This window comes from Telluria sp. Soil_C_11 (genome assembly GCF_057657395.1).
The window spans coordinates 170,317-224,503 of record NZ_JBDGIN010000008.1 but is presented as its reverse complement, the minus strand read 5'-3'; the positions used below and the strand labels follow the sequence as shown (position 1 = coordinate 224,503).

General features: G+C 66.9%; 59 protein-coding genes (2 of these 59 running past the window's edge). 28 read left to right on the top strand and 31 right to left on the bottom strand.

The window, feature by feature from the left end; genetic code table 11:
• The 5 genes from AC3A6M_RS15645 to AC3A6M_RS15625 form a co-directional block, all read left to right on the top strand.
• Positions 1-234 carry the 3' portion of a hypothetical protein gene (locus AC3A6M_RS15645; RefSeq protein WP_487853641.1) on the top strand. The gene continues 213 nt to the left of window position 1, outside the view, so 234 of the gene's 447 nt are visible here — the last part of the coding sequence; its start codon lies beyond the left edge, outside the window; it ends in the stop codon at positions 232-234.
• Between the two features lie 65 nt (positions 235-299).
• Entirely contained in the window at positions 300-710 is a 411-nt protein-coding gene (locus AC3A6M_RS15640) for a BlaI/MecI/CopY family transcriptional regulator (RefSeq protein ID WP_487853640.1), read from the top strand.
• The gene (locus tag AC3A6M_RS15635) at positions 707-892 is read left to right on the top strand and encodes an oxidoreductase-like domain-containing protein (RefSeq protein ID WP_487853639.1); all 186 of its coding nucleotides are present in this window, start codon (positions 707-709) and stop codon (positions 890-892) included. The genes AC3A6M_RS15640 and AC3A6M_RS15635 overlap by 4 nt, the downstream gene beginning before the upstream one ends.
• 7 nt (positions 893-899) lie before the next feature.
• Positions 900-1,619, top strand: coding sequence for a GNAT family N-acetyltransferase (locus AC3A6M_RS15630; RefSeq protein WP_487853638.1), 720 nt, complete (start codon positions 900-902; stop codon positions 1,617-1,619).
• Between the two features lie 108 nt (positions 1,620-1,727).
• Positions 1,728-2,201 carry a DUF421 domain-containing protein gene (locus tag AC3A6M_RS15625; RefSeq protein WP_487853637.1) on the top strand — a complete coding sequence of 158 codons (474 nt, stop codon included), beginning with the start codon at positions 1,728-1,730 and terminating at the stop codon, positions 2,199-2,201.
• Here AC3A6M_RS15625 and AC3A6M_RS15620 read toward each other — a convergent pair.
• Entirely contained in the window at positions 2,198-3,145 is a 948-nt protein-coding gene (locus AC3A6M_RS15620; RefSeq protein ID WP_487853636.1) for a hypothetical protein, read from the bottom strand. The two genes, AC3A6M_RS15625 and AC3A6M_RS15620, sit on opposite strands and share 4 nt — an antisense overlap.
• Positions 3,146-3,335: 190 nt before the next feature.
• Between AC3A6M_RS15620 and AC3A6M_RS15615 the strand changes: the two genes are divergently transcribed.
• A complete protein-coding gene (locus AC3A6M_RS15615; RefSeq protein WP_487853635.1) occupies positions 3,336-3,929 on the top strand; it encodes a CHRD domain-containing protein in 594 nt (197 codons plus the stop codon).
• Between the two features lie 24 nt (positions 3,930-3,953).
• Here AC3A6M_RS15615 and gluQRS read toward each other — a convergent pair whose 3' ends face one another.
• Positions 3,954-4,892, bottom strand: a complete 939-nt coding sequence (gene gluQRS / locus AC3A6M_RS15610) for a tRNA glutamyl-Q(34) synthetase GluQRS (protein WP_487853634.1) — start codon at positions 4,890-4,892, stop codon at positions 3,954-3,956.
• 211 nt (positions 4,893-5,103) lie between these two features.
• Here gluQRS and pyp point away from each other — a divergent pair, with 211 nt between their 5' ends.
• The 3 genes from pyp to AC3A6M_RS15595 are packed head-to-tail and all read left to right on the top strand — an operon-like array spanning position 5,104 to position 7,671.
• Entirely contained in the window at positions 5,104-5,493 is a 390-nt protein-coding gene (gene pyp / locus AC3A6M_RS15605; protein WP_487853633.1) for a photoactive yellow protein, read from the top strand.
• Positions 5,494-5,496: 3 nt separating this feature from the next.
• Entirely contained in the window at positions 5,497-6,750 is a 1,254-nt protein-coding gene (locus AC3A6M_RS15600) for an AMP-binding protein (protein ID WP_487853632.1), read from the top strand.
• A 12-nt stretch (positions 6,751-6,762) separates the two neighbouring features.
• The gene (locus AC3A6M_RS15595) at positions 6,763-7,671 is read left to right on the top strand and encodes a MerR family transcriptional regulator (RefSeq protein WP_487853631.1); all 909 of its coding nucleotides are present in this window, start codon (positions 6,763-6,765) and stop codon (positions 7,669-7,671) included.
• 11 nt (positions 7,672-7,682) lie between these two features.
• On the opposite strand, the gene AC3A6M_RS15590 is transcribed toward AC3A6M_RS15595, so the two are convergent.
• The 3 genes from AC3A6M_RS15590 to AC3A6M_RS15580 form a co-directional block, all read right to left on the bottom strand.
• Positions 7,683-9,992 carry a putative bifunctional diguanylate cyclase/phosphodiesterase gene (locus AC3A6M_RS15590; protein ID WP_487853630.1) on the bottom strand — a complete coding sequence of 770 codons (2,310 nt, stop codon included), beginning with the start codon at positions 9,990-9,992 and terminating at the stop codon, positions 7,683-7,685.
• Positions 9,993-10,181: 189 nt separating this feature from the next.
• Complete coding sequence (locus AC3A6M_RS15585) at positions 10,182-10,688, bottom strand: nuclear transport factor 2 family protein (protein WP_487853629.1); 507 nt, start codon at positions 10,686-10,688, stop codon at positions 10,182-10,184.
• Positions 10,685-11,707: a proline iminopeptidase-family hydrolase gene (locus AC3A6M_RS15580; protein ID WP_487853628.1), complete on the bottom strand. Its 1,023-nt coding sequence runs from the start codon at positions 11,705-11,707 to the stop codon at positions 10,685-10,687. Before AC3A6M_RS15580 ends, AC3A6M_RS15585 begins: the two co-directional genes overlap by 4 nt.
• Before the next feature lie 125 nt (positions 11,708-11,832).
• Here AC3A6M_RS15580 and AC3A6M_RS15575 point away from each other — a divergent pair, with 125 nt between their 5' ends.
• The gene (locus AC3A6M_RS15575) at positions 11,833-12,234 is read left to right on the top strand and encodes a hypothetical protein (protein WP_487853627.1); all 402 of its coding nucleotides are present in this window, start codon (positions 11,833-11,835) and stop codon (positions 12,232-12,234) included.
• 33 nt (positions 12,235-12,267) lie between these two features.
• The gene (locus AC3A6M_RS15570) at positions 12,268-12,519 is read left to right on the top strand and encodes a DUF3297 family protein (protein WP_487853626.1); all 252 of its coding nucleotides are present in this window, start codon (positions 12,268-12,270) and stop codon (positions 12,517-12,519) included.
• A 76-nt stretch (positions 12,520-12,595) separates the two neighbouring features.
• Here AC3A6M_RS15570 and rnk read toward each other — a convergent pair whose 3' ends face one another.
• From rnk to AC3A6M_RS15520, 10 genes are all read right to left on the bottom strand, one after another.
• A complete protein-coding gene (rnk, locus tag AC3A6M_RS15565; RefSeq protein WP_487853625.1) occupies positions 12,596-13,003 on the bottom strand; it encodes a nucleoside diphosphate kinase regulator in 408 nt (135 codons plus the stop codon).
• A gap of 292 nt (positions 13,004-13,295) precedes the next feature.
• Positions 13,296-13,874 (bottom strand): TetR/AcrR family transcriptional regulator, encoded by a 579-nt coding sequence (locus AC3A6M_RS15560; RefSeq protein WP_487853624.1) that lies wholly within the window; start codon positions 13,872-13,874, stop codon positions 13,296-13,298.
• On the bottom strand, positions 13,871-14,407 hold the full coding sequence (locus tag AC3A6M_RS15555) for a dihydrofolate reductase family protein (RefSeq protein ID WP_487853623.1): 537 nt from the start codon (positions 14,405-14,407) through the stop codon (positions 13,871-13,873). The genes AC3A6M_RS15560 and AC3A6M_RS15555 overlap by 4 nt, the downstream gene beginning before the upstream one ends.
• 93 nt (positions 14,408-14,500) lie before the next feature.
• Positions 14,501-15,802: a citrate synthase gene (gene gltA, locus AC3A6M_RS15550; RefSeq protein WP_487853622.1), complete on the bottom strand. Its 1,302-nt coding sequence runs from the start codon at positions 15,800-15,802 to the stop codon at positions 14,501-14,503.
• A 53-nt stretch (positions 15,803-15,855) separates the two neighbouring features.
• Positions 15,856-16,122 (bottom strand): FAD assembly factor SdhE, encoded by a 267-nt coding sequence (locus AC3A6M_RS15545; protein WP_047823985.1) that lies wholly within the window; start codon positions 16,120-16,122, stop codon positions 15,856-15,858.
• Between the two features lie 195 nt (positions 16,123-16,317).
• The gene (locus AC3A6M_RS15540) at positions 16,318-17,028 is read right to left on the bottom strand and encodes a succinate dehydrogenase iron-sulfur subunit (RefSeq protein ID WP_296945243.1); all 711 of its coding nucleotides are present in this window, start codon (positions 17,026-17,028) and stop codon (positions 16,318-16,320) included.
• A 19-nt stretch (positions 17,029-17,047) separates the two neighbouring features.
• Entirely contained in the window at positions 17,048-18,826 is a 1,779-nt protein-coding gene (gene sdhA, locus AC3A6M_RS15535; RefSeq protein ID WP_487853621.1) for a succinate dehydrogenase flavoprotein subunit, read from the bottom strand.
• Between the two features lie 2 nt (positions 18,827-18,828).
• Positions 18,829-19,206, bottom strand: a complete 378-nt coding sequence (sdhD, locus tag AC3A6M_RS15530) for a succinate dehydrogenase, hydrophobic membrane anchor protein (protein ID WP_487853620.1) — start codon at positions 19,204-19,206, stop codon at positions 18,829-18,831.
• Positions 19,207-19,209: 3 nt separating this feature from the next.
• Positions 19,210-19,641 carry a succinate dehydrogenase, cytochrome b556 subunit gene (sdhC, locus tag AC3A6M_RS15525; protein ID WP_487853619.1) on the bottom strand — a complete coding sequence of 144 codons (432 nt, stop codon included), beginning with the start codon at positions 19,639-19,641 and terminating at the stop codon, positions 19,210-19,212.
• A 186-nt stretch (positions 19,642-19,827) separates the two neighbouring features.
• Complete coding sequence (locus AC3A6M_RS15520; RefSeq protein ID WP_487853618.1) at positions 19,828-20,649, bottom strand: GntR family transcriptional regulator; 822 nt, start codon at positions 20,647-20,649, stop codon at positions 19,828-19,830.
• Positions 20,650-20,844: 195 nt separating this feature from the next.
• Between AC3A6M_RS15520 and AC3A6M_RS15515 the strand changes: the two genes are divergently transcribed.
• The 6 genes from AC3A6M_RS15515 (at position 20,845) to AC3A6M_RS15490 (ending at position 27,335) form a co-directional block, all read left to right on the top strand.
• A complete protein-coding gene (locus AC3A6M_RS15515) occupies positions 20,845-21,837 on the top strand; it encodes a malate dehydrogenase (protein ID WP_487853617.1) in 993 nt (330 codons plus the stop codon).
• Between the two features lie 117 nt (positions 21,838-21,954).
• A complete protein-coding gene (locus AC3A6M_RS15510) occupies positions 21,955-22,956 on the top strand; it encodes an HpcH/HpaI aldolase/citrate lyase family protein (protein ID WP_487853616.1) in 1,002 nt (333 codons plus the stop codon).
• Complete coding sequence (locus AC3A6M_RS15505; RefSeq protein ID WP_487853615.1) at positions 22,956-23,480, top strand: hypothetical protein; 525 nt, start codon at positions 22,956-22,958, stop codon at positions 23,478-23,480. The genes AC3A6M_RS15510 and AC3A6M_RS15505 overlap by 1 nt, the downstream gene beginning before the upstream one ends.
• A 39-nt stretch (positions 23,481-23,519) precedes the next feature.
• Positions 23,520-26,228, top strand: a complete 2,709-nt coding sequence (gene acnA, locus AC3A6M_RS15500; RefSeq protein ID WP_487853614.1) for an aconitate hydratase AcnA — start codon at positions 23,520-23,522, stop codon at positions 26,226-26,228.
• A 183-nt stretch (positions 26,229-26,411) separates the two neighbouring features.
• Positions 26,412-27,038 carry a class I SAM-dependent methyltransferase gene (locus tag AC3A6M_RS15495; RefSeq protein ID WP_487853613.1) on the top strand — a complete coding sequence of 209 codons (627 nt, stop codon included), beginning with the start codon at positions 26,412-26,414 and terminating at the stop codon, positions 27,036-27,038.
• Positions 27,039-27,089: 51 nt separating this feature from the next.
• The gene (locus AC3A6M_RS15490) at positions 27,090-27,335 is read left to right on the top strand and encodes a hypothetical protein (protein ID WP_487853612.1); all 246 of its coding nucleotides are present in this window, start codon (positions 27,090-27,092) and stop codon (positions 27,333-27,335) included.
• On the opposite strand, the gene AC3A6M_RS15485 is transcribed toward AC3A6M_RS15490, so the two are convergent.
• The gene (locus AC3A6M_RS15485; RefSeq protein ID WP_487853611.1) at positions 27,289-27,966 is read right to left on the bottom strand and encodes a Fe2+-dependent dioxygenase; all 678 of its coding nucleotides are present in this window, start codon (positions 27,964-27,966) and stop codon (positions 27,289-27,291) included. The genes AC3A6M_RS15490 and AC3A6M_RS15485 overlap by 47 nt on opposite strands.
• Positions 27,967-27,974: 8 nt before the next feature.
• A complete protein-coding gene (locus tag AC3A6M_RS15480; RefSeq protein WP_487853610.1) occupies positions 27,975-30,305 on the bottom strand; it encodes a TonB-dependent receptor in 2,331 nt (776 codons plus the stop codon).
• Between the two features lie 252 nt (positions 30,306-30,557).
• Here AC3A6M_RS15480 and AC3A6M_RS15475 point away from each other — a divergent pair, with 252 nt between their 5' ends.
• Positions 30,558-31,805, top strand: a complete 1,248-nt coding sequence (locus AC3A6M_RS15475) for a DUF2863 family protein (RefSeq protein ID WP_487853609.1) — start codon at positions 30,558-30,560, stop codon at positions 31,803-31,805.
• A gap of 193 nt (positions 31,806-31,998) precedes the next feature.
• Here the strand turns inward: AC3A6M_RS15475 and AC3A6M_RS15470 are convergent, their stop codons facing one another.
• From AC3A6M_RS15470 to AC3A6M_RS15445, 6 genes are all read right to left on the bottom strand, one after another.
• Positions 31,999-33,708, bottom strand: a complete 1,710-nt coding sequence (locus AC3A6M_RS15470) for an FAD-dependent oxidoreductase (RefSeq protein ID WP_487853608.1) — start codon at positions 33,706-33,708, stop codon at positions 31,999-32,001.
• Between the two features lie 41 nt (positions 33,709-33,749).
• Entirely contained in the window at positions 33,750-34,907 is a 1,158-nt protein-coding gene (locus AC3A6M_RS15465; protein WP_487853607.1) for a serine hydrolase domain-containing protein, read from the bottom strand.
• Complete coding sequence (locus AC3A6M_RS15460) at positions 34,904-35,380, bottom strand: CYTH domain-containing protein (RefSeq protein WP_487853606.1); 477 nt, start codon at positions 35,378-35,380, stop codon at positions 34,904-34,906. Before AC3A6M_RS15460 ends, AC3A6M_RS15465 begins: the two co-directional genes overlap by 4 nt.
• Positions 35,381-35,387: 7 nt before the next feature.
• Positions 35,388-36,512 carry a M14 family metallopeptidase gene (locus AC3A6M_RS15455; RefSeq protein WP_487853605.1) on the bottom strand — a complete coding sequence of 375 codons (1,125 nt, stop codon included), beginning with the start codon at positions 36,510-36,512 and terminating at the stop codon, positions 35,388-35,390.
• 9 nt (positions 36,513-36,521) lie between these two features.
• Positions 36,522-36,920, bottom strand: a complete 399-nt coding sequence (locus AC3A6M_RS15450; protein ID WP_487853604.1) for a hypothetical protein — start codon at positions 36,918-36,920, stop codon at positions 36,522-36,524.
• Positions 36,921-37,074: 154 nt separating this feature from the next.
• Positions 37,075-37,317, bottom strand: coding sequence for a KGG domain-containing protein (locus AC3A6M_RS15445; protein WP_487853603.1), 243 nt, complete (start codon positions 37,315-37,317; stop codon positions 37,075-37,077).
• Between the two features lie 326 nt (positions 37,318-37,643).
• Here AC3A6M_RS15445 and AC3A6M_RS15440 point away from each other — a divergent pair, with 326 nt between their 5' ends.
• From AC3A6M_RS15440 to waaF, 6 genes are all read left to right on the top strand, one after another.
• On the top strand, positions 37,644-38,678 hold the full coding sequence (locus AC3A6M_RS15440; RefSeq protein ID WP_487853602.1) for a hypothetical protein: 1,035 nt from the start codon (positions 37,644-37,646) through the stop codon (positions 38,676-38,678).
• Positions 38,679-38,809: 131 nt separating this feature from the next.
• Complete coding sequence (locus AC3A6M_RS15435) at positions 38,810-39,787, top strand: glycosyltransferase family 4 protein (RefSeq protein ID WP_487853601.1); 978 nt, start codon at positions 38,810-38,812, stop codon at positions 39,785-39,787.
• Positions 39,788-39,797: 10 nt separating this feature from the next.
• Positions 39,798-41,060, top strand: a complete 1,263-nt coding sequence (locus tag AC3A6M_RS15430; RefSeq protein WP_487853600.1) for a glycosyltransferase — start codon at positions 39,798-39,800, stop codon at positions 41,058-41,060.
• Entirely contained in the window at positions 41,057-41,812 is a 756-nt protein-coding gene (locus tag AC3A6M_RS15425; RefSeq protein WP_487853599.1) for an SDR family oxidoreductase, read from the top strand. The genes AC3A6M_RS15430 and AC3A6M_RS15425 overlap by 4 nt, the downstream gene beginning before the upstream one ends.
• A gap of 9 nt (positions 41,813-41,821) precedes the next feature.
• Complete coding sequence (locus tag AC3A6M_RS15420) at positions 41,822-42,385, top strand: D-glycero-alpha-D-manno-heptose-1,7-bisphosphate 7-phosphatase (protein ID WP_487853598.1); 564 nt, start codon at positions 41,822-41,824, stop codon at positions 42,383-42,385.
• Positions 42,382-43,509, top strand: a complete 1,128-nt coding sequence (gene waaF / locus AC3A6M_RS15415) for a lipopolysaccharide heptosyltransferase II (protein WP_487853597.1) — start codon at positions 42,382-42,384, stop codon at positions 43,507-43,509. The genes AC3A6M_RS15420 and waaF overlap by 4 nt, the downstream gene beginning before the upstream one ends.
• 2 nt (positions 43,510-43,511) lie before the next feature.
• Here the strand turns inward: waaF and AC3A6M_RS15410 are convergent, their stop codons facing one another.
• The 3 genes from AC3A6M_RS15410 to AC3A6M_RS15400 all read right to left on the bottom strand — a co-directional run bounded on the left by AC3A6M_RS15410 (position 43,512) and on the right by AC3A6M_RS15400 (position 47,526).
• A complete protein-coding gene (locus tag AC3A6M_RS15410; RefSeq protein ID WP_487853596.1) occupies positions 43,512-44,897 on the bottom strand; it encodes an SGNH/GDSL hydrolase family protein in 1,386 nt (461 codons plus the stop codon).
• 168 nt (positions 44,898-45,065) lie between these two features.
• Positions 45,066-46,916, bottom strand: a complete 1,851-nt coding sequence (gene ftsH / locus AC3A6M_RS15405) for an ATP-dependent zinc metalloprotease FtsH (RefSeq protein ID WP_487853703.1) — start codon at positions 46,914-46,916, stop codon at positions 45,066-45,068.
• 199 nt (positions 46,917-47,115) lie between these two features.
• Positions 47,116-47,526 carry a hypothetical protein gene (locus tag AC3A6M_RS15400; protein ID WP_487853595.1) on the bottom strand — a complete coding sequence of 137 codons (411 nt, stop codon included), beginning with the start codon at positions 47,524-47,526 and terminating at the stop codon, positions 47,116-47,118.
• 114 nt (positions 47,527-47,640) lie between these two features.
• On the opposite strand from AC3A6M_RS15400, the gene AC3A6M_RS15395 reads away from it, so the two are divergent.
• Both AC3A6M_RS15395 and AC3A6M_RS15390 read left to right on the top strand, forming a co-directional pair.
• Positions 47,641-48,351 carry a LexA family transcriptional regulator gene (locus tag AC3A6M_RS15395; RefSeq protein ID WP_487853594.1) on the top strand — a complete coding sequence of 237 codons (711 nt, stop codon included), beginning with the start codon at positions 47,641-47,643 and terminating at the stop codon, positions 48,349-48,351.
• 4 nt (positions 48,352-48,355) lie between these two features.
• Positions 48,356-48,646, top strand: a complete 291-nt coding sequence (locus AC3A6M_RS15390; RefSeq protein WP_487853593.1) for a hypothetical protein — start codon at positions 48,356-48,358, stop codon at positions 48,644-48,646.
• Positions 48,647-48,697: 51 nt separating this feature from the next.
• Here AC3A6M_RS15390 and AC3A6M_RS15385 read toward each other — a convergent pair whose 3' ends face one another.
• The 3 genes from AC3A6M_RS15385 to AC3A6M_RS15375 form a co-directional block, all read right to left on the bottom strand.
• Positions 48,698-49,123, bottom strand: a complete 426-nt coding sequence (locus tag AC3A6M_RS15385) for a DoxX family protein (protein ID WP_487853592.1) — start codon at positions 49,121-49,123, stop codon at positions 48,698-48,700.
• A 96-nt stretch (positions 49,124-49,219) separates the two neighbouring features.
• Positions 49,220-50,296 (bottom strand): PepSY-associated TM helix domain-containing protein, encoded by a 1,077-nt coding sequence (locus tag AC3A6M_RS15380; RefSeq protein WP_487853591.1) that lies wholly within the window; start codon positions 50,294-50,296, stop codon positions 49,220-49,222.
• A complete protein-coding gene (locus AC3A6M_RS15375; protein ID WP_487853590.1) occupies positions 50,293-52,386 on the bottom strand; it encodes a TonB-dependent receptor family protein in 2,094 nt (697 codons plus the stop codon). The genes AC3A6M_RS15380 and AC3A6M_RS15375 overlap by 4 nt, the downstream gene beginning before the upstream one ends.
• A 185-nt stretch (positions 52,387-52,571) precedes the next feature.
• On the opposite strand from AC3A6M_RS15375, the gene AC3A6M_RS15370 reads away from it, so the two are divergent.
• Complete coding sequence (locus tag AC3A6M_RS15370; RefSeq protein WP_487853589.1) at positions 52,572-52,745, top strand: hypothetical protein; 174 nt, start codon at positions 52,572-52,574, stop codon at positions 52,743-52,745.
• A 64-nt stretch (positions 52,746-52,809) separates the two neighbouring features.
• Positions 52,810-53,544, top strand: a complete 735-nt coding sequence (locus AC3A6M_RS15365) for an ABC transporter substrate-binding protein (RefSeq protein WP_487853588.1) — start codon at positions 52,810-52,812, stop codon at positions 53,542-53,544.
• Between the two features lie 20 nt (positions 53,545-53,564).
• On the opposite strand, the gene AC3A6M_RS15360 is transcribed toward AC3A6M_RS15365, so the two are convergent.
• Complete coding sequence (locus AC3A6M_RS15360) at positions 53,565-53,822, bottom strand: hypothetical protein (protein WP_487853587.1); 258 nt, start codon at positions 53,820-53,822, stop codon at positions 53,565-53,567.
• A 128-nt stretch (positions 53,823-53,950) separates the two neighbouring features.
• Positions 53,951-54,187 carry the 3' portion of an AraC family transcriptional regulator gene (locus tag AC3A6M_RS15355; protein WP_487853586.1) on the bottom strand. 723 nt of this gene lie beyond the right edge of the window, so 237 of the gene's 960 nt are visible here — the last part of the coding sequence; its start codon lies off the right edge, out of view; the stop codon is at positions 53,951-53,953.

The window sequence follows — 54,187 nt, the reverse complement described above, 5'->3', positions numbered from 1 at the left end:
ATGCCGGCGCCGCCCGCGCCGCCCGCCCCACCGTCCCCGCCGGCCGTGCCCGCCCCGCCGCCGCCGCCGAAGGTGCCGCCGGTGCCGGACAGCGCCCACGCCGAGTGCGCCGCGAAGACGCCGGGCAGCCGCCTGACCATCACCCTGCGTGCGGGAGAAACCATGACCGGCGTCTGCCAGCGGCACGACGGCAAGATGGTGTTTTCGCTGCGCGAGTACGCGCTGCACGAGTAAGCCGACGAGGCGCGGACAGGGCCGCCCGGCCGTCCGCCGCCTCGACTTTCGCGGCCGGAGCGGGTATGCTGGACCGCATGTCGCATCCCGCCGCACCACCGAAACCGACCCCATCCGAACTGGAACTGCTGCGCGTCCTCTGGCAGACCGGTCCCGCCACGGCCAGGCAGGTCCATGAGGCGATCGCGGCCGAGCGCCCCGATCTGACGGCGGCGACCGTGTTGCGCCTGTTGCAATTAATGCATGGCAAGGGACTGCTGCTGCGCGATGAAAGCCAGCGCGCCCACGTCTATGCGCCGGCCCAGCCGCAGGAAAACCTGCAGACCAGCCTGGTCAGCGAACTGATCGCCAAGGCCTTTTCCGGCTCCGGCAAGGCGCTGGTGCTGGCCGCCCTGCGCGGCCACGTCAGCAAGAAGGACCGCGAGGAAATCCAGGCCATCCTGAGCGGCGAAAACAGCGGCGGCAAGGAACCGTGACCGACCTCCCACTTCCACCCGAACCCGACCCGCGCCCGCAGCCGCCGAAAGAACCGGCACTCGAGGATTGCTGCGGCACCGGCTGCGTCCATTGTGTGTTCGACATGTACCAGATTGCGCTCGAGAATTACGAACAGGCGCTGGCCGCCTGGCGCGCGCGCCATCCGGACAAGACAACGTAAGACATCCATGGCTCACCTGCTCGATAACATCTTCTGGAACACCCTGAGCGGCACGCATTCCCACCTGTCGAGCGGCACCGACCGCGCCAGGCGCTATGCCCAGGGCTTCTCGCCCATCGTCGGCTTTTCCGATCCGCAGCAACCGGATTTCGCAGCGCTGGAACCCTTCTGCGAGTCCGGCGAGCGCTTCTACTGCGATGCCTGGACGGGCCCGGCGCCAAGCGGCTGGCGCATCGAAGCCGAGTCGACCATGATGCGCATGGTCTGGGACGGCGCCATGCCGGAGGCCGACGAGGCGCCCGATGCCGTGCCGCTCGGGACCGACGATGCGGCGCGGGCGCTGGACCTGGCGATGCTCACCCGCCCGGGCCCCTTCGGCCCGCGCACCATCGAACTGGGCGACTACTTCGGCTACTTCGACGAGGGAAACATGGGCAGCCGGCGCCTGATCGCCATGGCCGGCGAGCGCATGGCCGCGCCCGGACTGCGCGAGATCAGCGGCGTCTGCACCCGCCCCGGCTACGAGGGCCGCGGCTACGCGCGCCGCCTGATGCTGAAGCTGATCCGGCGCCAGCTGCTGCGCGGCGAGACGCCCTTCCTGCACGTGATGCGCGACAACGAGGCCGCGCACAAGCTCTACCTGCGCATCGGCTTCCGCGACTATTGCGCAACCGCGGTGCGGATCGTCGCCCGGGACGCGCACTACGTGGCCCCGGCCGCCGGCTGAGCGCGACGGGCGCCGCGGGCGGCCCTCGTCCTGTGTTCCCTGCCGAACAGTCGAACTGGCCTCTTGACACTATCATTTCCACATCGGATCGATATTCAAGAGGCCGCCATGTTCGATATGGATCTTCCCTGGTGGGAGTTTATTGCCCGTGGCGCGATGATCTACCTGGCGCTGCTGGTCATGGTGCGCCTGTCGGGGCGCCGCACCATCGGCCAGTTCACGCCGTTCGACCTGCTGGTGGTAATGCTGCTGTCGGAGTCGGTGTCGAACGGACTGTCCGGCGGCGACGATTCCGTGAGCGGCGGCCTGATCATTGCAGCGACACTGATCGTGCTCAACGGCAGCATCGGGCTGCTGTCGGCGCGCAGCCGGAAAGTGGAAGCCTTCGTCGAAGGCGATGTGCTGCTGATCGGGCGCGACGGCGTCTTCTTCGACAAGATCATGCATCGCAACCGCATCGGCGAAATCGATATCGAGCAGGCGCTGCGCGAAGCGGATTGCGCCCGCCATGAGATGCAGTGCGCCTTCCTCGAAGCGGACGGCAGCATCACGATCATGAAAAAGAGCCGTTCCTCGCGTTAGAACGCCAGGCCGGCGCCCAGCAAGAACACATCGGAATCGCGCTCGTAGCTAGTGATCACGCGGCTCCAGGTGAGCTGGGCGCGCAGGTTGTCGCTGATGCGGTAGCGCATGCCGATCGAGGCGATCGGCGCCACGTGGTTGTCGCGCTCGGCGTGCGGATCGGTGCGGTCGAGCTGGTCGCGCATGGCGTAGGCGCCGAAGCCCATCTCCAGCACGGTGCGCTCGGTGAAGGGGCGCAGCAGCCACACCTGGCCGGACACGCCCTTGCGCTCGGCCACGTCGACCTTCCCTTCGTTCATCAGGATCACGCTCCACTCGAGGTTCGGATTCACCGTGCGGCGGTATTCCAGGCCGGTCGAGGTCGCGGTTTCGGACTTGAAGCTGTTCACGATCGAGCGCCCGGCCAGCAGCATCACCAGGTTGTCGCCCTTCTCCGCGTTCTGCAGGCGGATATCGCGCGGCAGGTTGCGCAGCTCGTAGCCGGCGCCGAACAGCAGCATGGTGGTGTCGTGCGAGGTGATGCCGTGGGTATGCGCCAGGCGCGTCTCCAGGTAGGCGTTCGAGGCCAGGTGGTACTTGGCGCTCACGCTCATCAGCTGGCCCCAGCCGTGCTCGTTGCGGTAGTCGCCCAGGGAGCCGTTGCCGGTGGTGGTATCGAAGTAATAGTAGGGGCCGAAGCCGGCCGCGAACGACCAGCCGCGCGTGGGCACGGGCGTGTGCAGCCACAGCTGGGCGCCGAGGCCGTCGCGGTGGTGCAGCCGCGGATGGCCCTCGTTCAGGTAATCGGCGCTCACCGACAGGTAGTTGTTGAGGTGGTGCGTGTAGCCGAGGGCGACGGCGAAGGAGGTGTCGTCGGCGTCCTGGTCGACCCGCATCCCGCCGGCCAGCAGCGAAGCGTCCTGGGCATGGGCCAGGCATGATACGAAAAGCAGGGGCAGGGCCAAAAACCTGTATCTCATCATTAATGAATCTCTGGTCAATCGGTTAATTATGCCCAGCTTTCCATTTCTCAGTCGCCCGAGGGCAAAATCTCAGCCGTATGGTGCGAGTCCACCCCATCCTCCGGTGCTAAGTTTTTGATCACATCCCAGGACGGGGTGTGTTGCAGAGACTCTGTTCAACAGGAGGTATTCCATGAAACAAATTCTGTCCGTTCTAGCACTGGCGGCGACGGCGGTCCTGGCCACGCCGGCCTTTGCCCAGACCTACCGGGCCGTTGCCAGCGGCCCGGCCGAGAGTCCGCCCAACGGCTCGCCGGGCAACAGCCTGGTGACGATCGACATCGGCGCCAGCAACCTGATGGTCGACATGCCGTTCCGCGACCTGGTCGGCGGCGCGACCGCCGCCCACATCCACTGCTGCACCACCAGCGCCTTCACCGGCACGGCGGCCATCGCGATGCCGTTCACCGACTTCCCGGCCGATGTCCACGCCGGCGACTACACCAGGGCGATCCCGCTGTACGACGCAGCGTCCTATGACCCGGCCTTCCTGAAGGCGCATGGCGGCACGGCGTCCGGCGCGGCATCGGCCCTGGTGGACGGCATCAATGCCAACGAAGCCTATGTCAACATCCACACCACCGCCCATCCGGCAGGCGAGATCCGCGGTTTCCTGGTGGCGGCGCCGGTGCCGGAACCCGCCGAGTGGGCGCTGCTGGCAAGCGGCCTGGCCGCCCTGCTGTGGGCTGGCCGCCGGCGGCTTCTGGAAGCGGGCTGGCAGAAGTAAGGAGGTGCTCGGCCTGGCGTGAAGCTAGGCCGGAAGAAGGGCGCCGCGTTCGGCAAGCAGGCTGGCCCAGGCCGGGACTGCCTGCTGCCAGAACGCGGCCAGCGTCACGATCGATGCCGCCGGTGCAGCCAGGCGCAGCCCGAGGAAGCCGGCGGCCTGCCGCAGGGCGGCGACGGCCGCCTCTTCCGAATGGCCGTGGGCCGCGGGCAGGATGGCCAGCGCCCCGGTCTGCTTGGAGAGCTTTTCGCCGTCGGCGTTGCGCACCACCGGCACGTGCAGGTAGCGCGGGGTCGGCACCCCGAGCAGGCGCTGCAGGTAGATCTGGCGCGGGGTCGAGTCGAGCAGGTCGGCGCCGCGCACCACGTCGGTGACGCCCTGCTCCGCATCGTCCACCACCACGGCCAGCTGGTAGGCCCAGTAGCCGTCGGCGCGCTTGAGCACGAAGTCTCCCGATTCCAGCGCCAGCCGCTGTTCCTGGTACCCGGCGAAGCGGTCGGTGAAGCCGATCACGTCCGCGCCCGGTTCCGGCACCCGCAGGCGCAGGCTGCGTGCCTCGCGGCCCGGCGCCAGGCCCTGGCGGCAGGTGCCGGGATAGATCGCCGCGCCGTCCGGCCCCAGTCCCAGGCGCGAATCGGCGATCTCCCGCCGGTTGCAGCCGCAGCCGTAGACATGCTGCGCCAGCCGCTCGCGCGCGGCCTGGTAGAGGTCCTTGCGCCGGCTCTGCCAGACGATCTCGCCATCCGAATGCATGCCCAGCCAGGCCAGCTGCTCGAGGATGGTCCCGGCGGCGCCGGGCACGGCGCGGCCTTCGTCGATGTCCTCGATGCGGATCAGCCAGCGGCCGCCGTTGGCGCGCGCGTCCAGGTAGCTGGCCAGGGCCGCCACCAGCGAGCCGGCGTGCAGCGGACCGGTGGGAGACGGCGCAAAACGGCCGACGTAGGGGCTGGATGGGGTCGTGCTCACGGCTGGCCTGGGGGTTGCGGATGTTCGAAAAACGCAACCTTAGCACAGGCCGGCGGGCGGCGTCCGGCCGGCCCCATCTTCCTCATTCTTGTCCTGGACAACATGGATTGACACGGCTGAACGCAACCCTATTGCAATTCCTCCAGAGCAATATATAATTGTTTTGTCCTAGACAAACTAAAGAACCACCTCAACCCCATCAAGGAACATCATGCAGTCAACCCTGAACGTGATCACCTTTGGCAAGGGCGACATCGACAACACCCTGTCGCGCCTGTCGGGCAAACAGATCGATGAACTGGCCTTCGGCGCCATCCAGCTCGATGCCCAGGGCAAGGTCCTGCGCTACAACCAGGCCGAGGCGCAGATTACCGGCCGCCAGGCCAGCGCCGTGATCGGCACCAACTTCTTCCGCGACGTCGCGCCCTGCACCAACACGGCCCGCTTCAAGGGCGTGTTCGACGCCGGCGTGCGCTCGAACGACCTGAACACCATGTTCGAGTACGTGTTCGACTACAAGATGACCCCGACCAAGGTGAAGATCCATATGAAGAAAGCGATCAGCGACGGCACCTTCTGGATCTTCGTCAAGCGCCTGTAAGCCATGCACGCGCCCGGCACCCCGTCCGCCCCGTGGTGGGCCGACCGCGCCGCGCTGCTGCGCTTCGTCGCCGACCTGGTGGCGGGCGAGCTGGCGGCGCTGCGCCACGAGCCGCTGCTGCTGCCGAGCGGCTGGACCGCATCGCTGTCGCTGCAGCACGACCTCGGCGTCGACTCGCTGGAGCTGCTGCAGCTGGCGGGCAGGCTGGCGGAAGCCCTGCAGATGCAGCGCAGCGGGCTCGAAGACTACCTGCTGGCGCGCCGCACGCTGGCCGGCTGGCTCGACATCGCCGGCGCGGCCCTCCAGCACTGGGACGGCGAACTGACCTTCCGCACCTCGGGCAGCACCGGCGAACCGAAACGCTGCGACCATGCCCTCGCCGCGCTGGAGCAGGAAGCGGCAAGCCTGGCCGCGCTGTTCCCGGGGCGCCGGCGCCTGCTGCTGGCCGTGCCCAGCCATCACATCTACGGCTTCCTGTTCGGCGTGCTGCTGCCGCGCCACCTCGGCCTCGATCCGGCCCGGGTCGTCTGCGTGCGCGCGCGCCTGCCGTCGCAGCTGGCCCGCCATGCCCTGCCCGGCGACCTGGTGGTCGGCCACCCGCAGTTCTGGCAGGCGGCGCTCGGCGCGGACGCGCGTTTCCCGGAAGACGTGGTCGGCGCCAGTTCGACCGCGCCCTGTCCCGACGCGGTGGCGCAGCGGGCCGCGGCGGCCGGGCTGGCGTCGCTGGTCCAGGTCTATGGCGCTTCCGAGACCGGCGGCCTCGGATGGCGCGCCTCGCACCGCGACCCGTACCGGCTGCTGCCCTATCTCGAACGCGCGCCGGACGGCGGCGACGCCCTGCTGCGCCGCGGCCCCGGCGGCGAGACCCGCACGCTGCGCCCGCAGGACCAGCTGGCATGGTGCGGCGCCGACCGCTTCACCGTGGGCGCGCGGGGCGACGCTGCGGTCCAGGTGGGCGGGATCAACGTGTTTCCGGAGCGGGTACGCCAGGTCCTGCTGGCGCATCCGCAGGTGGAGGACGCGGCGGTGCGCCTGATGCGCCCGGACGAGGGGCTGCGCCTGAAAGCCTTCGTGGTGCCGCGCCCGGGCGCTCCCGCGCCGGACCTCTTCACGCAGGAACTGCGCGGCTGGACCGATGCCAGGCTGGCGGCGCCGGAGCGGCCGAAGGCGTTCACCCTGGGCCGGCGCATCCCGCGCGGCGCGCTGGGCAAGCCCGCCGACTGGAGCGTGATCGCGGACGAAACGGCAAGCGGCTAGAATAGGCGACCCATGACGACCATGACCACATCGACCAACCTCAGTATCGCCGCCGTCGAGCGCGAGACCCGGCTGTCCAAGGACGTGCTGCGGGTCTGGGAACGACGCTACGGCTTCCCGCAGCCGGTGCGCGACGCGCATGGCGAACGCTGCTACCCGGCCGACCAGGTCGAGCGCCTGCGCACCATGAAGCGCCTGATGGACCAGGGCCACCGCCCCGGGGCCCTGGCCGCGCTGGCGCCCGACGAACTGGCCGCGCTGGCGGCGCCGGAGCCCCGCGCGGCGGCGGACGACGCGCAGTCCGGCGCGATCGCGCAGCTGCTGGAACTGATCGGCGCGCGCGAACCGGCCACGTTCCAGCATGCGCTGCGCCAGGCCCTGGCCCGCCAGGGGCTGGAGCGCTTCATCGAACAGACCATCGTGCCGCTCACGGCGGCGGTGGGCGCGCGCTGGGAAGACGGCAGCTTCGACGTCTTCGACGAACATTTCTATACGGAGGCGGCGCAACAACTGCTGCGCCAGGCGATCGCCGACCTGCCTTCCCCGCGCCAGGGCCCGCGCATCCTCCTGACCACGGTCCCCGGCGAAGCGCATGGCCTGGGCCTGCTGATGGCGCAAGCCCTGCTCTCGCTGGACGGCGCGAGCTGCATCTCGCTTGGCACCGCGACGCCGCTGGTCGACATCGCGCGCGCGGCGTCGGCCTATGGCGCAGGAGTGGTCGCGCTGTCGTTTTCGGCCTCCTATCCGTGGCGCCAGGTGGCGGCGGTGCTGGCCCAGCTGCGCCTGGCCCTGCCGGCCGAGGTCGCGCTGTGGGCCGGCGGCGCCGGCGTGGCGCGGCTCGACGCGCCGGCCGGCGTGCAGCTGCTGCCGACGCTGGACAGCGGCCGCCAGGCCCTCGCCAGCCTCGACCGCAGGCCGTGATCAGGCCCTGATCAGGCCAGGGCGCCGGCCGGCGCCTGCCAGTCCTGCAAATGCACGATGAAGTCGTCGAGCGGCGCCGGGCGCGAGAACAGGAAGCCCTGCATCGCCGGCTGGCGGTTGGCCGCCAGGAAGTCCGCCTGCTGCGCGGTCTCGACCCCTTCCGCCACCACGCGCAGTCCCAGGTGGTCGGCCATCGCCAGGATCGACTGCACGATGGCGGTGCCGTTGGCGTCGCCCGGGGTGTCGCGGATGAAGCTCTTGTCGATCTTCAGTTCGTACAGCGGCATCTTCTTCAGGTAGGCCAGGTTCGAATAGCCGGTGCCGAAATCGTCGATCGAGAAGCGGATCCCCATTTGCGCCAGCTCGTGCATGCGCGCGATGGTTTCGTTCAGGTCGTTCACCAGCAGGCCTTCGGTGACTTCGAAGATCAGCTGGCTGGCCGGCGCCCCGGTTTCAAGCAGGATCGCGCGCACCTGCGCGACGAAATCCGGCTGGCGGAACTGCAGCGGGCTGACGTTCACCGACAGCGGCAGCGGATGGCCGGCCTGCTCCAGGCGCAGCCAATAGTGGCAGGCCTGGCGCAGCGCCCATTGGCCGAGCGGGACGATCAGGCCGCTCGATTCGGCCGCCGGGATGAACACGTCCGGCGAGACCGGCGTGCCGTCCGCGCGCCGCCAGCGCATCAGCAGCTCGGCGCCCACCGGCGCGCGCCGGTGATCGATCTGCAGCTGCAGGTGCATCGACAGCTCGCCGTTCTCCATCGCGCTGGCCAGGTCGCGCTCCAGGGTCAGCTTGCGTTCGGCCTCGGCCAGCATGCCGGTTTCGAACAGCGTCACGCCGTTGCGCCCGGCGACCTTGGCGTGGTACATCGCGGTATCGGCCTTGCGCAGCAGGTCGTGCCCGGTCACCCCGCTGCCCAGCGGCAGCGCGATGCCGATGCTGGCCGAGGCATGGTAGGGCTGGCCGCCGATCTCGACGTCTTCGGCGAGGGCGCTGCGGATCTTTTCGGCGATCATCCGCGCCGCGCCGGTGGCGCGCTCCGCATCCCGGCCCAGGCTTTCGAGCACGACCACGAACTCGTCGCCGCCCAGGCGCGCCACGGTATCGCCCTGGCGCAGTACGCCCGCGACGCGCGCGGCCGCGTGCTTGAGCATGACGTCGCCGATCGCATGGCCGCGCGCGTCGTTGATGGTCTTGAAGTTATCCAGGTCGATGAACAGCACCGCTCCCAGGCCGGCGCCCGCATGTGCGCGCGCGACCATCGCGTCGAGCCGTTCGATCAGCAGGCGCCGGTTCGGCAGCCCGGTCAGGACATCGTAGAACGCGAGGCGGTGGATGGCGTCGGCGGCGTTGCGGCGCTCGGTGATGTCGCGTCCGACCACCACCCAGTGCGTGTTGCGGCCGCCTTCGCCGGCGAAGGGCACCATCTCCATCTCGACCCAGTACTTGTCGCCTAGCCTGGTGTAGTTCACCAGCTCGGCCGTCACCGCTTCGCCGCGCCGCACGGCATCGAGGACGCGCGCGAATTCCTCCGGGTCGGTGTCGGGACCGTGCAGCATGCGCATGCTGCGCCCGACGAGGTCCTCGCGCGCATAGCCGGTGCGGCGCACGAAGGCGTCGTTGGCGAAGATGATCGGCTGTTCGGCGCCCTCGCCATCGACGGCCTTCGCGATCACGACCATGTCGTTGAGGCGCGCCACCGCGGCCGAGGTCAGGCGCAGCTCGGCATTCAGTTCGTGCAGCCTGGCGTGGCCTTCTTCGAGCGAATCGGCGGTCCGCGCCAGGTCTTCCATCGACTTGTCCAGGCGCTTCAGCAGGCCGTCGCAGGTCAGGGTGATGAGCGCGCCGACGAACAGGTAGTTCAGGGTGACGATCATGCACGGCAGGAAGGCGTGTTCTTCCAGGTCCGCCACGTACAGCCTGGCGTAGCCGGCCAGGCCGAGGAAGAAGATCGATGCGCCGCTGAGGCAGAGCGCGCCGAGCGCCGGCCGCATCCCCAGCAGCACCACGCCCAGCACGGGCGGCGCCATCAGGAAGATCTGGCTGACCGGGCCGATGGTGAGCATCAGGCCGATACCGGTCAGGTACAGGATCGCGAGGAAATTCAGGACCCGGAAGGTGTAGGGCAGGCGCGGCAGGCGCCAGAGCGCCAGCACCCAGCCCAGCGCGACGCTGTCCATGATCGCCACCGGCCAGACCCGGCCGCTGATGGAGAGACCGATGCTGGGAATGGCCACCAGCGTACCGAGGACGGCCACGTGCGACAGCAGGGATGCGAAGACCCTGGAGCGCCAGTGTGCAATGTCGTAGTAGGTTCCCATGGAGCGACTCTTCCCGCGTAAGCCCGCATAGATTATTTCTACGAAGGATTGCAAATTGGTTTAGAGCAACTATTCTAGACGAGGCCCCGGGAACTGTCACGAAAGCCAGGGCTATCTGTTGTGCCAGGGGGACGAAACGATAGCCCTAAGAAATCGCACGGCACGCTCGCCCTCGGCGGGCGGTCCTGCTCACCTGGCCGGCGCCGCCTCGGCCTGGCGCACCAGTTCCGTCACCTGTTTGGCGATCCCGTTCGGCACCGCCATCGACAGCTGGTAGTGCAGGATCTCGAAGCCCTTGCCGGTCCTGCGGATCACGCCGCTGGCCATGCAGTGGCCCATGTTCGGGGTGTCGAGCAGCTCGTCGAACCAGACCAGCTTGCCGTCCTCGGATGCGTAGACGTTGCGCCGGGTGGCATGGAAGGACCAGGCCGACTTCTTGCCCTCGAAGTATTTGCGGGCCCAGGCCTTGAACGCGTCGCGCCGCCACAGCTCGCTGCGGTCGGTACCGATGTAGACGCCATCCGGCGCCATCTTGTCGAAATAGGCCATGCGCGCGTGGGCCGCGTCGTCATGCCATTCGTCGACGAAGGCGTTGACCTGCTTTACCAGGGCGGGGTCGAGGCCGGCGGCCTGGGCCAGGCCGGCGAAGCACAGGCAGCAGGCCAGCAACAGGGATTTCAGGGTGGTGTGCATCATGGGAAGCGTCCTCCATCGACGTCGCGCAGGAATTTGATCAGGCCGGCGAAATAGGTTTTCTGGTCGTCGTACATCGACATGTGGCTGCCCTCCTCGCACATCAGCAGGCGGCCATGCTTCACCTTCTGCGAGACCATCTTCATGTGCGCCGGGTCCATGGTGTCATGGCGGCCGGCGATGACCAGGGTCGGCACCGCGATCTTCGGCAGGTCGGCGACGCGGTCCCAGTGCTCCAGCTTCGCATTGTGGGCGCCCAGCTCGCTCGGCCCCTGCATCGGCACGTAGATCTTCGGGTTGATGTGGGCGAACGAGCGCTGCACCGGCTCGGGCCACTGGTCGGCCGGCATGCGCAGGACGTGGTGCTCGTAGTGGTTCGGGATCAGCAGCGCCATGTAGCGCGGATCCTCGTACTTCCCGGCCGCTTCGAGCTGCTTGATCTCGGCCAGGGCTTTCTGGTCCATGGCCGGCATGAGGACGGTATCGGCATAGCGGTTGTAGGCCGGGATGCTCATCATCATGTTCGAGATCACCAGGCCCTTCAGGTTCTGGCCGTACTTGAGCGCGTACTCGGCCGCCAGGATGCCGCCCCAGGAATGGCCCAGCAAATAAAAATTCCTGTTGCTCAGGCCGAGCGCCTTGCGCACCTGCTCGACCTCTTCCACGAAGCGCGGCAGGTCGACCAGCGAGGGGTCGTCCGGCTTGTCGCTGTAGGCCGAGCCGAGCTGGTCGTAGTAGTAGTACTCGATGCTGGCGCCCGGGAAGTAACTGTCGAAGGCTTCGAAGTATTCGTGGGTGGCGCCGGGGCCGCCGTGCAGCAGCAGGACCTTGATGGTCGGGTTGTTGCCGACGCGCTTGGTCCAGACCTTGAACGTGCCCTTCGGCGTGACGACCGGGATCATGCGCACGCCGCCGGACAGCACATCGCTGCGCCCCGTGTTGTCGTAATAGTTGCCGGCAGCGGCGAAGGGGCTGGCGGCCAGCAGGCACATGGCCGCCAGCAGGGCAAGGATGCGTGTCATCGGGACCTCGGCAGGTTGCAATCGTGCCTATATTGTATGTTGGAAATGTAACGAAATGTGCAAGATAAAACGCTTGTTCAATAACTCATGTACAGTTGGTTTCGCGACAACTTCATGGGCAGGCGATGAAAGCGTGGACCTGGATGGCGGTGGTGGGACTGGGCCTGGCGCCCTTGCAGGCGATGGCCCAGCAACTGGAAGACCACAAGGTGGCCGCGCCGCAAACGCCGCTGAGCCTGCGCCTGACGGACGAGGTGATCGACAAGGCCGTGCGCGAGACCCTGGCCGAGCAGGCGGCCGGCGGCAGGCTGCGTCCGGAGAAAGCCCTCAGCGGCGACGCCTACCGCAAATTCGAGCGTGCGTTTTCCGAGGCGGAAAAACCGGACTGCCTGCACCCGGATGCGATGAAATTCCAGCCGCACAGCCTGGCGTTCAAGTTCGCCGGCCAGACCTACGGCATCGGCGTCGGCGGCCAGCTCGCGATTCCCTTCTGGCTCGCCGCCATCGTGCGCGGCAAGTGCAATTGAGGCCGGATCGGGAATCGTGGATAATGTCGAACCATGAACGATACTACCCAACTCCCTCCCCTGCCCGACCACCTGTCGATCGACCCGCGTAGCCCGCACCACAACGCGGAGGTCTTCAAGCACCCGGTCGGTATCCGTTTCAACGGCAAAGAGCGCACCGACGTCGAGGAATACTGCGTCAGCGAAGGCTGGATCAAGGTTGCCGCCGGCAAGGTCATGGACCGCAAGGGCCGTCCGATGCTGATCAAGCTGAAGGGCACGGTCGAGCCGTATTACGCTGTGTAATCTTCAGCGACACCTCATCGAGGCAACGGCTGCCGGAGCGATCCGGCAGCCGTTTTTCTTTACTGCACGCATCGCATCAGCGGTGCAACTCCCCCGCCCGCTCCGGCTGGTACATCAACTCCAGCACGGTCAGCCTGAACAGTTCGCCGCCGGGACGCGCCCATTCGATCGTGTCGCCCACCGACAGCCCGATCAGGGCGCTGCCGATCGGCGACAGCACCGACAGCCGGTCGCTGCCGAACGCGACGTCCTTCGGATAGGACAGCGTCATGCAGAACTCGCGCGGCGGCTGGTCGATGGCAAAGCGCACCGTCGAGTTCATCGTCACGACGTCCGGCGCCACCTCCTCCGGATCGACGACGTCGGCCCGGCCCAGCTCGTCCATCAGGTGGAAATCGGCGTCGCCATGGGCGGTCGGCAATTCGTCGAACAGCGCTTCGAGGCGCGCCATGTCGAGGGAAGATACGGTGATGTTTGGTCTCATGTACGACTCCTGTAAAAAAATACACCAGCAAGACGGTTGGCCAGCGCCTGTCGGCGACGGCCGGGTGTGTCGTTGGAACAGGCTCGGCAGGACGGCCGCGCGGGCGGCCTGGTCCTACCGAGCCCAGGAGGGCCGGGCGAGATCTCGCGGGAAAAACCGCGCGTGCAGCAGCCTTGCTCCCTCGTGCAGGGGCGCACGTTGACAGCAGGCATGAACGGCGGGGTGGGACATTGGCGGCGACGAACGGTGTTGGTGATCCCAGTATAGCCGTGTTGGGCGATCGTGGCGACGTTCAGGCGGACCGTGCGGAGGCCCCGCCGGCAAACTGCGCCAGCAAGGCATCCAGGGCGCGCCGGTACTGCTCGCGCAGGGCCGCCGATTGCCGCGGATCGGCGTGGAAGGCGCCGAGCGCCAGGCCGCTGCCGTGGGCATGGTCGACCAGGATGTCGCGCCACAGGATGCTCTCCTGCGCCAGCGCTGCCAGGAGGCCACCGAGGCGTTCGGTGATCCGCCGTGCGGTGCCGGCCATTGCCGCCGGCTCGGCGAAGATCGCCAGGGTCAGCTGGGGATGCCTGCCGACGGCGTCGTGGTAGCGGACCAGCAGCTCGCGGACCGCCGCCATGGCGTCCGGCGGGCCCGCGGCCTCGTCCAGCACGCCGCCATACACTTTCTCGGCCAGGGCGCGCAGCAGGCCGGCGCGGTCCTCGACGTGATGGTAGAGGCTCATCGGCGTCAGGCCCATCCGCGCAGCGAGGGCGCGCATGCTCAGGCCCCGCCCGCCATCCTGTTCCAGCAGGACCAGGGCGGCGTCCAGGATGGCATCGAGGGTGACGCCCTGCCCACGCGTGGGGCGGCCGCGCGGGCGGTTCACGCGAGCACGCGCCAGGTCGACTGCACCAGGCCGGACGGGAAGCTGCGGCTGGACACGAGGGCCAGGTCGCGGTCGCCGGGAAGTTCGCCGAACAGCGGACGGCCGGCGCCGATCAGTACCGGCACCGTCGTGACGACCATGTCCGCGATCAGCCCTTCGCGCAGGAAAGACTGCACCACCCGGCCGCCATCCACGTAGACCTTGCGCGCGCCCTGGCGCGCCAGCTCCCGCATCGCTTCGCGCGGCGCCAGGCCGGTGAAACGCACCTTTCCCTGCAGGCGCGCGGGCACGGGGCTGTCCTTCAACTGCTTCGACAGCACCAGCACCGGGCGGTCGTAATGCCATTCGCCGGATTCCGTCACCTTTTCATAGGTGGCGCGGCCCATCACGATGGCATCCTTGTCGGCGATGAAGTCGTCGTAGCCGTGGTCCTCGCCCGGGTCGTCGCGCTGCAGCAGCCAGCCGATGTCGCCGTCCGGGCGGGCGATGTAGCCGTCGAGGCTGGTGGCGATGAATACGTGTCCTGTGATCATGTGCCTCTCCTTATTTATACACCGTATATTTTAGACAGGAACGGAAAAAAAGCGAGCCCGCAGGCTCGCTTCTTGATCACGACTGAAGCGGAATCAGCGCTTGTCGATGGTCGGGACGTCGCGGCGCGGCGAACCGACGAACAGCTGGCGCGGACGGCCGATCTTCTGTTCCGGGTCGGCGATCATTTCGTTCCACTGGGCGATCCAGCCCACGGTACGGGCCATCGCGAAGATACCGGTGAACAGCGAGACCGGGATGCCCAGGGCCGACTGCACGATGCCCGAGTAGAAGTCGACGTTCGGGTACAGCTTGCGCGACACGAAGTATTCGTCGTTCAGGGCGATCTTTTCCAGTTCCATGGCCAGCTTGAACAGCGGGTCGTCCTGCAGGCCCAGCTCTTCCAGCACTTCATGGCAGGTTTCGCGCATCAGCTTGGCGCGCGGGTCGAAGTTCTTGTACACGCGGTGACCGAAGCCCATCAGCTTCACGCCCGAGTTCTTGTCCTTGACCTTCTCGATGAAGGCCGGGATGTTCTCGACCGAACCGATTTCCTTCAGCATGTTCAGGGCGGCTTCGTTGGCGCCGCCGTGCGCCGGGCCCCACAGGCAGGCGATGCCGGCTGCGATACAGGCGAACGGGTTGGCGCCCGACGAACCGGCCAGGCGGACGGTCGAGGTCGATGCGTTCTGCTCGTGGTCGGCGTGCAGGATCAGGATGCGGTCCAGGGCGCGCACCAGCACGTCGTTGACCTTGTACTCTTCGCACGGATTGCCGAACATCATGTGCATGAAGTTCGCGCTGTACGACAGGTCGTTGCGCGGGTACATGAACGGCTGGCCGATCGAGTACTTGTAGGCGGCGGCAACCAGGGTCGGCAGCTTGGCGATCAGGCGGATCGCCGAGATCTCGCGCTGCTTCGGATCGTTGATGTCCAGCGAGTCGTGGTAGAACGACGCCAGCGCGCCGACGGTACCCACCAGCACCGACATCGGGTGCGCGTCGCGGCGGAAGCCACGGAAGAAGAAGTTCATCTGCTCGTGAATCATCGTGTGACGGGTCACGGTGTTCTCGAACGTGGCCTTCTGCTCGGCGTTCGGCAGTTCGCCGTTCAGGAGCAGGTAGCAGGTTTCCAGGAAGTCGCAATTGACGGCCAGCTGCTCGATCGGGTAGCCGCGGTACAGCAGCTCGCCCTTGTCACCGTCGATGTAGGTGATGCTCGAGTTGCACGAGGCGGTCGACATGAAGCCGGGGTCGTAGGTGAACTTGCCGGTCTGGCCGTACAGCTTGCGGATGTCGATGACGTCCGGGCCGATGGTGCCTTTGTAGATCGGCATGTCTACCGACGGGCTGCCGTCGGAGAACGACAGGGTGGCTTTGGTATCAGAGGTATTCATGGCACTTCCTTCTGTGGGAGGTGGTATACAAAAAAACGAAAACCAAGGTTTCGTTACGCTTGCCGCAGGCGCGCCACCAAAGCGCGCACGTGCGGCAGGTCGACCTCGCCCTCGGGCTCGGCGCGCCCGAGCAGCAGGTCCATCAGCGGATTGTCCGCCAGGTCCAGCAAACGGGTCAGCGCATCGACTTCTTCGTCCGTCAATTCCTCTTCGTGCGCATCCAGGAAGCGCGTGAGGATCAGGTCGTTTTCGAGCAGGCCCCGGCGTGCGCGCCAGCGCAGGCGGGCACGGTTGGCGGGGTCGGATTGATGCGTTTTCACACTAGAGTCCGTTGTTCGGTCAACACTATACTCCGGCTGCCAACGAAGGGCAGTACGGTAGTTTTACTATATTTATGGAAAGATCGTGGGCACGGGGTGCCCACCCTACGTGATGGATCGCGATGCGGAAACCGTACGGTGGGGGTTTGGAGCCGGGGGCTCCAAACCGAACATGCCCACGCACCAACTCGCTACTTAGATCGCGCGGCGGACCAGCAATTCCTTGATCTTGCCGATCGCCTTGTTCGGATTCAGGCCCTTCGGGCACACGTCCGTGCAGTTCATGATCGAGTGGCAGCGGAACAGGCGGTACGGGTCTTCCAGGTTGTCCAGGCGCTCGTTGGTCGCTTCGTCGCGCGAGTCGGCGATGAAGCGGTAGGCCTGCAGCAGGCCGGCCGGGCCGACGAACTTGTCCGGGTTCCACCAGAACGACGGGCAGGAGGTCGAGCAGCAGGCGCACAGGATGCACTCGTACACGCCGTCCAGCTCTTCGCGCTCTTCCGGCGACTGCAGGCGTTCCTTCTCCGGCGGGATCGAGTCGTTGATCAGGAACGGCTTGATCGAGTGGTACTGCTTGAAGAAGTTGGTCATGTCGACGATCAGGTCGCGCACCACCGGCAGGCCCGGCAGCGGACGCAGCACGATCGGCTGGGTCAGCTCGTTCAGGTTAGTGGTGCAGGCCAGGCCGTTCTTGCCGTTGATGTTCATCGCGTCCGAACCGCACACGCCTTCGCGGCAGGAGCGGCGCAGGGCCAGCGAGTCGTCGACGTCGGACTTGATGCGCTGCAGTGCGTCGAGCAGCATCTTGTCGGTGTCTTTCAACTCGACGGTGATGTCTTGCATATAGGGCTTCGAATCCTTGTCCGGATCGTAGCGGTAGATCTTCAGTTGGACAGTGCGTGCCATGTTTTACCTAATTTATCTTTTAGAACGTACGGGGCTTCGGTTTGAAGGTGTCGACCGTGAGCGGCTTGGTGATGACCGGCTTGTACTCCAGGCGGTTGCCTTCCGAGAAGAACAGCGTGTGCTTCATCCAGTTCTCGTCGTCGCGGTTCGGGAAGTCGCTGTGGGCGTGGGCGCCGCGCGATTCCTTGCGCGCCGCGGCCGAGACGATGGTCGCCTTCGCCACTTCGATCAGGTTGTCCAGTTCGATCGCTTCGATGCGGGCGGTATTGAACACCTTCGACTTGTCCTTGAACGAGACGTGCTTGCGGCGCTCGTCCAGCTTCATGATTTCCTTGACGCCTTCGTCCATCAGCGCCTGGGTGCGGAACACGCCGCAGAACTTCTGCATGGTGGCGCGGATGTCGTTGGCCACGTGCTGCACCTTTTCGCCGCCGGTCGAGGTCTCGAGGCGGTTCAGGCGGTCCAGCGCGTAGTCGGCGAAGTCCTTCGGCAGCGCGCGGTTGCCCTGCGCCTTCAGGTTCTGGCCGACGATGTGGTTGCCGGCCGCGCGGCCGAACACCACCAGGTCGAGCAGCGAGTTGGTGCCCAGGCGGTTCGCGCCGTGCACCGAGACGCAGGAGCACTCGCCGATCGCGTACAGGCCGTTGACGATCTTCTGGCCGCCGGTGCCGTCCGGTGCGATGACCTGGCCGTGGATGTTGGTCGGGATGCCGCCCATCTGGTAGTGGATGGTCGGGACCACCGGGATCGGTTCCTTGGTCGCGTCGACGTTGGCGAACTTGTGGCCGATTTCCAGGATCGACGGCAGGCGCTTGCGGATGGTGTCCGCGCCGATGTGGCGCAGGTCCAGCAGCACGTGGTCCTTGTTCGGGCCGACGCCGCGGCCTTCCTTGATCTCCTGGTCCATCGAACGCGAGACGAAGTCGCGCGGCGCCAGGTCCTTCAGGGTCGGCGCGTAGCGCTCCATGAAGCGTTCGCCGTTGGCGTTGATCAGGATACCGCCCTCGCCGCGCACGCCCTCGGTGATCAGGACGCCCGCGCCGGCCACGCCGGTCGGGTGGAACTGCCAGAATTCCATGTCTTCCAGCGGCAGGCCGGCGCGCGCCGCCATGCCCAGGCCGTCGCCGGTGTTGATGAATGCGTTGGTCGACGCGGCGAAGATACGGCCGGCGCCGCCGGTGGCGAACACGGTGGTCTTCGCCTGCAGCATCATCACGTCGCCGGTTTCCATTTCCAGCGCCATCACGCCCAGCACGTCGCCGTCCGCGTTGCGGACCAGGTCCAGCGCCTGCCACTCGACGAAGAAGTGGGTGCGCGAGCGGACGTTACGCTGGTACAGGGTGTGCAGCAGTGCGTGGCCGGTACGGTCGGCGGCCGCGCAGGCGCGCTGGACCGGCTTCTCGCCGAAGTTGGCGGTGTGGCCGCCGAACGGACGCTGGTAGATGGTGCCGTCCGGGTTGCGGTCGAACGGCATGCCGAAGTGTTCCAGTTCGTACACGACTTTCGGCGCTTCGCGGCACATGAATTCGATCGCGTCCTGGTCGCCAAGGTAGTCCGAGCCCTTGACGGTGTCGAACATGTGCCAGTACCAGTCGTCTTCGCTCATGTTGCCCAGCGAAGCACCGATGCCGCCCTGGGCGGCCACGGTGTGCGAGCGGGTCGGGAAGACTTTCGACAGCACGGCCACGTTCAGGCCAGCTTCCGACAGCTGCAGTGCTGCGCGCAGGCCGGAGCCGCCGGCGCCGACGATCACCACGTCGAAGTGGCGGGTGGGGATGGAAGAATTAAATGCTGCCACGATTAAACGCTCCAGAGAATTTGCACAGTCCAGGCGGCGCAGGCAAGCAGCCAGAACACCGTGAGGGTCTGCAGGGTCAGGCGGATACCGACCGGTTTGACGTAGTCCATCCAGATGTCACGCACGCCGACCCATGCGTGGTAGAACAGGCCGAACAGGGTGACCATGGTGAAGAGCTTGAACCACTGGCGCGAGAACAGCCCGGCCCAGCCTTCGTAGGTGAAATTCTGGCCGGTCAGGAAAGAAACCAGCAGGACGATGGTGAACACCGCCATCAGGATTGCGGTCAGGCGCTGGGCGAGCCAGTCGCGCATGCCGTAGTGGGCGCCGACGACCAGGCGGCGCTGTCCAATATTCTTTTTAGTGTTGGTGGATTGCATGATTTAAAACACTCCGAACAGTTTGAGGGCGACCAGCACGGTCAGCGCCAGGCTGACGACCAGCACCCAGCGCGCGGTCTTTTGCGAGGCATCCTTGTCCAGGGCCATGTGGTTGTCCATGAACAGGTGGCGCACGCCGGCGCAGAAGTGGTGCAGGTAGGCCCACGACAGGCCCAGGATGATGATCTTGGTGAACGGGTGGCTGACGACGCCCGCGAAGTGCGCGAACGAGATTTCCGAGCGCAGGCTTTCCTGGAACAGCCAGAGCAGGAACGGCAGGAACAGGAACAGGCCGGCGCCGCTGACGCGGTGCAGGATGGACACGATCGCCGACGGCGGCTGTTTGTAGTAACCCCGGTACGTGATATCGCCAAAGTCGACATTACGGATTACCGGCCGGCCCTTCTTTTGAGCCTCTCTCACGGCTTCGGACATTGCAACACCTCCCTTAATACTCTATTAGTGATCGACCCCAGTTTCATCGATTTTGCGACCTGCTCCGGCGCCGTTTCCGACTCCGGGGGAACGTCGACCGGGCCTCGTCTTCGCTTTCCCAAAACCAATCCATTTTACTCGCTCAATGCGATTCCTGCACCAGCATAGAACTTGTACAAAAACTCTTCAGGACAATTCATTCTGGTAATGATGCGATGCGGTCAGGTACAGACCGCGGCGCAATTCCACCGCCTTGTCGCCATAGGTGTACGAGACCCGGTCCGCGCACAGCAGCGGCGTGCCTTCCGGCACTTTCAGGTACTCGGCCGCCCCGGCATCCGCCGCCACCGCGCGCACCTTTTCCGTCGCGCGGATCATGCGGGTGCCGAATTCCGATTCGAACAGGCCATACATCGGCCCCTTGTATTCCGCCAGGCGCTCCGCCGTCAGCCCCTTGAACAGCTGGCCCGGCAGCCACAGCTCTTCCAGGATCGTCGGCACGCCCTCGGAGGACATGCCGCGCTTGATATAGACCACCGCGTCGCCCGACTTCAGGTCGAGCAGGCGCGCCACCTCGGCAGGCGCACGGATGCGCTTGACTTCGAGGTACTGGTGGTCCAGCGGATGGGGTACGCCCTCGTCGGGCACCAGCTTGAGGAAACGGAAGTGGGCGCGCGCCTCGTTGTGGCTGGCCACGAAGGTGCCCTTGCCCTGGCGCCGCACCACCAGGTGCTCGGCCGCGAGTTCGTCGATCGCCTTGCGCACCGTGCCCTGGCTGACCTTGTAGCGGCCGGCCAGATCGACTTCGCTGGGGATGAGTTCGCCCGGCTTCCACTCGCCCGACTGCAGGCTCTGGGTGATCAGGGCCTTGATCTGCTGGTACAGCGGGGAAAAGGTAGGGGAAGCGCCCGCCTGGGACGTGCCCGTTCCGGAGGTGCCTCCGGCGCTGCCCGCATTGCTGTTGCTAGCGGCGCCATTGCTGTTCGGATTGGACGGGACCTGGTTCATAGTCCGCGATTTTTTCACAAATCCCCCTCTGCGTCCAGTGCGGGGAAGTAAAGATTAGGTGTCTTATATAAGACATATGATATGAATTGACAGATGGAATATGGGAGGACTACACTCGCGGTCGACTCGGTGCCCGAACCACCGATTCGCTTTTGGTATCATAGTATTTTCCCCGAACCCCTTTGGAGATTCATCATGGCTAAAACCCCAATGCGCGTCGCCGTGACCGGCGCGGCCGGCCAGATCGGCTATTCCCTGCTGTTCCGTATCGCTAACGGCGACATGCTGGGCAAGGACCAGCCGGTCATCCTGCAGCTGCTCGAAATCGACAACGAGAAGGCACAGAAGGCGCTCAAGGGCGTCATGATGGAAATCGACGACTGCGCATTCCCGCTGCTGGCCGGCATGACCGCCCATAGCGACCCGATGACCGCCTTCAAGGATGCCGACGTGGCCCTGCTGGTCGGCGCCCGTCCGCGCGGCCCGGGCATGGAGCGCAAGGACCTGCTGGAAGCCAACGCCCAGATCTTCACCGTGCAGGGCAAGGCGCTGGACGCCGTCGCTTCGCGCAACGTGAAAGTGCTGGTGGTCGGCAACCCGGCCAACACCAACGCCTACATCGCCATGAAGTCGGCCCCGAACCTGCCGGCCAAGAATTTCACCGCCATGCTGCGCCTGGACCACAACCGCGCCCTGTCGCAGGTCGCCGCCAAGACCGGCAAGCCGGTCGGCTCGATCGAGAAGATGGTCGTGTGGGGCAACCACTCGCCGACCATGTACGCCGACTACCGCTTCGCCACCGCCGACGGCCAGTCGGTCAAGGACCTGATCAACGACGACGTCTGGAACCGCGACACCTTCCTGCCGACCGTCGGCAAGCGCGGCGCCGCCATCATCGACGCCCGCGGCGCCTCGTCGGCAGCCTCGGCCGCCAACGCAGCGATCGACCACGTGCGTGACTGGGTGCTGGGCACCAACGGCAAGTGGACCACCATGGGCATCCCGTCGGACGGTTCGTACGGCATCCCGGAAGGCACCGTGTTCGGCTTCCCGGTGACCACCGAGAACGGCGAGTACAAGATCGTGCAGGGCCTGGAGATCGACCAGTTCTCGCAAGAGCGCATCAACCACACGCTGAACGAACTGAACGAAGAGCGCGCCGGCGTCGCTCACCTGCTGGGTCAGTAATAAACCTTTCGTCGTTCCCGCGCAGGCGGGGACCCAAGTTTGCCAGCGCAATCGCAATGCTTGCAGAACTTTGGGTTCCCGCCTTCGCGGGAACGACGTGTAAATAAGTCACTCCAAATGCATCCTTCCGAGGTTTTATTTCAGGGCCAACGCCAGCCGCTGCTGCTCCCTGCCTGCGACCACTACGCCGGCAGCGAGAAACTGATGCGCAAGTCGATGGCCCTGCAACAAGAGCTTGGCCCCGTGTTCGACATCACCTTCGACTGCGAGGACGGCGCCGCGGCCGGCAATGAAGCGGCCCACGCCCGCCTGGTGGCGAGCCTGCTGAACGACGAAGGCAACCGCTTCCGGCGCATCGGCGCGCGCCTGCACGACGTGACCAGCGAACACTTCGAGCAGGACGTCGAACTCATCGTCGGCGCCGCGGCGCAGCAGCTCGCTTATGTGGTGCTGCCGAAGCCGAACGGCATCGACGATGTGCTGCGCGCGCAACAGATCGTCAACGCGGCGGCCGAAAAAGCGGGCCGTCCCGCCTCCGGCAAGCCGGTGCCGCTGCACGTGCTGATCGAGACCCATGGCGCGCTGCACGACGCGTACGCGATCGCCGCCCTGCCCCAGGTCGAATGCCTGTCGTTCGGCATCATGGACTTCGTGTCCGCCCACCATGGCGCGATTCCGGCAAGCGCCATGCGCACTCCGGGGCAATTTACCCACCCCCTCGTAGTACGCGCAAAGCTGGAGATGGTTGCGGCATGTCATGCGCACGACAAGGTCCCCTCCCATAATGTGACGACCGATATCAAGGACAGTGCAGTGGTCGCCAACGACGCCACCCGCGCTGCCGGCGAATTCGGGTTCACCCGCATGTGGAGCATCCACCCTGACCAGATCAAGCCGATCGTCAAGGCCTTCACCCCGCGCGTGTCGGAAGTCAACGAAGCAACCAACATCCTGCTCGAAGCAATGGCAGCAGATTGGGGGCCGATCGCCCAGCATGGCCGCTTGCACGACCGCGCCAGCTACCGATATTATTGGGCGGTGTTGCAGCGCGCGAAGCTGGCCGGCCTTGCGCTGCCAGATGCCGCGGCGGCAATCGTCAACCAACCGGAATCCATCTGATGGCCATCACCCTGAAACAACTCACCGCCGCCTGCGCCGTCGCGCTCGCGGCCGCCGCCGTTTGCGCGCCGGCATCCGCCGCTGCAGCCAGCTCCGCCGAACACGAATCGCACCCGAAAGCGACCAAGGTCCTGAAGGAAAAGGCGAAAAAAGCCAAGAAGTCGAAAAAAGAAGAAGCGAAGCAGGAAGTCGCGGACGACGAACCCGAACCGGACATCACCGACACCGTCGTCGCCGACTACGCGTGCGAACTGAACAACAAGGTCACCATCTACACCAACGAAAAGGATGACGGCCACATCGCCCTGCGCTGGAAGAACCGCCTGCACCGCCTGACGCGCGTGGGCACCACCACCGGCGCGCTGCGTTTCGAGAATACCAGGTTCGGGCTGATCTGGATCGGCATCCCGTCGAAGGGCATCCTGCTCGACTCGAAGCAGAACCGCCAGCTGGCCAACGAATGCAAGAACGCCGAACAGGCCAAGCCGCTGGTGGCGGCTGCGCCTGCTACTGCAAAAAGCTGATTTCCCGGATAACAAGTAGTCCCTAACGAAGGAGAGCTCATGTCTCACAACACTTTGAACACGCTGAAGGAATTCCCGCTTCTCGCGGGCCAGACCGGCCAGTTTTACTCGCTGCCGGCGCTGGGCGAATCCCTCGGCGTGAACCTGTCGCGCCTGCCGGTGTCGATCCGTATCGTCCTCGAGTCCGTGCTGCGTAACTGCGACGGCAAGAAGGTCACCGAAGAACACGTCCGCCAGCTGGCGAATTGGGGTCCGACCGCTGCCCGCACCGAAGAGATCCCCTTCGTCGTCGCGCGCGTCGTGCTGCAGGACTTCACCGGCGTGCCGCTGCTGGCCGACCTGGCCGCCATGCGCAACGTCGCCTACAAGATGGGCGCGAACGCCAAGAAGATCGAGCCGCTGGTCCCGGTGGACCTGGTGGTCGACCACTCGGTCACCATCGACCACTTCCGCACCCCGGATTCGCTCGACCTGAACATGAAGCTCGAGTTCCAGCGCAATAACGAGCGCTACCAGTTCATGAAGTGGGGCATGCAGGCCTTCGACACCTTCGGCGTCGTTCCTCCGGGCTTCGGCATCGTCCACCAGGTCAACCTCGAGTACCTGGCGCGCGGCGTGATGAAGAGCGGCGGCATGTACTACCCGGACACCCTGGTCGGCACCGACTCGCACACCACCATGATCAACGGCGTCGGCGTCGTCGGCTGGGGCGTCGGCGGCATCGAAGCGGAAGCGGGCATGCTGGGCCAGCCGGTCTACTTCCTGACCCCGGACGTGATCGGCGTGAACCTGACCGGCTCGCTGCGCGAAGGCTGCACCGCGACCGACCTGGTGCTGACCATCACCGAAATGCTGCGTAAAGAGAAGGTCGTCGGCAAGTTCGTGGAATTCTTCGGCGAAGGCACCGCCTCGCTGTCGACCACCGACCGCGCGACCATCGGCAACATGGCGCCGGAATACGGCGCGACCATGGGCTTCTTCCCGGTCGACGAAAAGACCGTCGACTACTTCCGCGGCACCGGCCGTACCGAAGAAGAACTGGCTGCCTTCGAAAACTACTTCAAGGCCCAGCAGCTGTTCGGCATCCCGCGCGAAGGCGAGATCGACTACACCCGCGTGGTGTCGCTCGACCTGTCGACCGTGACCCCGTCGCTGGCCGGCCCGAAGCGTCCGCAAGACCGTATCGAACTGGGCGCCATGAAGTCGACCTTCACCGACCTGTTCTCGAAGCCGACCACCGCGAACGGCTTCAACAAGTCGCCGGACGACCTGAACAAGGTCTACGAGACCACCAACGGCGTGCGCGTGAAGAACGGCGACATCCTGATCGCCGCCATCACCTCCTGCACCAACACCTCGAACCCGAGCGTGCTGCTGGCCGCCGGCCTGCTGGCCAAGAAGGCCGCCGAGAAGGGCCTGACCGTCGCTCCGCACATCAAGACCTCGCTGGCTCCGGGCTCGCGCGTCGTTACCGAGTACCTGCAAGCCGCCGGCCTGCTGCCGTACCTGGAAAAACTGGGCTTCGGCGTCACCGCTTACGGCTGCACCACCTGCATCGGCAACGCCGGCGACCTGACCCCGGAACTGAATGCCGCGATCACCCAGAACGACATCATCGCCGCCGCGGTCCTGTCGGGCAACCGTAACTTCGAAGCACGTATCCACCCGAACATCCGTTCGAACTTCCTGGCCTCGCCGCCGCTGGTCGTCGCCTATGCGATCGCCGGCAACGTCAACAAGGACCTGATGAGCGAGCCGGTCGGCAAGGGTTCGGACGGCGTCGACGTCTACCTGGGCGACATCTGGCCGACTTCGCAGGAAGTGCAGGACCTGATGAAGTTCGCGATGAACTCGGACGTCTTCAAGGCCAACTACGCCGACGTCAAGGGCAACCCGGGCCAGTTGTGGGAAGCCGTGTCGTCGGTCGCAGGTCAGGTCTACAACTGGCCGGAATCGACCTACATCGCCGAACCGCCGTTCTTCGCCGACTTCGAGATGACCCCGAAAGCCGCTTCCGCAGGCATCGCCAACGCACGCGCACTGGGCGTGTTCGGCGACTCGATCACCACCGACCACATCTCCCCGGCCGGTTCGATCAAGGAAGACGGCCCGGCAGGCAAGTGGCTGAAGGACCACGGCGTGATCAAGGCCGACTTCAACTCCTACGGCTCGCGCCGCGGTAACCACGAGATCATGATGCGCGGCACCTTCGCGAACGTCCGCATCAAGAACAAGATGATCCCGCCGAAGGCCGACGGTTCCGCAGTCGAAGGCGGCATCACCATCCACCAGCCGAGCGGCGAACAGCTGTCGATCTACGACGCGGCGATGAAGTACATCTCGGAAGGCACCCCGACGATGATCTTCGCCGGCGAAGAGTACGGCACCGGCTCCTCGCGCGACTGGGCCGCCAAGGGCACCCAGCTGCTGGGCGTGAAGGCCGTGATCGCCCGTTCGTTCGAGCGTATCCACCGTTCCAACCTGGTCGGCATGGGCGTGCTGCCGCTGCAGTTCCTGGGCGACGACAGCGTCGAAACCCTGGGCATCACCGGCAACGAAACCTACGACCTGAAGGGCCTGGAAGGCGAGATCCGCCCGCAGATGCAGGCAACCCTGGTGATCCACCGCGCCGACGGCTCTGTGAAAGAGACGCAAGTGCTGCTGCGTATCGACACCCCGATCGAAGTCGATTACTACAAGCATGGCGGCATCCTGCCGTTCGTGCTGCGCCAGCTGCTGGCTGCGTAAGAGGGGTCAGAGTCCGGTTTTTCCGTTAGGACTCTGACCCCGGTGGTCCGCCAATAAAGCTGCCCGCCGCAAACGCAAAAGAAGGCCGAAACCCGCAAAGGTTTCGGCCTTTTTCATTGCGCTCGCCCTGATACCTGCCAACCGTATAATGAGCCGCAAGATTCGCGGACAGACAACCCTGACATGGACAGCGCAACCACGGCTTTCTACACGCAATACGCGGAGAATGGTGCGATTCGCGCAGAAGCGCAGGCAAGCGCTATCTCGACATATTTCGAGCTTGCTTTCGATGGAGGCAGCAAGGTACTGGATATTGGATCGGGTTCGGGCCGGGACCTGGCGCTGCTGCGCCAAAAAGGCTTCGACGCCTACGGCATCGAACCCAATGATTCGATGCGGGCGTTTGCCGTTCAAAACCATCCGGAGCTGAAGGCGCGGTTGAAGCCCGGTTCGCTGCCCCTACCCGGCAACCCGTTCGGCGGCCAATTCGACGGCATCGTATGCAGTGCGGTCCTGATGCATGTTCCCGAGGTGCAGCTGCCAGGTTCACTGGAATCGATGCGCAAGGTGTTGAAGCCGGAAGGGCGGCTACTTTTTTCCTTGCCATCCATGCGTCCCGACTTGCTCGAGGATGAGCGCGATCGAGATGGCCGCTTTTTCCGGAATCACTCTCCCGCCTTGATCAGCGCGATATTGAAAGCCCTCGGTTTTTCCCGGATTGCGCTGGACAGCCAGGCATCTTCGGTCTTTCCCGATATACGCTGGACTATTTTCCTGTACGGGTCGACTGCAAATCGGCACACGCGCTGAGCCGAAATATTTGTACAATAGATTTATATGCACAATGCCTGAGCGGCAACGATGGGAAAACTCAACAAACAACAGCTGCTCGAGCTTCTGGACAGCATCACGCCATCGAAAGCGGATGCGCTGTCGGAAGCGGAGTTCGACGGGGTGGTTGCCGCCTTTTGCGCCGGCTGCCCGGATCCCGTGCACGCGCAGTGGCTGCTGTTCGAGTGCCTCGATCCGCTCACCGATGAAGAACTAGTCGAGCGTGCCCTCAGGTGTCCGCCCACTGGCGCAGCAGGTTATGATAGTGTCCGGTGAGCCCGACCAGCTCGGGCCCATCCCCGAATTTCGCCCGTAGCGCCTGGATATTTCCATCCAGCTCGTACAGCATCGCCCTCTTCCAGTCGTCCCGCACCATGCTCTGCACCCACAGGAAGGACGCCACGCGCTCGCCGCGCGTCACCGGCCGCACCTCGTGGATGCTGGTCGCCGGATAGACGATCGCATCGCCGGCCGGCAGTTTCACTTCGTGCGTGCCGTAGGAATCGATGACGGCCAGCTCCCCTCCTTCGTACTCGTCGGGATCCGACAGGAACACCGTGCAGGAGACGTCGGTGCGCAGCGCCGGGCCGTTGCGCTGGGCGCGGATGGCGCCGTCCACGTGCGGGCCGTAGTGCTCGCCGCCGGCGTAGCTGTTGAAGAACGGCGGCAGGATGCGCAGCGGCAGCACGCTGGAAAAGAACAGCGGGTTCGCCATCAAGGCCGTGCTGACGGCCTGCCCCAGCTCCAGCGCCAGCGGCGATCCTTCCGCCAGCTGGCGGTTGCGCTTGACCTGCGCGCCCTGGCTGCCGACGCTGGCGCGGCCGTCGATCCAGTCGGTGGCGGCCAGCCGCTCCCGCATCGCCTTCACTTGTTCCGGCGTGAGCACGCCAGGGATATGCAGCATCATCGCCAGTCTCAGAACTTGAAGTTGGCGGTCAGGGTCGCCGAACGTCCCGGCGCCACGCCGGCGTAGTGCGGCGAAGAAACCTTGTCGAAGTACAGCTTGTCCGCCAGGTTCTGCAGGTTCAGCTGCAGCGAGATGTCCTTGTCCAGGGCATAGCTGGCCATTGCATCGAAGCGCGCATAGCCCGGCACATACTTGTTGTTGTTCACGTTCGCATACACCTTCGACATCGCGCTCACGCCGAAGCCGGCGGTGAAGTCCTTGCTGAAGGCGTAGCTGGTCCACAGCGAGGCGCTGTTCTTCGGCGTGGCGGGGAAGCGGTTGCCGTTGAACGGCGACGGGGTCCAGACCGGGCTGGCCGTGGTGCCGGTGTTCACGTAGCCGTTGTCGGCGATCTCGGCGTCCAGCCAGGTGTAGCCGCCGAACACGGTCCAGCTTGGCGTGATCTTGCCCGAGAAGCCCAGTTCCACGCCCTGCACCTGCTTGCGGCCGACGTTCTGGGCGGTGCCGTCCGGCGAGGTGACGCGGGCATTGTTCATGGTGCTCTTGAACAGCGCGCCGGTGACGGACAGGCGGCCGCCCGGCAGCAGGTCCCACTTGCTGCCCAGCTCGATGTTGCGGCTGCGCTGGGGCTGCAGGTTCTGGACCGCCACGGTCAGCGCATCCAGGCCGTCGCCGCCGTCGTTGCCCGGCGGGGTCGCCGAGCTGGCGTAGGACAGGTAGATGCTGCCGTTCTTCGACGGTTTGTAGACGATGCCGGCCTGGGTGCTGGCGAAGTTCTTGTCGACCACGGCGTGGACCGCGGCCGTGGTGGCGGTCGGCCGCGTGTCCAGCGTGCTCTGGAAATCGTCCCAGCGCAGGCCCAGGTTCAGCAGCCACTGCGGGTTGATCTCGATCGTGTCGAAGGCATAGACGGCCCTGGTCTTGGTCGTCACATGGGTCAGCGCGCCCGACAGGCTGCGGGTATAGACCCACGGGTCGTAGGGATTCGGGTTGACCAGGGTGGTGCAGTTGTACAGCGTGGCCGCGCCCGAGGTCGGGCAGGTGAAGGTGCCGGTCAGCGGGTTGTTGGTGCCCGGGGTGAACAGCCAGGTGCTGCGGTCGGTCGTCTCGCGGTCGAATTCGACGCCGGCGTTGAAGCTGTGCTTCAGGCCGGCGGCCGCCAGCTCGCCCGTCAGGCTGGTGACGTTGGCGAAGGTGCGGGTCTCGGTATCGCGGGTGTTCGCACGGCGCCAGACGGTGCCGTAGCGGACGGTGTTGCCCTTCGAATCGTCGGGCTGGGTCCAGACGTAGTCGTTGTTCGACTTGCCGTAGCGGGTCACGTTGCGCAGCGAGAGCCTGGGACTGAATTCGTGGCGCAGGTCGATGGTGCCGACGTCGCTTTTCGTGTCGCGGAAGTCGCGGTTGGCCAGGCCGTAGAAAGTCTCGCGGTCGACGGCGAACGGGGTGCCGTTGCCGTTCTTCGCCACATCGGCGCCGGTCGTGACCGGGTTGTTGAACGGGATGCCGGTATCCGGGATCTCATGCGAGGTCAGGTGGTAGAGGCTGACGATGGCGCGGTCCGGGCCGTTCAGGCCGAAGGTCACGGTGGGCGCCACGCCCCAGCGATTGCCGCCGACTACCTTGCGGCCTGGCGCGTCGTTCTCGTGCGCCATCACGTTCAGGCGGAAGGCGCTGTTGCTGCCGACGCCGTTGCCAAGTACACGATTGACGTCGCCAGTGATGCGGCGGTACTTGTCGCTGCCGATGCCGACCGAGGCGCTGTTGAAGTCGTAGGCCTGGGCGGTCTTGCTGACCAGGTTGACCCCGCCACCCGCCGAGGAACGGCCGCCGTAGGCCGAGTTCGGGCCCTTCACCACTTCGACCTGCTCCAGGTTGAACACCTCGCGCGATTGCGAGCCGGCGTCGCGGATGCCGTCGATATAGGTGTCGGTCTGGGCGTTGTAGCCGCGGATGAACAGGTTGTCGCCGACCGGGTTGCCGCCCTCGCCCGCGCCGATGGTGATGCCAGGCACCGTGCGCAGCGCATCCGTCAGGGACACGGCGCCGGTCTGCGAGATCACGTCGGCCGACACCACCGTCACCGACTTCGGCGTATCCAGCAGCGGTGCGGTGAACTTGGTGTTGGCCGACACCGGCGCCTGGTTGGCGCCCGTCACCTGCACCATCGGGACGTTCTGGTCGATGTCATTGTCCGGCGCGGCGTGGGCGGCCGGCATGCCCAGCGTGGCCAGCATCGTCAGCGCCAGGGCGGGCGCGGGCGTCGGCAGGGCGGAACGGCGATGCGCCGCGTGCTTGCGGCTCTTGATGAAGGATGCTTGCTGCGGTGTGGTCATGGTCATGGTGTCGGCGCCTGGCCCCTTTTTTGCAGGGCGGATTCGAAAAATAAATGAGAACGATTCGCATTATGATTCGTGTTGACCTGTTTGACAAGACGGATGAGCAAATCGTTCCCCGGGCGTCCATCGTCCTGACCGGCAGGCCTGCCGCCGAACTTGCCTGTGTTACAGGCATGTGGCCGAATCAACTACAATACCGGGGATAAGGGTTTATCATGGCCCCCTGCACCACCGATCCACATTCATTTACCTACTATGCGCCGCTCCTCCAAAGACTCACCCAAACTATCGGCAGAAAGCCAGCGTCTAGTCAGCGTCAGCCAAGCCATCGTGCAGGCCGCCAGCCGCGTTGAAGAAAGGACCTGGGAGCGCAATCTCGACTCGCAGCTGCAGAAGCTGCTCAAGACCAACCACCAGGAAAGCATCGATGCCGCGCTGAACGTGCTGTTCAAGGGCGACCTCGCCGTCTACGACGTACTGATGGACAGCGTCGAAGCGGTCAGCGAATCCTCGACCATGACGGAACAGCTTGATACCGGCGAAGTCACCTGGCAGGCGCTGCTGGTCGCGGCGCCGATCCTGGCCTGGACCCGCTTCTCGATCGCCTCGGGCACCATCCCGAACGAGATCCTGGGCACGCTGTCCGCCCACTTCTCCGCCCACCTGCTGGCCGACGGCGCCCGCATGGCGATGGCGCCGACCCTGTACTCGCTCGACCAGTTGCCGCGCACCCACGCCGAAACCTATGGCCTGACCCACAAGCTGGCCCAGGCCGCCCACAAGGGCTCGACCGTGAAGCCGGCCGCGCCCGGTCCGGACGCTTCTCAGTTCCTGGCCGACACCCGCTACCTGCTGGTGGCCGTCATCGCTCCGGTCGGCGCCCCGCTGTTCCGCTGGCAGGAACCGCAGCACCACATCAATTTCGAAGCCGAACGCGAGGTGGCGCTGGAACAGTGGCGCGCCCAGGCCGGTCCCAACGTCGCGCGCCTGCTGCCGGGCTGCGGCACCGAACTGCTGCTGCCGGAAGCCTATTACGTCGCCTGCCGCGAGGCGGACAAGCTGATCCGCCCGGTCTCGGTACGCGCCGCGGTGCACTATCTCACCTACACCCTCGGCGTCGAGCCGGGCGACCTGCGCGCCGTGATCGCCGGCTTCGGCGACGAGGTGAACGACAGCCAGGTCGACGAATACCGCGTCGGCTTCACCCTGCGCCAGTCATCGGACGTGGTGTATGGCATCGTCTGGCCGCTGTATGGCCAGGAAGACGAGGAAGGCACGCCGATGGAAGGCCCGGTGCATGGCGGCCGCCCGCCGGCCCCGATCGACGAGATCGTCAAGCAACTGAACGAGATGGGCATCACCCACGTCAAGCGCATCGCCGAGCGCTACGTCGCGGAATATTGCGACGACTGCGGCGCCCCGCTGTTCGCCGACCCGAGCGGCGAGCTGGTGCATGCGGAGATGCCGGAGGATACGCCGGCGGGGAATGAGCATTTCCACTGAGCGTTAGCTCAAACACGTCGTCTCCGCGGCTTATCACTCCGTCGTCCCCGCGGCGTATCACTCCGTCGTCCCCGCGGCTTATCACTCCGTCGTCCCCGCGCAGGCGGGGATCCAGGTTCTGCGTGCGTTACCGGTGCGCTAGCCAAACTTGGGTCCCCACCTCCGCGGGGACGACGTTTTCATGCTGCCGTTTTTACACACGATCCCGCTCGGCCAGCCAGGCATGGATCTGCGCCACCGCCGCCGCCCCCTCCCCCGCAGCCGCCGCCACCCGCTTGGTCGAGCCGGCCCGTAGATCTCCCACCGCGAACACTCCATCCACGCTGGTCTCCAGCGCGCGCCCGTGGTGCTCGCGGCCCGCTTCGAAGCCGGTCAGCACGAATCCCTTGTCGTCCAGCGCCACCCCGCATTCGTGCAGCCAGTCGCTGTTCGGGTCGGCGCCGACGAACAGGAACAGATGGCGCGTCTCGAAGCCGGCCTCCCTGCCGTCCGGAATGCCGCGGCAGCGCACCCGGCTCAGGCCGCCGTCATCGCCGTCGAGCGCGGCCGGTTCGATGCGCGTGTGCAGCACGATGTTGGGCGTGGCCGCGATGCGCTCGATCAGGTAGCTGGACATGGTCTCCTCCAGCCCGGCACGGCGCACCATCAGGTGCACCACCGAGGCATGGGCCGCCAGGAAGACGGCGGCCTGCCCTGCCGAGTTGCCGCCGCCGACCAGCAGCACCGGCTGGCTGCGGCACAGGCTGGCCTCTACCGGCGAGGCCCAGTAATACACGCCGCGTCCTTCGTAGCGTCCGAGGTCCGGCAGGTCCGGCTTGCGGTAGCGCGCGCCGGACGCCAGCACCACGGTGTTGGCGCGCAGGCAGGTGCCGTCCTCGAGCTCCACTTTCAGCGGCCGCTCGTGGCACAGCAGGCGCCGGGCCTGGGCCGGGATCGCGATTTCGGCGCCGAACTTGATCGCCTGCACATAGGAGCGCCCGGCCAGCGCGCGGCCTGAGATGCCGGTCGGGAAGCCGAGGAAATTCTCGATCCGCGCGCTGGCCCCGGCCTGGCCGCCGTAGGCGCGCTGGTCCAGCACCATCACCGAGAGGCCTTCGGAGGCCGCGTACACGGCGGTCGCCAGGCCGGCCGGGCCGGCGCCCACCACCAGCACGTCGTAGACCTTGCCGCGGTCGATGCGCGGCAAGGTGCCGAGGCAGCGGCCCAGCTCCACCAGGCTCGGATTGCGCAGCACGAAACCATCCGGCAGCGCCACCAGCGGCCAGTCGGACGCAGCGTGCCAATGCTCGCGCACCAGCTGCGCCGCCTCGGGGTCCGTGCCCGGATCGCGCCGCGTATAGGGATAGGCGTTCCGGGACAGGAAGTTCTCGAGCTCGAACAGGCCCGCATGCGCGGGCGGGCCGATCAGGATCGGGCCGCCAGGATGGCCGCTGATCAAGAGCACGCGGCGCAGGATGAAGGCGCGCATCAGGCGCTCGCCCAGCTCGGCTTCGGCCATCAACAGGGCGCGGATCGAGGCGGCGTCCAGCACCAGTGCGTCCAGCTCGCCGACCGCCATCCCGTCCACCAGCGGCGGCCGGCCGGACAGCTGCGACACTTCGCCGCTGAACTGGCCCGGCCCGTACTCGACCACCTCGACCCGCTTGCCGAGCGCATCGCCGCGGCTGCACACCAGGTGGCCTTCCAGCACCACGACCATGCCGGGCGAGTCGACGCAGGCGCGGAACACGCACTCGCCGTCGTGCCAGCGGCGCAGGACGCCGAAACGGCGGATGCGGCGCAGGTCGTCTTCGCTCAGGACGGGAAAGATCTGGTGGCCCCGGGTCGCGAGGTCGACCGCGGAACGGGCTTCGGGGTCGGCCCCGAACGCGTCGGGACCGAAGGCGGGAAACTGGTCGGGCATGATGGGCGCCTCGCGATGAGGATCATGCCCGACAATCTACGCTATTTTTGCCGGATCGCGGCGATCACGCGCTTGGCAAACTCGGCCGGATTGCCGGCATGCCAGCGCCACACGATGACGAGGTCGTGCTCGGGCGACACGACGATGTCGTTGCTGCCCGCGCCCAGCGCCGCGAAGGCGGTGGCGGGCAGGCCCGGCAGGTTCTTGCCCCTGGTGTTGAGCCACCACAGGTAGCCGTAGTCGGGCCCGTGCTCGCTCGGGCTGAGGGCCGCCTTCACGTAGTCGGCCGGCACGATCTGCTTGCCATTCCAGGCGCCGCCGCGCAGCCACAGGTAGCCGAAGCGCGCCATGTCCCAGGAATCGATCCACATCCCGCCGCCCCAGCGCGTACCGCCGCTCACCGACGGCACCAGCTTGCCGTTCAGCTCGACGTAGCTGTTGGTGTAGGGCACCCACTTCCAGGTGTTCGAGGCGCCGATCGGGTCCATCACTTCCTGCTGGAACACTTCCGGCACCGGCTTGCCGAACACGCGCAGCAGCGACAGCGCGAAGCGGTTGATGCGGGCGTCGTTGTACTCGTAGTGCTGGCCCGGCGCTTCCAGCGTGCGCGGCTTGCGCTCGCCGGCGCCGAAGGCTTCATGGCCGACGAAATCGGCGTTCTTGCCCCACATGCTGCCTTCCCACTCGGATTCCTGTTGCAGGTGGTGCTTCCAGGTGATGGTCGCGTTGTGCGGCGAGGCGTAGCCGCCATCCTGCACGGTCTTCCCGACCGGCTGGTCCAGGTCGGCGATCCTGCCGTCGCGCACTGCGATCCCGGTCACGGTCGACAGCATGCTCTTCGCCACCGAATAGGTCGGGTCGACGAAGTGCGTGTCGCCGAACTCGGCCACGACATAGCCCTTGTAGACGACGACGCCGTTGGTGGCGCCGCGCCGGGTGGGCAGCGAGCCGAGCGGTTCGCCGAAGGTCTGGCGCTGGTCCGAGAAATCCTTCGCGCGCTCGGTCTCGTGCGCGCTCGCGTAGGCGACGGCCTCCGCCAGCCTGGCCGGGTCCATGCCTAGCGCTTGCGGCGACTGGCGGGCCCAGTTGCCGGCCGGCGGGAAGTAAGGTTTCGTGGAAGGTGCGGCGAAGACTGCGAGGGGAAGGCACAGGGCCAGCGACAGGACCGTACGGCGGGCCGAGACATACGAACACATCATGCAGGGTCTTTCCACTTGGAATATGGGAACCGGATCAGGCTGGAATTGTAGTAACGCGGGTCGCCCGTCACTTCCTGGCCGATCCAGTCGGGTTTGTCGAAGGCCTCGTCTTCACTGCCGAGCTCGATCTCGGCCACCACCAGGCCCGCGTTCTCGCCCTGGAACTCGTCGACTTCCCAGGTGTGGCCGGCGTAATCGATGCGGTGGCGGACCTTCTCGACCAGCGGCTGTTCGCACAGGCGGTCGAGCAGCTCGGCCGCATCGGGCACGGGAATCTCGTATTCCCACTCGCCGCGGCTGGCGCCGGTGCTCTTGCTCTTGATCGTGATGACGGCCCGCTGGCCCTCGATGCGCACGCGCACGGTGCGCACCGGGTCGGCCACCAGGTAGCCCTGGCGCATCAGGGTGGGCTGGCCGAGTCCCTTCCAGCCGTCACTGGCTGGAAGGAACTTGCGTTCGATCTCGACACCCATGACGGACTCAGTCGTCGAGCGACAGCAGGATCGGCTGCAGCATCGCCGCGCCCAGGGCGCTGCTGCGCGCGCCGTTCCAGCCGGTGTGCGGGTCGGGCAGGTTGGCGTTGTCCTTGAACGGCATCTCCAGGGTCAGCGACAGGCACTTGTAGGTGTGGCCGATGTACTTCGAGGCCAGGGTCAGCAGCTCGTCGTTGTACTTGCTGGCCGCGTAGCCGTAGACATTTTGAAAATCCGGACTCGACGCCATGTAGCGCTCGATGAAGGCGTTCTGGCTCGCCAGGCGCTCGGGCGTGAAGTCGGTCAGCATCTCGCTGCCGGCCACGAAGTTGTACGGCAGCGCTTCGTCGCCGTGGATGTCGAAGAACATGGCGACGCCGGTTTCCTCGATCTTGCGCTTCACGCACAGCACTTCCGGGCTGCGCTCGGGCGACGGGCTCATCCACTCGCGGTTCAGGTTGGCGCCGGCCGCGTTGGTGCGCAGGTTGCCGCGCACCGAGCCGTCCGGGTTCATGTTCGGCACGATGTAGAACACGGCGCGCTGCAGCAGCTTGCGCGAGACCGGGTTCGAATTGTCCAGCAGCGCATCCATCATGCCCTCGATGAACCACTCGGCCATCGTCTCGCCCGGATGCTGGCGTGCGATCACCCAGATCTTCTTTTCGGCGTCCGGATTGCCGACCACGACCAGGTTCATGTCGCGGCCGTCGACCGTGGTGCCGATGTCGTGCACGCGCGCGATCGGGTTCTCGGCCACCTCGCCCAGCAGGCGCAGGTGGCGCTCCCAGGTGTAGGGCTCGAAGTAGGCGTAATAGATGCTGTCCAGTTCCGGCGTGTGGTTGACGGTCATCACCTGGCCGTCGAAGCTGGTCGGCACGCGGAACCAGTTCTCGGTGTCGTAGCTGGCGGCCACCTGGTAGCCTTCGAAGCCCTTCGGGTAGGTCGCCTGGCCGGCGTTCAGGAAGCGGATGGTGCAGGCCTGGCCGCGCGCGCCCTGCAGGCGGAAGTGGAACCACTGGTGGATGTCGGCGTGCGAATCCTTGCGCAGGTTCAGGTCGATTCTCCGCGGATTGTCGGCATTCACGACCTCGATGGCGCCGGAATCGAAGTGCTGGCTGATCTTGATGGGCATGGCTACTCCTTATTCGAGGTCGATCAGGTCCTTGCTGTAGGCGTGCAGGATCTGGCGCATCAGTTCGACATTGGCGCGATCCAGGACCAGGGTCAGGTCGGGCTTCATGTCGAGGTTGAAGGTCATGCTGATTTTACCCGGCAGGACCTTGCAATTGACGGTGAAGGCGCGCGGGTGGTTCGGATTGTCCCAGTCCCACTGGGTGATCTGCGGCGGTGCCGCCGGCGCCTGCAGGGTGGGATCCTGATTGACCGGCAGGTTCTTGAGCAGGAAGAACACGATCGAGGCCGGGATGACGACGCAGATGTCACTTGCACCCTGTGCGGAGAACTTGGCCAGCAACAGGTTACCGACCCGGTCGCACGACATGGCCATGCTCTTGACTTGACGGATGACCGCAGATTTCACGACAACTCCCTATGAGATTGGACAAAAAGGCGCAGCGATTCTACCGCATCCCATACGCGAATTGTGTGAAAGAAAAACAAAACGGGGAGCTCGCGCTCCCCGGTCCTTTGCTGGCGTGGAAGAGACGGCGCCGCCACCGTCCTCCAGCCGCCACTTACTGTTTGTTGCCGCGCGACGAACCACGCGACGACGAGCCCGATGCCGACTGGCGATTGCCATGGCTCATGCTGCCTGCGCGACGGGCCTCTTCCGAGGTGAACTCGTGCGCCGTACCCTTCTGGTGAGCGGCCTTGCCGCCCTGGCTGGCGATTTCACGCTGACGCTCAGGATCCATCGACGCGAAACCGCGGTTCTTGGTACCGCCACTCTGTTTATTGCCCTGGTTACTCGAAGCCATGGTGCTCTCTCCTCGTTTGCTCTAAAAACCGCCGCGTCCTGCGGCAGGCCGATTCCGACGCTCTCGGCAGAAACCGATGAGTGCTCGGTCGGATTCATCTTAGGCATGCAGGATGGATGAGGCTATAGGACGTTTCCAGATGACTTTGTAGGACTACGTGAGACAGAAAATGCACATTCGAAATCTACTTCCGGTAGTAAATTGCCGACAAATGAGTCGTCAGTATTAGTCCTACAATCACCCGCCGTCTCTTCCTATACTGAAGTTGCTGCCAATGACGCATGATCTTATCGAGAATGCATCGGTCCTTTGAAAAGGAGACGACCATGGACGCAAACCAACGCAGCGAAGTCAACAACCAGACGAACAACGTCGCCAACGAAAAATGGACGCCCGGCGCGAAGGGCAAGACCGCCGACGACGGCCCGCTCGACCACACCTATCCGGCAGGCCTCGGCGCGCAGCAGCAGGGCAACCAGGGCATCGACACCATCGGCACGCAGCAGAGCGGCAGCGGCGCGGGCGAGCGCGAGGACGGCAACCGGTCGCAGGTTCCGGGCGGCTCGATGCAGACCCAGATGAGCGGCGGCTCGGGCGCGGTGCAAGGCATCACCGACAGCCACCAGCGCCAGATGGAACAGAAGTCCGGCGCCTACGGCATTCTGGAAGAGCCTGTCGGACACCGTCCAAGGGATTCGGGCGTGAATCTGAACCAGCAGCGCGATATGCACCGCACAGTCGTGCGCGGCCAGATGGCCTCGCAGAACCCGAACCAGCCGGACGCGGCCCGGCCGGACGCGGCCCGGCCGGACCTGCAGGGCGGCTCGCTGGGCCTCAACCAGCCGAGCGCGGCCCGTGGCAGCATGCAGTCCGCCGGCCAGGGCGGCACCAGCGGCGGCGGCATGCACGGTCCGCAGAGCTCGCCGGCCGGCCTGAACGCCGGTTCCGCGACCGGCAACCGCCAGCAGGGCAGCAGCCTGTACGTGTCCGACAACTCGACCCGCAGCGGCGGCGGCATGCGCGGCCCGCTCGAGGGCAGGCATGACGAGAGCCAGCCCGGCCAGGAAGCCCAGCGCGGCAATACCCAGCTCGGCGTGTCCGGCTCGCATTCGATGGCGAACCAGAACTCCGACGTCGGCGGCGTGCACCAGTCGAACGACGTGGCCGGCGGCCTGCCGCGCTCGCCGGGCAATACCGGCGCGCAGAACGCCGCCACCAGCACCGACCGCAGCGGCTCGCAGACCGGCGACCACCAGTCGAACGACGCCGCCGGCGGCTATCCGCGCAGCCCGGGCTACGCCAACCGCCTGCACGGCGACGACAATATGGACGACGACACCGGCTTCAAGCGCAAGCCCTGAGCGGTGCCCAACCCGCGCGACGCGCCTTCGGGCGCGTTTTTTTTGATTCAGATTCAGGCGCTCTTCCAGTAAGGGAACCCTGCCGTTCCGCCCCGGTCGAACCGGTCACATCATCGACATGGGGGAAGGCCATGCGCCGCCTGAACATCCTGACCTGGCACACGCACGGCAGCTACCTGTATTACCTGTCCCACGTCCCGCACGAATTCCACGTGCTGGCCAAGCCCGGGCGCCCGCCCGGCTATGGCGGACGCTGCGGTCCCTTCCCCTTCGGCCCCAACGTCCACGACCTGCCGGTGGAACAGGCGCGCGGGTGCGCTGTCGACTGCATCCTGTTCCAGGAAGACCACCACTGGGAGAAGGACCAGTACGCGTTCCTCACGCCGGCCCAGCGCGCCCTGCCCCGCATCTATCTCGAGCACGACCCTCCCGGCATCGCCGTCACCGGAGGCGCCACGCCACGCCAGGCCTGGCCGACCGACACCCGCCACCTGGTCGACGATCCCAACGTCCTGCTGCTGCATGTCACGCCCTTCAACGCGCTGATGTGGGACAGCGGGCGCACGCCCACGCGCGTGATCGAGCACGGCGTCGCGATTCCGCCGGGCGTGCGCTACGCCGGCGAGCTCGAACGCGGCCTGACGATCACGAACCACCTTGCGCGGCGCGGCCGGCGCATGGGGGCGGAGCTGTTCGCCGCGCTGCGCGCCGAGCTGCCGCTCGACCTGCTCGGTATGGGCGCGGCGGAGCTGGACGGACTCGGCGAGATCGACCATCCCGACCTGCCCGCCTTCGCGGCCCGCTACCGCTTCCTGTTCAGTCCGGTCCGCTACTCCAGCCTCAGCCTGTCCACGCTGGAGGGCATGATGGCCGGGATGCCGGTCGTGGCCCTCGCCACCACCGAGATGGCGACCGTCATCGAGCACGGCGTCTCGGGCTATGCCGTCACCGACGCGCGCCAGCTCGCGCCCTGCATGCACGCCCTGCTGAAGGACCCCGGCCTGGCGCGCCGCCTGGGCCAGGGCGCGCGCCGCACCGCGCTCGACCGCTTTTCCATCGACCGCTTCAGCGCCGACTGGGACGCCGCGCTGCGCTACGTCACCAGCTAGCGGGACGCCCATGAAACTCGACGACGAAGCGGCGTCCGCGAGCTGCGCGCCGGTATCCGGTGCCGTACGGCGCATCGCCCTCATCAGCGACCATGCCTCGCCGCTGGCGGCCCCGGGCAGCATCGACTGCGGCGGCCAGAACGTCTACGTGGCCCACCTGGCGCGCGAACTGGCGCTGGCGGGCCACCTGGTGGACGTGTTCACCCGGCGCGACGCCATCGGCCAGGAGCAGCTGGTGCGCTGGCGCGACAACATCCGCGTGGTGCACGTGCCGGCCGGTCCCACCCACCATGTGCCCAAGGAGCAGTTGCTGCCCTACATGCAGGCCTTTGCGCGCTTCACGACCCGTTTTGCTGCCCGCCTCGCGCGCCACCAGCCGGCCATCTACGACATCGTGCACGCCAACTTCTTCATGTCCGGCATGGTGGCCCGGCACCTCAAGCAGGCGCTCGGCATTCCCTTCGTGATCACCTTCCACGCGCTCGGCCGGGTGCGCCGCCTGGCCCAGGGCGCCGACGACGCCTTTCCGCCCGCGCGCATCCGCATCGAGACCCTACTGATGCAGCAGGCCGACCGCATCATCGCCGAATGCCCGCAGGACCGGCTGGAGGCGCGCAGCCTGCTCGGCCTCGAATCCGGCAACGGCGCGGGCCGCTTCACGGTGCTGCAGCTGGGGCGCATGGTGCCGCGCAAGGGCGTCGACACCGTGATCCAGGCCACCGCCCTGCTGCGCTCCCGGCACGGCATCGACGCGCAGCTGCTGGTGGTCGGCGGCGATACCCACGCAGGCGGGCGCGACGGCCCCGAGATGGCGCGCCTGCGGGCGCTGGCCGCGCGGCTCGGGATCCTCGAACACGTGCGCTTCGCCGGCCAGAAGCCGCGCGCCGAGTTGCGCACCTGGTACAGCGCCGCCGATGCCTTCGTGACCACGCCCTGGTACGAGCCGTTCGGCATCACCCCGGTGGAGGCCATGGCCTGCGCGCGGCCGGTGGTCGGCTCCGAAGTCGGCGGCGTCAAGAGCACCGTGGTCGACGGCGGCACCGGCTTCCTGGTGCCTTCGCGCGACCCGCAGGCGGTGGCCGAGCGCCTCGCCACGCTGCAGCGCAATCCCCTGCTGGCCCGCAGCATGGGCGATGCCGGGCTGCGGCGGGCCTACCGCCACTACACCTGGCGCAGCGTCGCCCAGCAGGTCGCCACGGTGTACGCCGCCGTGCTGGCCGAAGCGCAGGCGCGCGCCCCGATCGACCTGACCCAACCCCAGGAGCCAGCATGACCGAACCCTCCCTCGCCTCTTCGCCAACCGCCGCCCTGTGCGGCAGGATCGCTTTCGTCACCGGCGCCGCCAGCGGACTCGGCGCCGCGCTGGCCGGCACCCTGGCCGCCGCCGGCGCCGACATCGTGGCCGCCGACATCCGCGCCGACGCCCTGCAGGACCTGGCGCCGCGCCTGCGCGGGCACGGCGTGCGCGTCGATACCGTCGAGCTCGACGTGGCCGACCCGATGCAGGCGCGCGCCGCCGTCGAGCGCACGGTCGAGCGCATGGGGCGCCTGGACATCCTCGTCAACAATGCCGGTACCGACGTCACCCTGCCGATCCACGAGCTGCTCGAGGCCGACTGGCTGCGCGTGATCGGCACCAACCTGAACGGTCCCTTCCTGCTGGCCAAGTACGCGGCATTCCACATGCGCCGCCAGGGCGGCGGCGACATCGTCAACGTCACCTCGACCGCGGCCAAGCGCGCCTGGCCGAACGCCAGCGCCTACCACGCCAGCAAATGGGGACTGCTGGGCCTGTCGCACGCCCTGCACGCCGAGCTGCGCCCGCACGACATCCGCGTCACCGCCGTGGTGGCCGGCGGCATGCGCACGCCCTTCCTGCTGGACCGCTTTCCCGACCTCGACCCCGGGCTGCTGCAGGACCCGGCCGACGTCGCCCACGCCATCCTCGGCGCCCTGCTGTTGCCGCGCTCGAGCGTGGTGCCGGAGCTGACCGTGCTGCCGGTGCGCGAAACCTCGTGGCCCTGAACCGCGCGTATGAAAGCAGTCTTCCTTGACAAGGACGGCACCCTGGTCGACGACCTGCCGTACAACGTCGAGCCGGGCCGCATGACCCTGTGCAGCGGCGCCGGCGCGGCCCTGCGCCTGCTGTCGCGGCTCGACTACCGGCTGTTCGTCGTCACCAACCAGGCCGGCATCGCTTTCGGGCGCTTCGGCGAACCGGCGATGGAGGCCGTCCACGACCGCCTGCAGGACCTGCTGTTCCGGGAACAGCTCACGCTGGACGGCTTCTATTACTGCCCGCACCACCCGGACGGCAGCATCGCCGCCTATGCCCGCGACTGCCACTGCCGCAAGCCGATGCCCGGCCTGCTGCTGCGGGCGGCCCAGGACCACGGTATCGACCTGCGCGCGTCCTGGATGATCGGCGACATCCTGCACGACGTCGAGGCGGGCAACCGCGCCGGCTGCCGCACCGTGCTGATCGATAACGGCAACGAGACGGAGTGGCGGCTGGGCCCGCGCCGCATCCCGACCCGCATGGCGCCCGACCTGTATGCCGCGGCGGTGCTGATCGCCAGCCATGGAGAGGCCGCATGACGCCCGGCTGGACGGAGGCGTGCCGCATCCTCTGCGTGCGCCTGGACGGGCTTGGCGACGTCCTGATGTGCACCCCGGCCATGCGCGCCCTGCGCGACGCCGCACCAGGGCGCAGCCTGAGCCTGCTGACTTCACCCTCCGGCGCCGCGGCCGCCCCCTTCATCCCGGAAATCGATGAAACGATCGTGCACGCGGCGCCGTGGATGAAGGCCGATGCCCCGGCCACGCCCGCGGACCTGCTCGCGCTGGCCGCCACCCTGGCCGCGCACCGCTTCGATGCGGCAATCGTGTTCACGACCTATACGCAGAGCGCCCTGCCGGCGGCGACGCTGTGCTGGCTGGCCGGGATTCCGCTGCGGCTCGCCCACTGCCGCGAGAATCCCTACCACCTGCTCACCGACTGGGTCGCGGAGCCGGAACCGCAGGCCATGGTGCGCCACGAGGTGCAGCGCCAGCTCGACCTGGTGCGCCATGCGGGCGCGCCGCGCCTGGCCGGGCCGGTGCCGGGGCTGTCGTTCGCGCTGCGCGCCGCCGACCTGGCCGCCGCGCGCGCACGCCTGCTGGGCATCGGCATCGATCCCGACCGGCCCTGGCTGCTGCTCCACCCTGGCGCCAGCGCTTCCTCCAGGCGCTATCCGGCCAGCCACTGGGCGCGCGCGCTCGGCCTGCTGGTGCGCCGCACCGGGCTGCCGGTCGTCATCGCGGGCAGCGCCTTCGATGCGGCGCTGGTCGAGGAGATCCGTGCCGGCTGCGGGGTGGCAGTCCCTTCCCTCGCCGGCCAGCTGGGCCTGGGAGAGCTGGGGGCGGCGCTGCGCCTGGCCGCGGTTGCGCTGACCAACAACAGCGGGCCGGCCCATGTGGCGGCCGCGGTCGGCACCCCGGTGGTCGCGCTGTATGCGCTGACCAATCCCCAGCACACGCCCTGGCGCGTGCGCAGCCGGGTGCTGTTCCACGACGTGCCCTGCCGCTTCTGCTTCAAGAGCGCCTGCCCGGCCGGCCACCACGCCTGCCTGGCGCGCGTGGAACCGGAGCGGGTCGTGGAGGCGGTACTGGAGCTGCTGCCGCCGGCATCGCCCGCCCGCCCACCCTCCACCGCCGAGGCCGGGAGCCTCGATGCCGGCTGAGATCAATATCCGCCGGTGCGTGCCGCCGTCCCGGAAGCGCCGACGCTGCCGCCCGGGCTGCGGAACCACCGCAGCGGAACCGCGTCGGCCATCGCCTGCATGCCGCGGTCGTTCGGATGCAGGTGGTCGCCGCTGTCGTAGGCCGGCAGCAACCTGGACGGACGGTCCGGATCGCGCAGCGCGCGGTCGAAGTCGAGCACGCCGTCGAACTCGCCGCTGGAACGGATCCAGCGGTTGACGGCCTGGCGGACCTGTTCCTTCGCCGGCGTGTAGTAGCCCTGGAAGGTCGTGCCTTCGAACGGCGTCAGGGTGGCGCCGTAGATCGCGATGCCCTTCTCGTGGGCACGCGCGATGAGCCGGCGATAACCGGCGACCAGCTCGTCCGGCGTCGGTTCTTCCGAGACCGGGATCGTCCCCGTACCCGGATGGCCGATGTCGTTGATGCCGATAAAGACGACCAGGTGGCGCACGCCGGCGGTGGCCAGCACGTCGCGCTCGAAACGGTCCAGCGCGGCGCGCCCGAACAGCTGCCACTCGCCCGGATCGCGCAGCAGGCGGTTGCCAGCGATGCCGCGGTTCACGATGCCGAGGCGGACGTCCGGGCCGGCCGGCGCGGCGCCGGGCCGCTCGGCCTCCTTGCCGCCTTTGACCACGGCAAGCGGCCCGCGCGCGCCCTGCAGCCGCAGGGCCAGCAGGTCGGGCCAGCGGTGATTCGCGTCGGCCATGGTATTCGAGCCATCGGTGATCGAGTCGCCCAGTGCCACGATGGCGGCCGCGCCCGGGGCGTCGACGTCGACGTCGGTCAGGAATGGCCAGAAGGTGATGGTCCGGTCGGTCGGAAAGGTCGTGGCCGCAGTGAAATTGCCCGGCTTCGAAACATAATTGCGCTGGAAGGCCGCGTCGTGGATGGTGGCCGCTTGCACACTGCCCGGCAGGTGAAGGCTGATGGCCAGGTCGGAGCGGGCCGGCACGTCGAGGTCGACCGGGTCGGACACGGCCACCCCTCCCGGCGCAACCGTGACCGCGCGCTCGCCGCCGAAGCTCAACGCGCGGTCGCTGCCGGCGGCGATCGCGGCGCCTTCCTGGCGCAGCGCGATGCGGGCTTCGCCGATGCGCAGCGGCCGCGCGCCGAAGGTATTCGCGATCCGGATCCGGACCGCGCTTCCTCCGATGCTGGTGTGCACGATCAGGCGCACGGTCTGGTCCTTGAAGGTGCTGGCCTGGCCGCTCGCCGGCGCTCCGGCGGGCGCCATGCCCCAGGTAGCGACCCACTGCGGGGTATCACCGCCCGGCTGGGCAAACGCCGGCGACGCCAGACCGGCGAACGCCAGCAAGCCCGCGGCAAGCAAAACGCGCCGGCCGGCGGAAACAAGTGGATGGGACTGCATGGTGTGCTCCTCGACATCACGATCGGAGGCCGCCGCCGGGCCGTTCGAGCGCGGGCTCGACGGCGACTGATCAGCCGTCGATAGCGGGCGCAACAAGACAGCTTCGGCGGGAACCGTTGAGTTATATCGAGGATTCTGCCTGAATACGATGCGGCTTGGAAAGCGCCGCTAGCCCTGGCGCTTCACCAGCTCCCGCGGCGCCGCGGCAACCTGGTCCTGGCGCATCAGCGTATCCAGGGCTTCGCGGTCGACGGTCTCCTTCTCGAGCAGCGCGTGGGCGAGCGCGTCGAGCAGCTTGCGCCGTTCGCGCAGGGTCGCGCGCACGCGCTCGTGGGCATCGTCCAGCAGGCGGGCGATGTCGGCGTCGATCATGCGCGCGGTGCGTTCGCTGTACTCGCGGCGCTGGCCCGGGGGCGCGGCGTACAGGGCGCTGGAGGGCGCCTGTTCGAAGGAGGCCAGTCCCAGCTGTTCGCTCATGCCGTACTGCGTCACCATGTGGCGCGCCAGGTCGGTCGCCATCTGCAGGTCGTTCTGGGCGCCGGTGGAGACGTCGCCGAACGCCAGTTCCTCCGCCACCCTGCCGCCGAGGTAGACGTCGATCCGGTCCAGCAATTCGCTTTTCTTGAGCAGGTAGCGGTCCTCCGTCGGCAGCTGCTGGGTATAGCCGAGGGCCTGGATGCCGCGCGGGATGATCGAGATCTTGCCCACGCGGTCGGCGTGGGGGCGGAACTCCGCCACCAGCGCATGCCCGGCCTCGTGCCAGGCGACCGTCTCCTTTTCGAGCGGGTTGATCAGGCGCGAGCGCTTTTCCAGGCCGGCGATGACGCGGTCGATGGCCTCGTCGAAGTCGGCGCGGTCGACCCGGTCCTTCCCGCGCCGCGCCGCCAGCAGCGCCGCTTCGTTGACCAGGTTGGCGAGGTCGGCGCCCGACAGGCCCGGCGTACGCGCGGCGATGCGCGCCAGGTCGACGTCGTTCGCCAGCGTCACTTTGCGCGCATGGACCTGCAGGATCTGCTGGCGTCCGCGCAGGTCGGGCCGGTCGAGGGCGACGTGGCGGTCGAAGCGTCCGGGTCGCAGCAGGGCCGGATCGAGGATTTCCGGTCGGTTGGTGGCGGCCAGGATGATCACGCCCTTGCCGGAATCGAAGCCGTCCATCTCCACCAGCAACTGGTTCAGGGTCTGCTCCTGCTCGTTGTAGCCGCCGACGGTGCTGGCGATGCCGCGCGCGCGGCCCAGCGCGTCCAGCTCGTCGATGAAGATGATGCAGGGCGCCACCTTCTGGGCCTGCACGAACAGGTCGCGCACGCGCGCCGCGCCGACCCCGACGAACATCTCGACGAATTCCGAACCGCTGATCGAGAAGAACGGCACCCCGGCCTCGCCGGCCACGGCCTTGGCCAGCAGGGTCTTGCCGGTGCCGGGCGCGCCGACGATCAGCACGCCCTTCGGGATGTGCCCGCCGAGGCGGTGGTAGCGCTGCGGGTTCTTCAGGAACTCGACGATCTCCATCAGCTCTTCCCTGGCCTCGTCGGCGCCGGCCACGTCGTCGAAACTGACCCCGGTCCTGCTCTGCATGTGGACCCGGGCGCGGCTCTTGGCGATGTCGAACAGCCCGGCCGTCATCCCGCCGCGCTTGAGCATGGTGCTCCACAGCCAGAACAGCAGCGCGATGGGCAGCACCCAGGCCAGCAGGGTCGACAGCCACTCGCTGTGCACCTGGCCGCCAAAGCGCACCTTGGCCGCCTCGAGTTCCTTGGCCAGGTCGGGATCGGTCACGCGCACGGTGGTGAAGGGACAATTGCCGTCCGCGCCGCACTTGATCGCATCCGCGCGCGCCTTCGGCAGCACGGCCTCGAGGCCGCGGTCCTTGAGGGTGCCGGTGACCGCCGTGTCGGACACCGTCACTTCGTTCACCTGGCCGGCGCGCAGCAGCTGCTTGAACTCGCTGTAGGCCAGCGGCGAGGTCGTCATCAGCTCGAACAGGGACTGGGACAGCATGAACAACAGCAGTCCGAACATCCAGTACCACAGGAAGGGCCGGATCGCCCCGCTTTTGTTGTCAGATTTGTTGTCGAGTTGATCGTCGGGTTTGTCTCCGGCCTTGTCGTCGGCCTTGCTGTCCACACGCGTTCTCCCGTCGGCTGGTACGCCGCGTCATCCACACCTTCTTCTTCAGGATAGACGTCGATTTGATTTTTATCAAATCCGCGCCGCGAGCTCACAGGGTTTCGCGTACCTGGCGGACGGCCTCGGCGGCATCGTGCGCGATCTCGGCGATGTCCTTGCTGCGGCGGCGGTCGAACCACAGGACCAGGGCGCCAAGGATCCACCAGGCCGGCAATCCGGCCAGCACCAGGAAGGGCGCCGCCACCAGCAGCACGCCGAATTCAGCCGGCCCGCCGGCCAGTGCCGCCGCCTGTCCCGCCGATGCGAACAGGGCCGGCCACCAGCAGTAGACGGCGATCGCCAGGCACGGCCCGGCCACGGCGCAGGCCAGCAGCGTGCAGGCGAAGCGCGCGGCCGCCTCGCGCCCCGACTTCGGCCACAGGAACAGGAAGCCGAGGCCGGTCGCCGCCAGGCCGGCGGCAAACGGAACGACGGCGAGCTTCAGGAACATGAGCGCGGGCATGGCGGGGTCTCCTTGATGAATGGCTTCCAAAGGTTTAGTATTTCGTCATGAGTATAGAACTCTAAACTGACCTGAGTCAAGAATACTAAACCAATTGAGTTTAGAATACTAAACATGAACACACTGACCGAGCGCCTCAACACCATCTACCGCGACATGCCCCAACTGGAAGGCGAACGGGGCCAGACCGGCCTCGTCAAGGCGTCCGGGGCGTCGAAGAGCGTGGTCAACCAGTGGCTGACCGGAAAGATCAAATCGATGGATATCCGCTACGCGCTGAACATCGAGCGCGAGCTCGGCTTTTCCCACATCTGGCTGATGACCGGCGAAGGCGACGCGCGCGCGGCGCCCCTGCATGGCGTCCGGAATGCGATGCCGGTGCGCGCGGCGGCCAACGACGATGCGGATTTCGTCGAGATCCAGATGGTCAAGTTGCGCCTGTCGGCCGGCATCACGGGCTTTCGCACCGAGCCGGAACAGCGCGACGGCGGCACGCTCGGTCTGCGCCGTTCCTGGATCGAGCGCCACCAGCTGCGCCCGGAGCACCTGATCGCCATCCTGGTCAAGGGCGAGAGCATGGAACCCTCGCTGTACGAGGATGACATCGTGGTCGTGAACACGCTGGACACCAGGCCGGTCGACGGCGCGGTCTATGCCTTCAACTACGAGGGCGAGGCGGTCGTGAAGCGCCTGACGCGCGACGCCGGCCAATGGTGGCTGACCTCGGACAATCCGGACCAGCGCAAATACCACCGCAAGCTGTGCAAGGGCGCGGAATGCCTGGTGATCGGGCGCGTGGTGCGCAAGGAAAGCGACCGGATCTGATGCAATGAAAATCGACGTCGCGCTGACGGTGCTGAAGGGGGTGCGGGTGGCGGTGGCGTTTCCGCCGCCGGCCTGGGTCGTGCCGGGCATCGGCGACGCGCTGCTGGCGCGCCTGCAGCCGCACTTCCCTACCCTGCCGGTGATGCTGGTTTCTAGCCAGCCGCACGGCGTGCGGGCGCATGCGGCATTCCAGGCCCGACGCCTGGTCGAAGGGGCCGACCTGGACGGCCTGGAGCGCATCGAGATCGACCTGGACGCGCCGCCGCCATTACCCGACGCGCCCCCGCCCTTTTAGAGACACCGGGTTTGCCGCGCCCCGCACGCCAGAAAAATGGCGATGTGAGGCTCAGTTGAAGCGCCCTCCAATGCCGCCAAGACTGTAGCGCCCGGCGCCGAGCAGGGCGATCACGATGGCGGTGCCGAGATACATCCCCTGCAGTTCGAGCGCCCAGCCGCCGGTGTCGTTCAGCGTGAAGAACTGCTTCGTGTGCACCAGCAGCAGGGCCACGATCATGTTGACGACGATGACCAGGGCGGCCGCGCGGGTGAACAGGCCGACCAGGATCAGCAGCGGCGCCAGCACTTCGCCGATGTAGACGAGGTAGCCCAGGGCGGGGGGCAGGCCGGCCTTCGCCAGCATCCCGCCGATCATCCCGACCCCGCCGATCAGCTTCGACACGCCATGAAACAGGATCAGGACCGAGAGCAGGATGCGCAGGAGCAGCTTGCCACGGTCGTCCATGGGGTTGCCGATAACGTTCACTGTTTCCATGATCTTTCCTCGTGAGTGGAATGCGCCTGGAATGCCCGATCGCCGCCGGCTCGGGCGCAAGGCCGCCGGCCTGCCGATGTTACGTCAATACCCGGCTCAGCGGCGCCGCTTCCACCACAGCCATATGCCGCTCACGCCAAGCAGCCCGAGCGCCAGGCCGTTCAGGGACACCAGCGCTTCCAGCAGCGGGCCGCCCAGCTCGCCCGTGTGCAGCGGATAGACCACGGCCACGGCGCGAGCGCCGGGGTCGAGCGCCTGCCAGCGGTTGACCGCCAGCACCTGGCCGGTGCGGGGGTCGAGCCAGACCGAGCTCAGTCCGTTCGGATGCGGATCGTCCGCCGTCTTCAGGCGGATGCGCACCGGACGGTCGGAACGGGCCGGCAGCATGGCGATCGAGACCGGCGCGCCGGGCAGCGCCGCGCGGGCCTGCGCCAGCAAGGCATCGAAGTCCGGCGCCGCCATGGCATCCGCCCCCTTTGGCCGCTTCGGCAGCTTGGGCGGCTTCAGGGGCTGGGCCCCGGCCAGCGCAGTGACGGCCTCGCCCAGGGGCCGCCAGGCCATGTAGGCGCCGCTCGCCACCGACACCGCGATCAGCATCCCGAGCACGGCGCCGCCGGTGCGGTGCAGGTCGAACAGCCCGCGCAGCAGGCCCTTGCGCCATTCCACCTTCAGCACCGGCGGCCAGCGGCGCGGCCACCACAGGATGGCGCCGGTCAGCAGCAGGAACAGATACGCCAGCGCGATCCACGCCAGGATTGCCTTGCCGGTGTCCTGCAGGCCGAGCGAACTATGCAGCTTGAACAGCAGGTTGCGGAAGCCCTCGGTCTCGCCGCGCCTGCCCTGCTCCGCACCGCTGGCCGGGTCGATGTACACGGTCCCGACCCAATCGGCCTTCACGGTCACGGCCAGCGCGTCGCCCTCGGTGCGCGGCATGCGGAAGCCGAGCGCGGCGTCCTGGCCGAATTCCGCCAGCAGGCGCTGGCGCACCGGTTCCAGCGCCACGGCAGGGCCGCTCGAGCGCGCGCGGAACAGTTCGGGATGCAGGGTGCGGTCCACGGGTCCCGCCACCACCAGGGTCGCCCCCATCAGGGCCACGCAGGCCAGCACCCAGCCGACCGACAGCGCCAGCCAGCGGTGGGTGCGCAGCCACCAGCGGCGCAGCGACGCGTTCATTCGAAGGCCACGCGCAGCTGGACGTAGGCGGTGCGCGGCGCGCCCGCCATGCGGCCGGCGTTGCCGTCCACGTTGCGGGTGTAATAGCGCGTGTCGGCCAGGTTGTTCACGCCGGCCAGCAGCTCGATGCGCGGCTGCCCGGCGAACTTCCAGCCCACCTGGGCGTTCCAGAGGTGGAAGCCGGGGATGCGGCCGGTGCCGGCGTCGAGCGATTCGGCGACGGTGTTGGCGGCGTCGGCATACTGCGCGCTCTGGGCCGTGCCGGACAGGTTCAGGGACAGCGGGCCGGAGACAAAGCGCGCGCCCAGCGTGCCGGTGTGGCGCGAGTAGAACGGCACGTCCATGCCGGCCGTGCTGCCCGATTCCTGGAGCGCGCGGGTGTAGTTGTAGTTGGCGTAGAGGCCGAGACCGGCCAGGGCGCCATCGCGTGCGAAACGGTAGTCGAACGCGCTCTCGATGCCTTCGTGGCTGGTGGCGCCGATGTTGCGGAAGGTGGCCGGCACCAGGCCCGGCACCTGGATGATCTGGTTGTCGAAGCGGAGCTTGTAGGCCGTGGCTTCGGCGCTCAGCGCGGACGTCTTGTAGCGTGCGCCCAGCTCGACGGTTTTCGCCACTTCGGGCTTGAGCGGATTGGCGGCGCTCTGGGAGTTCAGCTGCAGGTTCTGCACCGGACCGAACGAGGTGCCGTAGTTGGTGAACACGGTCAGCGCCGGCGTGGCGAGGTAAGCGACGTTCAGCGACGGCAGCGGCTTGTCGTTGCCGCTCTCGAAGCGCGTGGTGCTGCCGCGCTGCGCCCGTTCCGATGCGATGTGCTCGAAGCGCAGGCCCGGGGTGATGCGCCAGGCCTGCCAGGCGATGCGGTCGTCGACGTACAGGGCATGCGCATCGGTGCTGTTGTCGAAGGTGCTGACGGCGCCGGCCTTGCCGGTGGCGGTGCTGGCGGAATAGCTGTTGTCGTCGCCGCGTTCGCGCAGGTAGCGGTAGCCGGCCGTGACGTCGTGGGTGGTGGCGCCGGCGCGCACGCGCTGGGTGTAGCGCGGCTCGATGCCCAGCACCTGGTAGTTGCGCGGCTGGTAGGTGACCTGGGTGCGTGCCGCGTTGATCAAGCCGCTCTCGCGGCTGCTTTCGTTGTAATAGACCTTGACCTCGGCTTCGCGGTCGCTGCCCAGGCTGTTCAGGTAGCCGAGGTCGATGCCCTTGCGGCTGCCCGACCAGTAATCGCCTGGCCGCGTGTTCTGGAACGGGTCGGCGTCGAACTGCGCCACCGTCAGGCCGCCCGGGGTCCGCGAGCGCACGTCGTAGTACGATAGCTTGCCGGTCAGCTGGACGCCGGCGGAAAGCCGGTAGCGCATCTTGACCGCCAGGTCGTTCACGCGCTCGTCGCTGCCGTCGCGCCACTCGCTGCCGCTCATGCCGGAATACAGCACGGCCACGCCGAAGCCGTTTTCCATCTGCGAACCGAGATAGGCGCTGTACTGGGTGTTGTGATTATCGCCGCGGAAGCTGTTGTAGCGCACGCTCGCATCGCCGGCCAGGCCGGGCGTATCGGGAATCGCACGGGTCGTGAAGTTGACGATGCCGCCGACGTTCTGCGGGCCATAGCGCACCGCGCCGCCGCCGCGCACCACGTCGATGGCCTCGATGTTGTTCAGGCTGACCGGGGCGAAGGACAGCTGCGGCTGGCCGTACGGGGCCACCGCCAGCGGCACGCCGTCCAGCAGCACGGTCGAACGCGGCGAATAGCGCCCGGTCAGGCCGCGCACGCCGATGTTCAGGGAGATCGCGCTGCCCGCGGTGCCGGAATTGTCGGTGCTCTGCACGCCGGGGATGCGGCGCATGACGTCGCCGATGCTGGCGGCGCCGCTGTCTTCGATGTCTTCCTTCTGGACCACGGTGCGCGCGCCGGCGAAATTCTTCACGCTGTTCTGCAGGCCCGAACCGAGCCAGTTGCCGGTCACATGCACGGTCTCGATCTGTGCGGCACCGACTTCACTGTTCTGGGCCTGGGCAGCCATGGCGGGCAAAGCAAGCGCCACCGCGGCGGCACACGGCGTGAGTAGGGATGGGAAGACGGCGCTACGCGACAGCATGATTTCTCCGAGCAATATTTCAAAACGCAAATGATAACATTTCTCATTCGCATTAAGAACCGAAAATTGCTCGCCCTGCCGGACAGACGTGAATTGATTTCGCCCCTCCCTGAGTTTTCCTCGTTTGCCGGCCCGGCGGCGATCCGGGAACATGGATGCCACCACCGAATACCAAGGAGACATTCATGTTACTCAAAGAGCGAGTGGCCAACCTGGCCGGCTTCCTCTCGCCATCCCTGGTCGGCTGGCTGAACGACTTCACCGGCAAGCAGGGGGCGGGCCTGATGCTGACCTCGGGCGTGCAGCTGGTGGGCGCCTGCCTGCTGGTGCTGGTGCCGAAGCAGGCAGTCGATCGCTGAGCGCATCGGACGCGGTGCTGGTAAGCTGCGTGACTGCCACCCGCACCCTCATTCGCCGACGACCATGACGCCGACCGCTTCCCTCCTCGCCGCCTTCGCCCCGACCGGCAAGCTGCGCGCCTCGATCAACCTCGGCAATCCGATCCTCGCCTACCGGGGCGAGGACGGCGGTGCGCGCGGCGTGTCCGTCGACCTCGCCCGCGAGTTCGCCCGGCTGCTGCGCGTGGAACCGGAGCTGGTGGTGGTGGACGCGGCCGGCAAGTCGGTCGACGTGGTCGCTTCGGAACAGGCGGACATCGGATTCTTCGCAATCGATCCGGTGCGCGGCGCGGACATCGCGTTCAGCCCGGCCTATGTGCTGATCGAGGGCTGCTACCTGGTGAAGGCGGACTCGTCGATCCGCGCCAACGAAGAAGTCGACCGGGCAGCCAACCGGGTCGTGGTAGGCAAGGGCAGCGCCTACGACCTGTACCTGAGCCGCAGCCTGCAGCATGCGCAGATCCTGCGCTCGCCGACCTCCCCTGCCGTGGTCGATACTTTCCTGGAGCTCGGCGCGGAAGTCGCGGCCGGCGTCAGGCAGCAGCTCGAAGCGGACGCGAAGCGCTTGGGCGGCCTGCGCCTGCTCGACGGGCGCTTCATGGTGATCCGGCAGGCGATGGGCATGCCGAAGAGCCGCGGCCAGGATGCCGCCGCCTTCCTCGCCAGCTTCGTCGAACGCATGAAGGCGAGCGGCTTCGTCGCCGACGCACTGGCGCGCCACCGCATCGAGGGCGCATCGGTGGCGTCGGCCGCGGCGTGAGGCCGGCCAGCTGGACAATGCTATTCGACCGGCTTGTCCAGCCGGGCATCGATCCAGGCACGCGCCAGCTTCATCGCCGCTTCCCTTGCTTCGTCTTCGGTGGCGTAGGTCTTGACCTGGTCATGCGGATGTTCGTGCAGCGTTCGCGTGAACATCGGATTGGTGGTCGGCTCGAGGATCATGAAGGCGTCCGTGAGGGAGTCTTCAGGCTTGCCGGACGGGTGGATCGCGATATCGTGCTCGCGATATACGGCGGTAATGACACCTGGCGTTCCCATGGCGGCCTCCTTCGCGCAAAAGGTCATCCTAGCATGATGCCCGTGGTTTGCAGGGCAAGGCGCATCGTCGAAGTACGCTGGTACGGCAAGACGATGCAACGCCGCCATGCGGGTTTTGCCAGCCGCTCTTACGCTCCCTTGCCCGCCAGGGTCGATTCGCGATAACTGGAGGGGTCGACCCCGTACGCTTCCTTGAAAGCCCGGCCGAAGCTGCTACGGCTGGCATATCCCGAGTTATGGATGACGTGGTCGATGGACAGGTTCCCGGCGGCCAGGTCGGTCGCCGCCTGGCGCATCCGCAAATCGCGCAGGACCATCATCGGCGAACGTCCGATGGCGTTATTGAACCGGACCATGAACGCCGA

Bases quoted from the DNA above. Each gene is read 5' to 3' on its own strand.
- AC3A6M_RS15640 (WP_487853640.1), top strand. From the start codon at position 300: ATGCTGGACCGCATGTCGCATCCCGCCGCACCACCGAAACCGACCCCA.
- AC3A6M_RS15630 (WP_487853638.1), top strand. From the start codon at position 900: ATGGCTCACCTGCTCGATAACATCTTCTGGAACACCCTGAGCGGCACG.
- AC3A6M_RS15625 (WP_487853637.1), top strand. From the start codon at position 1,728: ATGTTCGATATGGATCTTCCCTGGTGGGAGTTTATTGCCCGTGGCGCG.
- AC3A6M_RS15615 (WP_487853635.1), top strand. From the start codon at position 3,336: ATGAAACAAATTCTGTCCGTTCTAGCACTGGCGGCGACGGCGGTCCTG.
- pyp (WP_487853633.1), top strand. From the start codon at position 5,104: ATGCAGTCAACCCTGAACGTGATCACCTTTGGCAAGGGCGACATCGAC.
- AC3A6M_RS15600 (WP_487853632.1), top strand. From the start codon at position 5,497: ATGCACGCGCCCGGCACCCCGTCCGCCCCGTGGTGGGCCGACCGCGCC.
- AC3A6M_RS15595 (WP_487853631.1), top strand. From the start codon at position 6,763: ATGACGACCATGACCACATCGACCAACCTCAGTATCGCCGCCGTCGAG.
- AC3A6M_RS15590 (WP_487853630.1), bottom strand. From the start codon at position 9,992: ATGGGAACCTACTACGACATTGCACACTGGCGCTCCAGGGTCTTCGCA.
- AC3A6M_RS15585 (WP_487853629.1), bottom strand. From the start codon at position 10,688: ATGATGCACACCACCCTGAAATCCCTGTTGCTGGCCTGCTGCCTGTGC.
- AC3A6M_RS15580 (WP_487853628.1), bottom strand. From the start codon at position 11,707: ATGACACGCATCCTTGCCCTGCTGGCGGCCATGTGCCTGCTGGCCGCC.
- AC3A6M_RS15575 (WP_487853627.1), top strand. From the start codon at position 11,833: ATGAAAGCGTGGACCTGGATGGCGGTGGTGGGACTGGGCCTGGCGCCC.
- AC3A6M_RS15570 (WP_487853626.1), top strand. From the start codon at position 12,268: ATGAACGATACTACCCAACTCCCTCCCCTGCCCGACCACCTGTCGATC.
- rnk (WP_487853625.1), bottom strand. From the start codon at position 13,003: ATGAGACCAAACATCACCGTATCTTCCCTCGACATGGCGCGCCTCGAA.
- AC3A6M_RS15555 (WP_487853623.1), bottom strand. From the start codon at position 14,407: ATGATCACAGGACACGTATTCATCGCCACCAGCCTCGACGGCTACATC.
- gltA (WP_487853622.1), bottom strand. From the start codon at position 15,802: ATGAATACCTCTGATACCAAAGCCACCCTGTCGTTCTCCGACGGCAGC.
- AC3A6M_RS15540 (WP_296945243.1), bottom strand. From the start codon at position 17,028: ATGGCACGCACTGTCCAACTGAAGATCTACCGCTACGATCCGGACAAG.
- sdhD (WP_487853620.1), bottom strand. From the start codon at position 19,206: ATGCAATCCACCAACACTAAAAAGAATATTGGACAGCGCCGCCTGGTC.
- sdhC (WP_487853619.1), bottom strand. From the start codon at position 19,641: ATGTCCGAAGCCGTGAGAGAGGCTCAAAAGAAGGGCCGGCCGGTAATC.
- AC3A6M_RS15520 (WP_487853618.1), bottom strand. From the start codon at position 20,649: ATGAACCAGGTCCCGTCCAATCCGAACAGCAATGGCGCCGCTAGCAAC.
- AC3A6M_RS15515 (WP_487853617.1), top strand. From the start codon at position 20,845: ATGGCTAAAACCCCAATGCGCGTCGCCGTGACCGGCGCGGCCGGCCAG.
- AC3A6M_RS15510 (WP_487853616.1), top strand. From the start codon at position 21,955: ATGCATCCTTCCGAGGTTTTATTTCAGGGCCAACGCCAGCCGCTGCTG.
- AC3A6M_RS15505 (WP_487853615.1), top strand. From the start codon at position 22,956: ATGGCCATCACCCTGAAACAACTCACCGCCGCCTGCGCCGTCGCGCTC.
- acnA (WP_487853614.1), top strand. From the start codon at position 23,520: ATGTCTCACAACACTTTGAACACGCTGAAGGAATTCCCGCTTCTCGCG.
- AC3A6M_RS15495 (WP_487853613.1), top strand. From the start codon at position 26,412: ATGGACAGCGCAACCACGGCTTTCTACACGCAATACGCGGAGAATGGT.
- AC3A6M_RS15490 (WP_487853612.1), top strand. From the start codon at position 27,090: ATGGGAAAACTCAACAAACAACAGCTGCTCGAGCTTCTGGACAGCATC.
- AC3A6M_RS15485 (WP_487853611.1), bottom strand. From the start codon at position 27,966: ATGATGCTGCATATCCCTGGCGTGCTCACGCCGGAACAAGTGAAGGCG.
- AC3A6M_RS15480 (WP_487853610.1), bottom strand. From the start codon at position 30,305: ATGACCATGACCACACCGCAGCAAGCATCCTTCATCAAGAGCCGCAAG.
- AC3A6M_RS15475 (WP_487853609.1), top strand. From the start codon at position 30,558: ATGCGCCGCTCCTCCAAAGACTCACCCAAACTATCGGCAGAAAGCCAG.
- AC3A6M_RS15470 (WP_487853608.1), bottom strand. From the start codon at position 33,708: ATGCCCGACCAGTTTCCCGCCTTCGGTCCCGACGCGTTCGGGGCCGAC.
- AC3A6M_RS15465 (WP_487853607.1), bottom strand. From the start codon at position 34,907: ATGATGTGTTCGTATGTCTCGGCCCGCCGTACGGTCCTGTCGCTGGCC.
- AC3A6M_RS15460 (WP_487853606.1), bottom strand. From the start codon at position 35,380: ATGGGTGTCGAGATCGAACGCAAGTTCCTTCCAGCCAGTGACGGCTGG.
- AC3A6M_RS15455 (WP_487853605.1), bottom strand. From the start codon at position 36,512: ATGCCCATCAAGATCAGCCAGCACTTCGATTCCGGCGCCATCGAGGTC.
- AC3A6M_RS15445 (WP_487853603.1), bottom strand. From the start codon at position 37,317: ATGGCTTCGAGTAACCAGGGCAATAAACAGAGTGGCGGTACCAAGAAC.
- AC3A6M_RS15440 (WP_487853602.1), top strand. From the start codon at position 37,644: ATGGACGCAAACCAACGCAGCGAAGTCAACAACCAGACGAACAACGTC.
- AC3A6M_RS15435 (WP_487853601.1), top strand. From the start codon at position 38,810: ATGCGCCGCCTGAACATCCTGACCTGGCACACGCACGGCAGCTACCTG.
- AC3A6M_RS15430 (WP_487853600.1), top strand. From the start codon at position 39,798: ATGAAACTCGACGACGAAGCGGCGTCCGCGAGCTGCGCGCCGGTATCC.
- AC3A6M_RS15425 (WP_487853599.1), top strand. From the start codon at position 41,057: ATGACCGAACCCTCCCTCGCCTCTTCGCCAACCGCCGCCCTGTGCGGC.
- AC3A6M_RS15420 (WP_487853598.1), top strand. From the start codon at position 41,822: ATGAAAGCAGTCTTCCTTGACAAGGACGGCACCCTGGTCGACGACCTG.
- waaF (WP_487853597.1), top strand. From the start codon at position 42,382: ATGACGCCCGGCTGGACGGAGGCGTGCCGCATCCTCTGCGTGCGCCTG.
- AC3A6M_RS15410 (WP_487853596.1), bottom strand. From the start codon at position 44,897: ATGCAGTCCCATCCACTTGTTTCCGCCGGCCGGCGCGTTTTGCTTGCC.
- ftsH (WP_487853703.1), bottom strand. From the start codon at position 46,916: ATGTTCGGACTGCTGTTGTTCATGCTGTCCCAGTCCCTGTTCGAGCTG.
- AC3A6M_RS15400 (WP_487853595.1), bottom strand. From the start codon at position 47,526: ATGCCCGCGCTCATGTTCCTGAAGCTCGCCGTCGTTCCGTTTGCCGCC.
- AC3A6M_RS15395 (WP_487853594.1), top strand. From the start codon at position 47,641: ATGAACACACTGACCGAGCGCCTCAACACCATCTACCGCGACATGCCC.
- AC3A6M_RS15390 (WP_487853593.1), top strand. From the start codon at position 48,356: ATGAAAATCGACGTCGCGCTGACGGTGCTGAAGGGGGTGCGGGTGGCG.
- AC3A6M_RS15385 (WP_487853592.1), bottom strand. From the start codon at position 49,123: ATGGAAACAGTGAACGTTATCGGCAACCCCATGGACGACCGTGGCAAG.
- AC3A6M_RS15380 (WP_487853591.1), bottom strand. From the start codon at position 50,296: ATGAACGCGTCGCTGCGCCGCTGGTGGCTGCGCACCCACCGCTGGCTG.
- AC3A6M_RS15375 (WP_487853590.1), bottom strand. From the start codon at position 52,386: ATGCTGTCGCGTAGCGCCGTCTTCCCATCCCTACTCACGCCGTGTGCC.
- AC3A6M_RS15370 (WP_487853589.1), top strand. From the start codon at position 52,572: ATGTTACTCAAAGAGCGAGTGGCCAACCTGGCCGGCTTCCTCTCGCCA.
- AC3A6M_RS15365 (WP_487853588.1), top strand. From the start codon at position 52,810: ATGACGCCGACCGCTTCCCTCCTCGCCGCCTTCGCCCCGACCGGCAAG.
- AC3A6M_RS15360 (WP_487853587.1), bottom strand. From the start codon at position 53,822: ATGGGAACGCCAGGTGTCATTACCGCCGTATATCGCGAGCACGATATC.